The sequence below is a fragment of the Arthrobacter agilis genome, assembly GCF_006494655.1.
Lineage (GTDB): Bacteria > Actinomycetota > Actinomycetes > Actinomycetales > Micrococcaceae > Arthrobacter_D > Arthrobacter_D agilis.
Map to the genome: position 1 here is coordinate 228,391 of NZ_VHIM01000004.1, position 56,150 is coordinate 284,540.

Sequence of the window (56,150 nt, forward strand, 5' to 3'; positions counted from 1 at the left end):
ATTCGTCGAGCGCCCTGGCCTGAGCGGCAAGATCGGTGGTCCACTCCTCCTTGAGGGTCCGATTCGGCTCGCGGTCCGCCGTCCGCAGCATGTTCTCGAGGGACGCCGCTGCGCGGTCGATCTCCGCAGCCGCCCTGGGCAGATCTCCGACGGGACGGCCCTGCGCGGAGGCCTCCGAGAGCGCGAGCTGCGTGGCCCGCGACGACCGCTTCAGCTCCCCGATGAGGCGTGCGGGTTCCCGAGTGAGGCGGTCGGGTGCGTAAGCGCGCGCCGCGAGCATGCCGCGGTCCTTCGTGCGCTCGATGACGCGGGAGCGCCGCACCTTCCGCACCACAAGCCAGCCGGCGATTCCCGTGCCGGCACCGATGGTCGCGAGCACGCCCGCGCCGATGGCGAAGGCCTCGACGAAGACCTCAAGCATGGTGCTGTCTCACGGTGGCTGCCATCCCTCCAGTCTGCCCTCGTCCACGGACAAATTCCACCCGGTCATGCCTCGGGTGGACGCCCGGCAGGCGCCACACCTGGACACCGGGGCCGGAGCCCGAGAAGACCGGGCCCCCGGCCGTCTCGACGACGGACCCGCCGGGCAGCTCCAGGGTGATCGGACGGGCGTCGGCCCAGGATCCCGGCACCAGATCGGGGGCCACCCGCACGTCGCGGTAGTCCGCGCGTGCCGCGAGGAGGAGGATGCTCTCCTCAGCATGCTCCCGCACGAGGACGACGACGTCGGCCGTCGCGACGAGCCACCGCACCGACCCGTGCCGCAGGGCCGGTGTGCCGGCCCTCAGGGCCGCCAGGGACCGAACCAGCTCCCGCGCACCCCGGGAGGAGCCACGGGCGGTGTCCCAGGGCAGAGGGGTCCGCGCGTCCTCACCGTTGATGCCGGGCAGTCCGAATTCGTCCCCTGCGAACAGCGTCGGGAGGCCCGGCAGGCAGAAGGCGAGGGCCAGCCCGACGGCGGGACCGCCGTCGAGCATGACGGAGGAGGCCCTGGCCGTGTCATGGGTGTTCAGGGCGGTCATGTTCTGTGACCGGACCCGCCAGGAGAATCCCGAGGAGAGGGCGGTGTGCGTGGCGACGAGGTCCCGGCCGTCGATGCGGGGAACGCCCTGCACCGGTGTACCGAAGAAGTTGATGCCCGTTGTCGAGGTTCCCCGGCTCAGCCACTGCCACAGGGGCCGTGTGAGATTGGAATACGTCATGCCGCCGTCCCAGGCGTGCCCGGAGAGGTCCTCCGTCGCATCGCCCGTGGACTCCGCCAGCAGCATCGACCCGGGCCGCACGGCGTCCATGGTGCTGCGGATGAGCGCGGCGACCTCCCGGTTGTGGTCGTCGTGCCCGTGGCGCCCGGTCATGTTCGCGACGTCGATGCGCCAGCCGTCGAGATCAAACGGCGGCAGCAGCCAGTGCGCCACCACGGAGTCCGGGCCCTCCACGAAGCGCCGCCGCAGGTCCGGTGAGGACCAGTCGAGCTTCGGCAGGCTCGGCACGCCCAGCCAGCTCGCGTACTCCGTACCGTCCTCGCTGAAGTAGTAGAAGCCGTTCTCGGTGCTCGTCGGGTCGGCGAGCGCCGTCCGGAACCAGTCGTGGCCGTCCCCGGTGTGATTGATGGTCAGGTCCCCGATCACGGCGATACCGCGGGCGTGCGCGGCCTCGACCAGCCGGACGAGCGCCTCGTCGCCTCCGAGCAGCGGATCGACGACGTCGAACGTCGTGGCGTCGTAGCGGTGGTTTGATCGGGCCGGGAAGAAGGGCGTCAGGTAGAGGACGCTCGCGCCGAGCTCGGCGAGGTGGTCGAGCCGCTCGCGGACGCCGTCGAGGGTCCCGCCGTAGACCTGACGGGGCGTGAGGTCGCCGTGCGGCCTGACCGGCTCGTCCCACGAGCAGCCCACGGCCCACTCCGGCAGGCCGGCCGGTGCCTCGCTCGGGGCCGGCCCGCCGGAGGACCGGGCGAAGCGGTCGGGGAAGACCTGGTAGATCACGGCGTCCTGGGCCCACGGCTCGGGTGCCGGTCTGCAGTCGATCCGGAAGTCGTCCCGATCCGCGGTGTCCGTCCTCGAGGGTCCGACGGCGTTGAGCCACCGGAGGTCCGGCCCGTCAGAGGTTCGCGGTGCGCGGCTCAGCTCGAGGAGGAACCGGTATCGCAGCATCCGGTTGACCGCGGTGACCCGTGCCTCCCACCACGACCAGGCGCCGTCGTCGCTCCCGGCGAGCTCACGTGCCTCGTCGTAGTGGCCCTCGCCGTCGCGCAGGGAACGGACGAACACGCGCCTGGGCCGCCCCCACCGGAGGGGGACCCGCAGGCGGATCGTGAGCTCCTCCCCCACCTGCGGTGACTGCTGCGGGACGTAGAGCGCAGACCCGTCGTGGTGCGGGGCGAGGAACGGCTCGAGCACGCGTCAGCCCTTGACGGAGCCGGCCACGAGACCGTTGGTGATGTACTTCTGCAGGAACAGGAACAACGCCATCACGGGGACCGCGGCGAGGACGGCCCCGGCTGCGAAGACGCCCCAGTTCTCGGACCGCTGCTGTGCCACGTAGGAGTACAAACCCACGGCGAGGGTCTGCGAATCGGGGTCGGTCAGCACCACACTGGCAATCACGAACTCGCTGCTGAGCCCGATGAAGGCCAGCAGTCCGACGACGGCGAGGATCGGTGTGACGAGCGGCAGGATGATCGTGAAGAACACCTGGACGTGGCTCGCGCCGTCGATCCGGGCGGCCTCGTCGAGCGACTTCGGCACCGTGTTGAAGAACCCGTACATGAGGTAGGTGTTCACGCCGAGAGCACCGCCGAGGTACACCATGATCAGGCCGAGCTGGCTTCCGAGCCCGAGCCAGGGCACGACGTCGGTGATCGCGTTGAGGAGCAGGAAGATGGCGACGACGGCGAGCAGCTGCGGGAACATCTGCAGGATGAGCAACGACAGCAGGCTGACGCGGCGGCCGGTGAAGCGCATGCGGCTGAACGCGTAGGCGGCGAGCGCCCCGAGGAACACCGTGGCGGCGCTCGTCACGACGCCGATGATCATGGTGTTGACGAACCAGCGGCCGAACGGCCGGGTCGGATTGCTGAACAGCGCCTCGAAGTTGCCGCCGTCGAACCTGCTGAACAGGACGTTCGAGCCGGCCATGGTGCCGTTCGAGTTGAGCGCGGCGGAGAGCACGTAGAGCAGGGGGAACACCGCGAAGAGCGTGGTCACGACGCCGACGACATGCCGCCAGCCCTTGTGCCGGAACCACTGGCCGAACGTGCGCTTGCGCTGCTGCGGGATGGAGCCGGGCCCGTCGGACTGTGTGCGGGCCGGTGCTGCTGCCTGTGGATCGATGAACGTTGTCATCCGTTGATGTCCTCCAGAGCCTTGGTCTGCCGGAAGCTGATGGCGGAGATCACGGCGACGATGATGAAGATGATGATGGACAGGGCGCTGGCCAGGCCGTAGTCGCGGCCCACCCCGGTGCCGAAGGCGATCTCGTACACCATGGTGATGAGGATGTCGGTGTGGCCGATGTTCGCCGTCGTGTTGTCGAAGCGGGGCCCGCCGTCGGTCAGCATGTAGATGACGTTGAAGTTGTTGAAGTTGAAGGCGAAGCTGGCGATCAGCAGGGGTGCCACGGAGACGAGCAGCAGCGGCAGCTTGATGGCCGTGAAGGTCCGCCACGCCGAGGCACCGTCCATGCGGGCGGCCTCGTTCACCTCCTCGGGCAGCGACTGCAGCGCCCCCGTGCACACCAGGAACATGTACGGGAAGCCGAGCCACAGGTTCACCACGAGCACGCTGACCTTCGCCAGCACGGGGTCGGTGAGCCACGGGATGTCCGCTCCGCCGAAGAAGGTGTTGTTGATGAAGCCGAACTCGGGATTGAGCAGCCCCGACCACACCAGGCCGGCGAGGAAGGCGGGGAAGGCGTACGGGAGAATCATCAGGATGCGGTAGATCCGCTTCCCCCGGAGGTCCGGCAGGTTGAACGCGTTGGCCAGGAAGAGTCCGAGGGCGAAGGTCGAGAGCACCGAGACGATCGCGAAGGTGAAGGTCCAAACCATGACCTGCAGGAGCGGTCCGCGGATGTTCTGGTCGGAGAACGCCTTCGTGAAGTTCTCGAAGCCGACGTTGATCTTCCAGCCGGTGCTGAGCTGCTCACCGTCGTCGGACCGGAAGGAGCCCTCGCCGGTGTCGGAGTACGTGGTTCCCGTTTCGAGGTCGGTGAAGGTGCTGGTGTCCTCGTCGTAGCTGAGTGACGGCCGGTAGACGTAGGCGCTGGACCCGTCACCGGTCTTCAGGCTGCCGTCCTCGGGATCGTCGGAGAACGGGACGGTGATCGCGAGGATGTCCGCCTGGTTGGCGAGGACCTCGCCGAACTGCAGGGTCCGGTAGCCCTCGAGCTCCGTGGCCTTGCCGGTGCCGTCGGTGACGGCATCCTCGGCCTGCTCCAGCGGCTCGCCCGTGGTCCCCACGGAGACGGTGCCGTCGGGCTCGGTGGCCAGGAGGTGGAAGACGCCGTCGCGCTCGAGGATGGTGACTCGGTAGGCGGGCGAATCGGGGACGCGCTGCTGCGCCGAGAGCTGGATGGCGTTCACGGCGTCGGCCTTGGTGCTGTTGTGTCCGTCGCCGTAATTGGTGAACGCCACGTAGCCGCTGTACAGCATCACGAAGACCTGGAAGACGACCAGGAAGAAGATGCCGGGCGCCAGGTACTTGGCGGGCAGTCCGCCCCTGCGGAGGTAGATCCAGTTGATCAGCACCGTCACCGCGGCAGCGACCGCGAGGATCAGCCACTTCTCCTGCAGGAACAGCGTGATCATGACGTAGACCGCGAAGGCGTCCACGAGGCCGAGGAGCACGATCTTGGCGAGCAGGCCGAGCGTGGAGTCGGACTGGAGGGAGGTCTTCCTGGGAGGACGCGAGACGGCCGGGCCGGGAGGGGCCAGTGTGGGCATGGCAGGAGCTTTCGTTGATCGGCCGGGGCCGCTGCGGGTGGTGGGCGCATCGCCCGGGGATCGGATCTGCCGGTCGTGACCTGCAGGGTGGAGGAGCAAGCCGGGACGGCGCCCGCCGTCTGGACGACGGGCGCCGCGGGGTCCTACTGTCCGGCGATCTTCGCCTCGATGTTGCCGACCATGGTGGTCCAGGCCGCTTCGGGGTCGCCGCTGCCCTTGATCAGGGCGAGCTCGGTGGCTCCCCAATCGGCCCAGACCGCCTGCATCTCGGGCAGCGCCGGCATCGGGACGCCATTGGCGCCGATCTCGCCGAAGGCAGCGACGATCGGGTCGGACGCCGCCTTGTCGAAGCTGGCCTTGAGCGCAGGCGGGCGTCCGCCGACGTCGTACATGGCGTCCTGCGCCGCCTCGGTGCTGAGGTAGTTCACGGCGAACTCGTTCGCGGCGAGCGCGTTGGCGCTCTGCGCGGAGATGAAGAAGCCGTTGACGCCGATAAACGGCTGGGCCTCCCCGTCACCCACGGTGGGCAGCTTGTCGACGGCGATGTTCAGGCCGGCGGCCTGCGCGTCGGGGACGTTCCACGGGCCCGTCAGGAAGTAGGGCGACTCGCCCGCGTTGAACTTCTCCTTCGCGATATCACCGGTGATGTTCGAGTTGATGATCTTCGACCCGGTGTCACCCCATTCCACGAGCTTCTTGGCGAATTCGACGCCACCGGGCTCACCCAGCAGCAGCTCGTCGGCGTTGTAGCTGCCGTCCTCGTTCTGCCCGAAGACCGGGACGCCCATGGACGTCTGCAGCGGGTAGAGGTGGTAGGGATCTCCCTGCTTGGGATCCATACCGACGAGGAACGGGTACACCGCATCGCCCGAGGCGACGGCGGCCTCACCGTTGGCGATGACGTCGTCGAACGTATCGGCCGCCTCCGGCACGAGGTCGGTGTTGCGCAGGAGCGCGATGTTCTCCAGCGCGTAGGGGACGCCGTAGACGCTGCCGTCGTAGGTCATGGCCTGCACGGCGGATTCCTGGAAGTCCGCCGCCTTGTCCCCGAGCTCCACCGGAGCGACGACGCCGTTCTGGACGAACGTCCCCAGCCAGTCGTGCGGACCGACGATCAGGTCGGGGCCCTTGCCGGTGGGTACCTGGGTGATGAAGTCGTCACGGACGGCGGCGAAATCCTTCACCGCGAGCTTCACCTCGATGCCCGTGTCCTCCTTGAAGGACGCGGCGATCTCCTCGAGGGCTGGGGCGCGTTCGGCGTCGACCCACATGGTGAGGGTGGTCGAGCCACCCTCGGCGAGGTCGGCGGCAGCGCTCGTGCTGCTGGTCGCGGCGGAGTCCGAGCTACCGCCGCCGCAGGCGGTGAGCGCCAGGACGGCTACCGACATGACGCCGGTGATCAAAGCGTGCCGACGCGTCGGCTGGGTGGATCGCACCTTCATCGGTGTTCCTTTCAAGAGCGTCTCTGGTCTGTGTCCCGACGTCGGACACGGCGTCCGATCGATCGGGAGACAGGGGTTCCGATGCCACTCCTGCTGGGGACGGCGGTGACCCGAGTCACAACTGTAAACGCTTGCACGGATTTTACCTAGTCATGCGGAAAGACTGCGCAATAACGTGGACAAAGCAACGAAGTCAGCTGGCTTGTCATTGGAAGCGCTTCCATTGAAGGGCGTTCGCGGGCTTAGGATGGTCCGCATGACTGAGATCGCCCCCACCCTGCAGGCCGAGCACATGAGCTCTTCCGCTGCTTTCCACGCCCCGCTGCATGCTCCGTCGGAGGAGAACCAGTGGTGGCGCTCGTCGGTCATCTACCAGGTGTACCCACGCTCCTTCCGCGACTCGAACGGCGACGGCGTCGGCGACCTGCCCGGCATCACCGCCGAGCTGGGCAGCCTGGCCGACCTCAGCGTCGACGCCGTGTGGCTCTCCCCGTTCTTCACCTCACCCCAGCGCGACGGGGGCTACGACGTCGCCGACTACTGCGACGTCGATCCCCTCTTCGGGACGCTGTCCGATTTCGACGCCCTCGTGGCGCGGGCTGATCAGCTGGGCATCCGCGTGATCGTCGATCTCGTTCCCAACCACTGCTCGAGCGACCATGTGCTGTTCCGGGCCGCCCTCGCCGCACCGGCCGGCTCGGCAGAGCGCGCCATGTTCATCTTCCGTGACGGCAGCGGCCCGGACGGCAGCACACCCCCGAACAACTGGCAGTCGCACTTCGGCGGCCCGGCGTGGACCCGCACCACGAACGACGACGGCACGCCCGGGCAGTGGTACCTGCACCTCTTCGACTCCTCGCAGCCCGATTTCAACTGGGACAACCCGGCCGTACGGGACGAGTTCGAGCGCGTGCTGCGCTTCTGGCTGGACCGGGGCGTCGGCGGCTTCCGCGTGGACGTCGCCCACGCCCTCATCAAGGCCGACGGTCTGCCCGACTGGGGAGGACGCGCGGACGGCGGCTCCTCGGAGGGCTTCCCCGGCTGGGAGGCCCCGATGTTCGGCCAGGACGAGGTCCACGCCATCTACCGGCGGTGGCGCAGCATCCTCGCCGAGTACGCGGGCGAGCGCATCCTCTGCGCGGAGGCGTCCATCGACCCGCTGCCCCGACTCACCGACTGGGTCCGCGCCGACGAAATGCACCAGGCCTTCAACTTCGCCTACCTGCACCACCCCTGGAACGCACACAGCCTCCGGGACGTCATCTCGTCCTCGCTCACCGCGTTCGACGCCGTGGAGGCGCCCACCACCTGGGTGCTCAGCAACCACGACGTCGTGCGCCACGTGAGCCGCTTCGGACTCGGTGGTGGTGCTCCGCGCGGTGGCGACGGCATCGGTCGCGGCGACGCCCAGCCCGACCTCGCCACAGGTCTCGCCCGCGCCCGCGCCGCGTCGCTCGCGATGTTCGCACTCCCGGGTGGCATCTACCTGTACCAGGGCGAGGAGCTCGGACTGCCCGACCACACCTCCATGCCCGACGACGCCCGCCAGGATCCGACCTTCGTGCGCACCGGCGGCGAACGCCTCGGCCGCGACGGGTGCCGCGTACCCCTGCCCTGGCAGGCGGACGAGCCCTCCTCCGGATTCGGCACACCGGGCACCACGGCCGCTCCGTGGCTCCCCCAGCCGGAGAGCTGGGCCGGCTTCGCCCGGGACGTCCAGGCCGCGGACGGCGACTCGACGCTGTCCATGTACCGCGCCGCGCTCCAGCTGCGGCGCGATCTCCGCCTGGGCGCCGGATCGCTCAGCTGGTCGCGGACGTTCGAGCAGACCGACGTCGTCGCCTTCCGCAACGGCGACATCCTGGTGATGCTCAACATGGGTGAGTTCGCGGTCCCCCTGCCCCCGGGCTCGGTCATCGCGTCCTCGGCCCCCGGAGCGGCCGACGGCGGCTCCCTCGCGCCGGATGCCTGCGTCTGGATCATGAGTACGGCTGGATAGCGGATTCATGCCTGATCCGGCATGATCAGGCTGGGGCATCCCGACCGGGGTGTCCCTTCCGGTGCACGCACACGGACGGGCGGGTGGGGAATGGCCGGCATCAAGGACGTCGCAGAGCTTGCCGGCGTGTCCACCGCAACGGTCTCCCGGGCACTCAGCGGCAACGGCCGCGTCTCCGACCGGGCGCGTGCCCGGGTGCTGCAGGCCGCCAAGGAGCTCGACTTCGTCGTCAGTTCGACGGCGTCCTCCCTCGCTTCCGGACGGCACCGCAACATCGGCGTCGTCGTGCCCTCCGTGGCCCGCTGGTACTACTCGCAGATCGTGGACAGTGTCGCCGCCGCCCTGCTGAAGGCCGGCTACGATCTCACGCTCTACAACCTGAACGAGGACGCCGGGTACCGGGACCGCGTCCTCTCGGAGTTCCTGCTGCGCCAGCGCTGCGACGGCGTCATCCCGGTGTCGCTCGAGCTGAGCCGGGACGAATTGGGCCAGCTCCTGGCCGTCGGGAAGCCCGTCGTCGGGATCGGCGGTCCGCTGCCGGGCGCCGAGACCTACAGCGTCAACGACCACGAGATCGCCGAGCTCGCCACGGAGCACCTCATCACGCTCGGGCATCGGCGCGTCGCGCACATCGGCGGCTCCGAGGCCTTCGAGAACGATTTCCGCATCTCCGGCACGCGGCGGCACGGCTACGAGTCGGCGATGGCCGCCGCCGGCCTCGACATCCTCGATTCATGGCGGATCGACGGGGATTTCACGATCCAGGGCGGCTACGCGCAGGCGAAGCAGCTGCTGGGCTACCCGCGGGACACCCCGACGGCGGTCTTCTGTGCGTCGGACGAGATGGCGATCGGGACCATCCTCGCCGCGCGGGAGCTGGGGCTGCGCGTGCCCGAGGACATCTCCGTGATCGGGATCGACGGGCACGAACTGGGTGAGGCGCTCGGCCTGACCACGGTGGCCCAGTTCCCGCAGCAGCAGGGCAAGCGAGCGGTCGAGCGACTCCTGCAGATCCTGCAGGGTACGGATGAGCACCGGCCCGAGCACCACTCCGCCCGCACCGCACTCGTCATCCGTTCGAGCACCGCCGCGCCGAAGGCCTGAGCCGCCGGTCCGTCCACCGCCACGCTCGGCGGCCCACCCGGTCGTGCTGATCCCCCCACCCCGACGACGACGAAGGCCCGGGTCCGTGCGGGAACCGGGCCCTGTGGACTCATCAGGGCTGGTCCTCCTGACCCTAGGGACGCGCGTAACCAGCGTCAAGCAAGTTTCACGAAACTTTCTACGGCTGGATTACGCCTGCGCTAGATTGAGGTCATGACCCCCGACACCCGGATCGAGCGCCCGCGGCTCGACGACGTCGCCCGCACCGCCGGCGTCAGCGTCCCCACCGTCTCCCGCGTGCTGAACGGCAAGGGCGGCGCGTCGCAGGAGACACGCCAGGCCGTCCTGGCCGCCATGGACAGCCTCGGCTACGAGCGCCCGGCGCGGACGGCGGGCCGCTCGAAAGGGCAGATCGGCGTCGTCGTACCCGATCTCGTCAACCCGATCTTTCCCGCGTTCGCCGGCGCGATCGCGGCTCTGCTGGCACCCAACGACTACATCCCGGCGCTCTGCACGCTCCCCGGCGGGGGCATCACCGAGGACGAGTACGTGGCGCTCATGCTGGACCAGGGCGTCAGCGGCATCATCTTCGTCTGCGCGGCACACTCGGACGGCCGCGCGAGCGTCGAACGCTACCGCCGCCTCCGGGGTCGCGTGCCGTTCGTCCTCGTCAACGGTCCCCGTCCGGAGATCGACGCGCCGTCCGTTTCGAACGACGACGCCACCGCCATCCGCACGGCCGTGCGCCATCTCGTGGCGCAGGGACACCAGCGCGTGGGGTTCGTCACGGGCTCCGACCGCTTCGTCCCGAGCAGGCGGAAGCTCGAGGGCTTCCGCGCGGGCCTCGTCCAGTTCCTCGGTGAGGACGACGCCGAGCCGCACGTCGCCGTCGGCATGTTCACGATCGAGGGCGGCCAGAGCGCCGCGAACGAACTGATCGACAGTGGACACACGGGTATCGTCTGCGCCTCCGACGTGATGGCCCTCGGCGCCATGCGCGCAGCGCAGACCAGGGGGCTGCGTGTCCCCGAGGACATCTCGGTGGTGGGCTTCGACGACTCCCCGCTCATGGCGTTCACGGATCCGCCGCTGACCACGCTGCGGCAGAATATCGCCGCGATGGCCGAGGCCGCGGTCCACGCGCTCGTCACGGAACTCGGAGGAGACCGGACAGCGCGAACCGACGTCCTGTTCCAGGCGGACCTCGTGGTGCGGGGTTCCACGGGCGCCGGGCCCGCCGTGCGCGGAGCCTCCTGACCGAAGGCATTCACCGCTCGTCCGATCGTGCGGAGGATCAGCAGGCGATCAGCGGGCGTTTCGCGGATGTTCCGGACGCCACACGACGAGTGCCTGGCTGCGGGGGCGGGGACGCTGGCCTCGCGCGAGGGTGACGACGTCGCCCGCGAGTCCGGCGGCGAAGATCCTGCTGGATTCGCCGTGGGGTCGGCGTGACGCCAGTTCGGCGGACAGTTCGGTCACGCGTGACCGGAGGGCGGAGACCTGATTCTCCAGCTCGAGGATCCGCCGGATGCCTTCGAGGGAGACACCCTCTTGGGACAGCCGCTGGATCTCGCGGAGCGTGCCGACGTCCTTCTGGGAATACCGTCGGGCCCTGCCCGGGGCCCGGCTGGGGGTGACGAGGCCCAGGCGGTCGTACTGCCGAAGTGTCTGCGGATGCATGTCGGCGAGCTCCGCGGCGACGGAGATGACGTAGACGGGCGTCATGTGGTCCACCCCAGGCCTCCTTCCGCTGCCGGTCTTCCCGGCGATGCCGTCCGGGTGTCGCTCAAATGTACTGTTACAGCCGCGCCTTGGCGGCCAGCCCCGCCCGCGGATCGGCGTCCTTCGTGGCGTCCCTGAAGGCCTCGACGGCGGCTTCGGCCTCCTTGGAGAGGTTCTGCGGCACGATCACCTCGACCGTCACGAGCAGATCGCCCGTGGCCTTGGCGGTTTTGACTCCCCTGCCCTTGAGGCGCAGCGTCCGTCCTGACGGCGTTGCTGCGGGGATGCGCATCTTCACCATCTCCCCGGTGAGGGTGGGCACCTCGATCTGGGCGCCGAGCGCCGCTTCCGGGAAGGTCACCGGCACGTGGACGCGGATGTTGTCACCGTCGCGTTTGAACAGCGGGTGCTCCTTGACGGAGACCGCGACCATGAGGTCACCCGTTCCGGCCTGGCCGGGCTGACCCTTGCCCTTGACACGGACTTTCTGCCCATCGCGGATGCCCGCAGGTATCCGCACGTCGATCTGCTCGCCCGACGGTTCGCGCAGCCCGATCGTGGTGCCGTTGATGGCGCCTGCGAAGGAGATGGACGTGCTGGCCGTCCTGTCGGCGCCCTTCTGGGGACGCGAGGACTGGAACCCACCGGGGAAGCTGCTGCCTCCCCCCATGCCCCCGCCGCCGCCGAAGAGATCGGCGAATTCCGGCGGCAGGTTGCTGTTGGAGAATCCGGTGCGCTGCCGCGGTCCCGCTCCCTGCCCGAAGAGGTTGCCGAAGATGTCCTCGAAGCCCGCGCCGCCTCCGGCCGCGCCACCGGTCCCACCGGCGGAGAACCGGGCACCGCCCCCCATGGCACGGATGGCGTCGTACTGCTGGCGCTGCTCGGCGTCCGACAGGACGGAATACGCTTCCGACACGTCCTTGAACATCCGCTCCGACCCGGCGTCGCCCTGGTTCTGGTCGGGGTGGTGCTTGCGCGCGAGCTTCCGGTACGCCTTCTTGATGTCGGCGTCGGACGCGTCCTTGGAGACACCGAGGATCGTGTAGAAATCCTTGTCGACCCAATCCTGACTGGCCACGTGGTGTCTCCCTTCCTAGAACTGCTGAAAAAATGTGGGCCGGGGCTGCATTCCCGAAGGATTACACCACCCGGAGAAGCTGGGCGGAGTGCCGAGGAAGGCGGCTTTAATATTCCGAGGGCCCCCATGGCCCGCAGGAATTTCGTAGCCGCCGTTCGGCATCCGCCCAGCGCCGACTACTACTCCGGAACTGCGACGATGACCTGCGCGGCCCGGAGGACGCGCTCCCCCTTGCGGTAGCCCGCGCGGAGGATCTGGCTGACGCTGTCGGTCTGGACGTCGGCGCTCGGCTGCTGCATGAGCGCCTCGTGCACGTTCGGATCGAAGGCGACGCCGACCTCGTCGATGCGCGTGAGCTCGTACGCCCTGAGGACGTTCTCGAGCTTGCCCGCGATCGCCGCGAACGGGCCATCGGCGAGGTCGCCATGCTGCCGTGCCGCGTCGATGTCGTCGAGGACCGGCATCAGTGAGTTGAGCACGCCGATCACCGCCTGGTCGCGCGCCACGTCGCGGTCACGCTCGACCCGACGGCGGTAGTTGACGTACTCGGCCTGCAGCCGGAGGAGGTCGTCGCGGAGTTCGGCGACCACGTCCACTGCCGGGTTGCTCTCGCCCTCGGCGCCTGCCTCGTTCAGGATGGCCTCGGCCTGCGCCAGAGCATCTCCTTCGGAGGTGTCGTCCGTGGGGCCCGCCGGGCCACCGGCCGCGGATTCCTCCGCGGCCGGGGCGCCGGCGTCGTTCTGCTGCCCACGGACTTCGCCTGTTTCCGGGTCGATCTTCCGGTTGTCACGGAAGCTCACCGGCTCCGACTGGTGGTCTTCTTCATTTCCGTGGTGCGGCATGATTACTTCTTCTCGTTGGTATCGTCGTCAACCACCTCGGCGTCGACGATGTCCTCGTCGGTGCCGTCCGCGGCTGGCTGGTCATCAGCGGGAGCGCCGCCTGCCGCGCCCGCTTCCTGCTGCGCCGAGGCGTAGATCGCTTCGCCGAGCTTGGACTGCGACGCCTGCAGCTTCTCGAAGGCCGACTTCACCTCGTCCTCGTTGTCCTGCGACTCGAGCGCCTTCTTGAGGGCGTCGACGTCGGCCTGGACCTCCGTCTTGACCTCCTCGGGCAGCTTCTCGGCGTTGTCCGAGATGAGCTTGTCCACCGAGTAGGCGAGCTGCTCGGCACCGTTGCGGGTGTCGGCGGCCTCGCGGCGCTGCTTGTCCTCGGCTGCGTGCTCCTCGGCCTCGCGCACCATGCGGTCGATGTCCTCCTTGGAGAGCGAGGACCCACCGGTGATGGTCATCGACTGCTCGGTACCGGTGCCCTTGTCCTTCGCGGACACGTGGACGATGCCGTTGGCGTCGATGTCGAAGGTGACCTCGACCTGCGGGACGCCGCGCGGGGCCGGCGCGATACCGGTCAGCTCGAACGTGCCCAGCGGCTTGTTGTCGCGGGTGAAGTCACGCTCACCCTGGAAGACCTGGATGGCCACGGACGGCTGGTTGTCGTCCGCCGTGGTGAACGTCTCGCTGCGCTTGGTCGGGATGGCCGTGTTGCGCTCGATGAGCTTGGTCATCATGCCGCCCTTGGTCTCGATGCCGAGGGAGAGCGGGGTGACGTCGATGAGGAGGACGTCCTTGCGCTCGCCCTTCAGCACGCCGGCCTGGAGCGCGGCACCGACGGCCACGACCTCGTCCGGATTCACGCCCTTGTTCGGCTCCTTGCCGCCCGCGAGCTCCTTGACCAGCTCGCCGACTGCCGGCATACGGGTGGAGCCGCCGACGAGGACGATGTGGTCGATGTCCGCGACCTTGATCCCGGCTTCGGCGATGACGTCGTTGAACGGCTTCTTGGTGCGGTCCAGCAGGTCCTTGGTGAGGTCCTGGAACTTCGCACGCGAGAGGTGCTCGTCGAGGTGCACAGGACCATCCGCGGTGACGGAGAGGTACTGCAGGGAGATGTTGGTGGAGGTCGCCGAGGAGAGCTCCTTCTTGGCCTGCTCCGCGGCTTCCTTCAGACGCTGCAGGGCGATCTTGTCCTTCGACAGGTCCGCGCCCTTGGCCTTGGCCTGCGCGAGCAGGTAGTCGACCACGCGCTGGTCCCAGTCGTCGCCGCCGAGGCGGTTGTCACCCGCGGTGGCCCGCACCTGGATGGTGGAGAAAGCGTCCTCGTCCTTGCCGACCTCGAGCAGGGAGACGTCGAACGTTCCGCCGCCGAGGTCGAACACGAGGATGAGCTCGTCTTCCTTGCCCTTGTCGAGTCCGTAGGCGAGGGCGGCCGCGGTGGGCTCGTTGACGATGCGCAGGACCTTGAGGCCCGCGATCTCACCGGCCTCCTTGGTGGCCTGGCGCTCGGCGTCGTTGAAGTAGGCGGGGACGGTGATGACGGCGTCCGTGACCTTCTCGCCGAGGTAGCTCTCGGCGTCGGTCTTCAGCTTCTGCAGCGTGCGCGCGGAGATCTCCTGCGCGGTGTACTTCTTGCTGTCAATGTCGACGTTCCAGTCGGTGCCCATGTGGCGCTTGACCGACGCGATGGTGCGGTCGATGTTGTTGACGGCCTGGCGCTTGGCGATCTCGCCGACCAGGACCTCGCCGGACTTGGAGAAAGCGACGATCGACGGCGTGGTGCGTGCGCCTTCGGCGTTCGCGATGACGGTGGGCTCGCCGCCTTCGAGAACCGAGACGACCGAGTTGGTGGTTCCGAGGTCAATACCTACTGCACGTGACATGCAATTTCCTTTCGACTGCCCGGGATTTGCGAGGCGCTCATCCGCCGGGCGCGTAGATTGAGCGTTCTGCACTCAACTATAGGCGCGGTCCGGATGGGATCCAAATCGCCTTGAGCGCAGTACGCTCAACTTCTTCTCCGCAGCGACTCGAGTGGCGCCACCCACACGTCACGTCACACCGCAGCGACCCCGCACGCGGCGGCGTCGTCGGTCGCCGACGCGGCCGGCGTGGGACAGGACCCGCCGAGATCGGTACTGCAGACCCCCGTCTCGGGCAGGTCGAGCTGGAGGCGGGCGGCCCCCTCGGCGTCTCCGGCGAGCGCTGCGACGACGGACCGGACCTGCTCGTACCCTGTGGCGAGGAGGAAGGTGGGCGCGCGTCCGTAGGACTTCATCCCCACCAGGTAGAAGTCCCGATCCGGATGCGCGAGCACCCCGGCGCCGTGGGCCGGGGCCGTTCCGCAGGAGTGGAACTCGGGATCGATGAGGGGCCCGAGCGCGCGCGGGGCCTCCACGGCCGGGTCGAGGTCCAGGCGCAGCTCCCGCAGGATGCCGAGATCGGGGCGGAAGCCGGTGGCGGGCACAACGACGTCCACCTCGAGGGTCCGGTCCCCTGCCGGCGTGGACGCGTGGACGGCCGTCCCCGTCGCCGTCCGGCTGAAGGACGTGATGGTGAAGCCGGTCATGAGCTCGACGACGCCGTCCTCGACGAGCGCCCTGAGCCTGCTGCCGAGGGCACCCCTGGCCGGGAGGCCGTCGAGGTCGCCGCCACCGTAGAGGCGCTGCGCCGATCCGCCCCCGCGGACCGCCCAGGAGATGCGCGTCCCGGGCTCGTTGCGGGCGACCTGGCCCAGGTTGATGAGGGTGTTGGCCGCTGAGTGCCCGGCCCCTACCACCAGCACGTGACGGCCCGCGAAGCGCACGCGGTCGGCGCCCACGACGTCCGGCAGGGGACGGGTGATGTCGGCCGCCACGGTGTCCTCACCCTGCGCCGGCAGGCCGGCCTGCCCGAGCGGATTCGGCTGGTCCCATGTGCCCGAGGCATCGATGACAGCACGCACCACATGGTCCGTGCTGCCCTCCGGGCCGTCGACGCGCACCAGGAACGGCCGGGCGTCGCGATCCCCGCTGCGGGTCTTGTCCATCCCCAGCCGTGTCACGGCGGTGACCCGGCTGCCGAAGTGCAGGCAGGAGGCTATCTCGGGACGGGCCGCGAGGGGCTCCAGGTAGGACTCGACGAGTTCCCTGCCGAAGGGGAGGGCCGTGGCCCGTGGCTCCTCCCAGCCGGCCGCCTCGAGGAGGCGTCGGGCGGCCGGGTCCACGGTGTACTCCCAGGGCGAGAAGAGCCGGATGTGGGCCCAGTGCCGGATGGCCGCTCCGACCGCGGGACCCCGTTCGAACACGATGGGCGTCAAGCCCCGTTCCAGCAGGTTCGCCACAGCCGACAGGCCGACGGGACCTGCTCCGATGACGGCGACGGGCAGCTGGTCTGCATCCGCCGCAGCGGGAGAAGCGGAGTCCACCGGTGATGGAGCGGTCATGGGGGGCCTTTCGTCCTGGGTCCGTAGAGGAGGAGGAGCCGCTAGGGCGCGGACGCGGGTTCGGCGGGGAGGAGTTCGCCGACAAGATGCTGGATGCGGGCCCTGATCTCGTCGCGGATGGGTCGCACGGATTCGACGCCCTTGCCCGCCGGGTCCTCGAGCACCCAGTCCTCGTAGCGCTTGCCGGGGAAGTACGGGCACTCGTCGCCGCAGCCCATGGTGATGACGACGTCGGAGGCCTTCACGGCGTCCTCGGTGAGGATCTTGGGAGTGTGTCCCGTGATGTCGATGCCTTCCTCGGCCATGGCGGCGACGGCGGAGGGGTTGATCCTGTCTGCCGGCTGGGACCCCGCGGAGAGCACCTCGATGCGCCCCTGTGCGAAGTGCTGCAGGTAGGCGGCGGCCATCTGGGACCGACCCGCGTTGTGGACGCAGACGAACAGGACGGACGGCTTCGCTGCATCCTCGTGCGTGGATGTGGTGGTCATGGGAGCTCCTTCTGGGGTTGTGCCGTGGTCTCGGCGGTCAGGACTGTGCGGGACCGGTGCCCGGCAGGCTCCCTGCGGACATGCGCTGGTCCGGGAAGAACCTGCGGCGCGCCCACAGGGCGGCATAGACGAGCGCCACGAGGACGGGTACCTCGATGAGCGGCCCGACGACCCCGGCGAGCGCCTGTCCCGAGGTGACGCCGAAGGTGCCGATCGCGACGGCGATGGCCAGCTCGAAGTTGTTGCCCGCCGCCGTGAAGGCGAGCGTGGTGGTCCGGGCGTAGCCCAGGCCCACGAGGCGGCCGACGATCATGCCGGCGGCGAATACGACGAGGAAGTACACGAGGAGCGGCAGGGCGATCCGGGCCACGTCCCACGGGTTCGAAGTGATCTCGTCGCCCTGCAGCGCGAACAGCAGCGTGATGGTGAAGAGCAGGCCGTAGAGCGCCCATGGGCCGAGCCGCGGCAGGAAACGGTCCTCGTACCAGTCCCGTCCCCCTACGCGTTCGCCGATCACCCGGGTCAGGAAGCCCGCCAGGAGCGGTATGCCGAGGAACACGAGCACGCTCGCGGTGATGGCCCAGAACGAGAACTCGGCGCTGGTGGTCGCAAGGCCGAGCTGCTCCGGCAGCCACTGGAGGTAGAACCAGCCGAGGGCGCCGAAGGCGAGGACCTGGAAGACGGAGTTGACGAAGACGAGGACGGCGGCGGCTTCGCGATCGCCGCACGCGAGGTCGTTCCAGATCATCACCATCGCGATGCAGCGGGCGAGGCCCACGATGATGAGCCCGGTCCGGTACTCGGGCAGGTCAGGCAGGAACACCCAGGCCAGGACGAACATGAGTGCCGGGGCGGCCAGCCAGTTCAGCAGGAGGGATGTGACCATCAGGCGTCGGTCACGCAGGACGGCGCCGGTCTCCCCGTAGCGCACCTTCGCGAGGACGGGGTACATCATGACCAGCAGGCCGAGCGCGATCGGCAGGGAGACTCCGGCGACCTTCGCGGCATCGAGGGCGCCGGCGATCCCGGGCACGAAACGTCCGAGGAGCAGGCCGACCACCATGGCGGCCACGATCCATACCGGGAGGAACCGGTCCAGCGTGGAGAGCCGGGCCTGCACGGCTCCGGGTGACGGGTCGGTCCTCGGACCGGACAGGGAATCGGTGCTCACCGTGCTCCTTCAACGCAGGAAGGGGCCTCCTGCAATAGATCGATCATCATCGATCTCGAGTATGCGGAAGCATATCGACGGATGTCAATGTGATGCATACTGGAGGCATGACCACCACAGTTACCCGCGCCACGGCTCCCGCGCGCGCCGTGGCGGCGGCCGGCGCATGCTGCACCCCCTCGGGTGCACCCGCCATGGATACCGCGCAGGCCCTCTCACTCTCCCGCCAGTTCAAGGCCATCGCCGATCCGAACCGGTTGCGGCTCGTCTCGCTGATCAGCTCCAGCGCCGGGAGCGAGGCCTGCGTATGCGACCTGACGGAGCCGCTCGACCTCGGCCAGCCCACGGTCTCGCACCACCTGAAGGTGCTCGTGGACGCGGGCATCCTGCATCGCGAGAAGCGCGGCATCTGGGCGTACTACTCCCTCGTTCCCGGCGCGCTCGACGCACTCGCAGCGGTCCTCACCACCACAACGGGCGAGCGATGACCTTCAAGGCGGACAAGCCCGCGGTCCTGTTCGTCTGCGTGAAGAACGGGGGCAAGTCGCAGCTGGCCGCGGGCCTGATGGCCCAGGCGGCGGGTGGACGCGTCACCGTCGCCTCCGGAGGCACGAGACCCGGCACGGCGATCAACGCCCAGTCGGCGGAGTCGCTGGCGGAGAAGGGCATCGACATCAGCGCGGAGGTGCCGAAGGCGGTGACCGTGGAGGCCCAGGAGGCAGCCGACGTCGTCGTGCTCCTCGGCAGCGAGGCGCTGCTGGAGGAGGTCGAGGGGACCAGGTACGAACGGTGGGACACCGACGAGCCGAGCCTGCGCGGCATCGAGGGCATGGAGCGCATGCGCCTGGTCCGCGACGATATCGACGATCGCGTGCAGCGCCTGCTCGCCGACCTGCTCCCCTAGCCCCGGACGCTGACGGCGGGGCATACTGCGGTCATGGATCTCGACGAATGGTGGCCTGCCGTCCTGCCGGAGACACGGCAGTGGCTGGGTGACAACAACGGTGCGGCGCTCACCCCCGAGGTGGCCGCGGATATCAGCCGCGTGGGCGGCCTGATCGCCGCGGACCCCTGGTGGATCGGCGAGCGGGGGCCCGACGGCGTCTTCCTCTCCGATGCAGCGACCGACTGGATCGAAGCGCGGGCCAACAGCGAGTGACCCGTTGTGCCGGCCGGCGGCGGGACCCATCGCGGGCCGTGCCCTCAGCCGAAGGGGTTGGTGTCCTGGCAGGAGACCTGGTCCGCGGTCTGGTTGACGGCATCCGTCACCTCGGGGGCAGTCACCTGGTCGAGGCCCCCGACCGCGTCCGCGCCGACGTACACCTGCACCCCGTAGACCGAGGGATCGGCTGTCACGACGGGCGCGGGGAGACCGAGGGCCACGGCGACGGCCCTGGCCGCGTCCTCGAACCCTTCGCCGTAGTAGACCCCGGTCAGCGGTGTCGCGGGAGCCGGGATGGTCTGGGCGCCGAGGTACCCGGATCCGGTGAGCTCCGTGACCACGGACGCGACGACGTCGGCCCCCGCCGTGCCGTCCGCCACTGTCACCGGGACGGACGTGGCAGTGGGCTCGCCCGCATTGTCCGTGGGTTCCTCGGAAGCAGCGCCCGGCGCTCCTCCCGGGGCAGCGTCCGCGGGCTCCTCGCCACCGGCGGCAGGGGCCGCGAGGTCGGCGCTGGCCTTGAGGACGGTGAACAGCTCCGACGCGAGGGGTTCGTCGAGCACCAGGCGGTTGGGGTCGGCGGCGGGAACCGTCGGGACCGCGATGAAGCTGACCTTCGCGGGATCGATGTCCTTCAGCCGGTCGGCGATGGTCACCATGGCCGGGATGGACGCCAGGGCGGTGTCGACCGTGAGGTTGCTGGTCAGGGCGTCGGCGATGCCGAGCAGCCGCTGCGGGTTGCGCAGTGTCCCGTCGTCCTTGATCTTGCGGGTGAGAGATCCGAGGAACGCCTGCTGCGCCTGGATCCGCCCGAGGTCGCCGCCGTCGCCGAAGGCAGCGCGTGCCCTCAGGAAGGCGAGGGCCTGCTCCCCCTGGACGCTCGAGGTACCCGCGGGCAGCTTCAGGCCGGACTTCGGCTCGTCGATCGCCTCGGTCACGCAGACGTCCACTCCGCCGACGGCATTGGAGAGCTCGGTGACCGCATTGAAGTCGGCCAGCATGAAGTGGTCCACCTCGAGGCCCGTGACGGCGTTGATGGTGTCCACGGCGCACCCGGGACCGGCGTCGCGCATGGCGCTGTTGATCATGTCCGAGGGCCGTGCGGGGAAGGATCCCGACCCGCGTCCGTCCGTGCATGCGGGAATGTCCACCAGGAGGTCCCGCGGGAAACTGAGGACGTTCACGTGCTCGTTGTCCGCTGAGATGTCGAGCAGCATCATGACGTCCGCCTGCCCGTAGCCGGCGGAGTCCTCCTCGGGGCCGTACCCCGAGTTCGCACCACTGCGCGTGTCCGAGCCGAGCACGAGGATCTGGAGGCGGTCCTTCCTGTCGTCCACGCCCGAAACGGACCCGCCGTTGGCGTTCAGGTGGAGCGAGTCGACGTTGGTGGTGAGCCTCACCACCCAGTAACCGCTGAAGGCGACGACGCCGACCACCGCCGCGATGGCGAGGACGGAGACGAGGCGTAGCCACCGGGGCCGCGGTCCGTCGAGACCACCGACCCCGGCCTCCGGGCGACCCTGCGCGCTCCCGGCGACGAGGGTGCCCTCGCCCGGATAGGAACGACGGGCGGGGCCGTCTGCCGGGTGCGGCGGGTCTGGCACATGCGTCAAGCGGGGGTCCTTAGGGTCCGGCCGGCACGGTACGGGCGGCGGGGTGCAGGGGAGGCTGACACGCTACCAGCCCGGTCTGGGCGTTCGATGGGAGGCTGCACGCAGGCTGTCGGCAGATGCGTGATGGCTCACATCCGGGAGCCGCGGCCGCCGGGAAGTGGATCGACGGCCTGCACCTCCGTACGGTGGCTAGCGTGACGTCATACCCGGCAGCCAGTGACCCCGCCCCTCCGAAGCCGGCGCTGCGCGCCCTGCCCAGCTTCCTCCAGGGAGCCCTGATCGGTCTCGTGGAACTCGTACCGGGAGTATCGGGCGGCACCATGGCCCTTGTCCTCGGCATCTACGACCGCCTCATCATCTCCGCGGACCACGCCGTGCACGCCGTCACGGCGGTTCTCGGCGGGAAGGGCCTGCAGGTGGCCCGGGCGCACCTCAAGGCCATCGACTGGCGGTTGATCGTCCCCCTCGTCCTCGGCATGGGTGCTGCGCTGTTCACGCTGGCGGGACCGCTGCACACCTTCGTCGACACGCAGCCGGTACTCGCCCGGGCGCTGTTCCTCGGCATGGTGCTCGCCAGCCTCCTGGTGCCCCTGGCCATGATCGGGCCGTTGCTGCCACCTCGACCGGCTTCGCGCTTGGCGGCCCTCTGCGTGGTCCTGGTGGTTGCCGCTGCAGTGTTCCTGCTGCTCGGGCTCCCCGCCCTCCAGGTGGGGGACCCACAGTGGTGGGTCCTCGTCCTCAGCGGGGCCGCGGCTGTCTGCGCACTGGTGCTCCCCGGACTGTCAGGCTCCTTCATCCTGCTCACCGTGGGCATGTACGAACCCACGCTCGAGGCGGCGAGCACGCGAGACCTCGGCTATCTCGCGCTCTTCGCCGGGGGCGCCGTCCTCGGTCTCGCCACGGTGGTCCGCGGCCTGGCCTATCTCCTGCGGGAGCAGCGCCTTCCCACACTGCTCGTCGCGACGGGCCTGATCGTCGGCTCCGCACGCGCCATCTGGCCCTGGCAGGACGGCACCACACTCCTGGCGCCGGAAACCGGCGCCTGGGGACTGCCGCTCGCTGCGGCGCTCGGCGGCGCCGCCGTCGTCGTCCTCCTGTGGCTGCGGGATCGGCGCGCGCACACCCTTCCCGGCTGACCGCCGCAGCCGAGGGCGTACAGCGGATGGAGGAGGCGACGACGGCCGCCAAATATAACGGATTGGTTACGTGCCCCGTTCAGGGCGCATCCGGTACCTCAGGCACCTGAGGCGTTGCTACCATCTAGGTGCGGGCAGCCGCCCGTCGACAAAGGCAAACCCGGTGCGAGCCGGGGACGCAAAGCCACGGGACCCACGAGGTCAGCCGGGCCGCCGAAGGGAAAAGGTCTCCGCACATGCCCAGGACTTACAGCGTCCTACCCGTTTTAGAAACCGCGCGGCGCTCGGCCGTGGCAGCATCGGCGGGTTCACCCACGCACGCCCGCACAGCCGGCCCCCATGAATAGCCTGCACTCCGACGACCGTCGGGCGGCCATCGTCATCGAGGACGATCTCGATATCCGGAACCTCGTCTGCGCCGTCCTCGAGCAGGGCGGGTTCCGCACCAGCGGCGTCGCGACGGGGCGCGAGGGCGTCGCCGTCGTACGCCAGCAGCACCCCGCCGTCGTCACGCTCGACATCGGGCTGCCGGATATCGACGGACACGAGGTGCTCCGCCGGATCCGTTCGACCACCGACTGCTACGTGATCGTGCTGAGCGGCCGCGGTGACGAGATGGATGTCCTCACCGCCCTGCAGGCAGGAGCCGACGACTACGTCGTCAAGCCGTTCCGGCCCCGGGAGCTGAGGGCCCGGATCGACGCGATGCTGAGGCGGCCCCGTGTGAACCGCGCGGCGGAACCGCACCCCGTGGAACCGGTTGCGGCGGCCGCGGCGGTCGCACCCGGCAACGACGGCGGCACGAACGGCGGCGGCGCTGGCGATGCGCTCTTGCGCAACGGCGAACTCGTGGTGGACGCCGAAGCGCGGATCGCCATGTGCTCCGGCGTCGAGCTGCCGCTCACCAAAACCGAGTTCAACCTCCTCCACGAACTGCTACGGAGCAACGGCGCCGTGCGGACCAAGGAGGAGCTCGTCCGCGTGTCCCGGGGGAGGGACTACCGCGGATACAACTTCGTGAGCAGGACTGACGAGCGAGCCATCGAGGTCCACATCGCCAATCTCCGCCAGAAACTCGGCCGGACCCGGAGTACGCCCGAGGTCATCACGACGGTGCGCGGCGTGGGCTTCCGGATCATGCCGCACAGCGACACCTCCCGCTAGGAGCTCGCGGAATCGGGCCAGAGCCGGAGCATCTCCCCCAGCGTCTCCGTGGCGCAGAGTTGGAGGGGGTCGAGCAAGCGGCGCGCGGCGTCGAGGCCGTCCTCTTCGAGCGCGTGCTGCACGGAGCGTGAGATCCGCTCGAGCCGTACTGCGCCCACCATCGCGGACGACGTCGCGAGGCTGAGCGCGGCGTCCTCGGCTCCTCCCGGGTCGCCGTCGTCGAGCCGCCGCTCGAGGCGCTCCACCCTGGACGGCAGGATGGAGCGGAAGTCGCGGACGAAGCGCACCACGATGGCGGGATCGCCGAAATCGGCATCCATCTCGGCGAGCACGTCCGGAGCCAGGAGCGGCCCCGGCGTCGCATGCTCCCGGCGCCCGGCGGAGGGCGCTGCCATGGCAGCGCAGTCTCGGGGAGGGTGGGGAGTCACAGGAGTCGGCAGGGTGGGCACAGTGCAACGGTAACGACGACGGGCGGCTCCGGAGAACTACCGGCGGGTTCTTGCGCAAAGACTGCGGTATCGATTCCGATCCGCCGTCCGATGGTCATCACGAAGCACCCGCTGTGCTCGCACAGGGCCGGTCCGGCCCGGAGGTGCCGGCTGTGCAGCTAGCGGGGCGAGGGGACCCTGCCGAGCTTCGACGGCCACCAGATCTTCGGCCCGATGTCGTAGGCCAGGGCCGGGATGAGCAGCGAGCGCACCAGCACGGTGTCCAGCAGCACGCCGAACGCCACGATGAAGGCGATCTGCGCGAGGAACAGGATGGGGATGACCCCCAGGGCCGCGAAGGTCGCTGCGAGCACCACCCCGGCCGAGGTGATGACGCCACCTGTGACCCCGAGACCACGCAGGACGCCGGGCCTGGTCCCCAGGCGCAGTGACTCCTCCCGCACTCGCGTCATGAGGAAGATGTTGTAGTCGACGCCCAGCGCCACGAGGAACACGAAGGCGAAGAGCGGCACCGAGGCATCCGCCCCCTCGAACCCGAACAGGTTGTTGAACACCAGGGCCGAGACGCCGAGTGCCGTCGCGTTGGAGAGGGCCACGCTGGCCACGAGCAGCACGGGCGCCAGGATCGAGCGCAGCAGGATGATGAGGACCACGAGGATCACCACCAGCACGATCGGGATGATCTTCACGAGATCGGCGAGCGCGGTGTCGTTCGTGTCGATGGCCACGGCGGTCACGCCGCCCACGAGCGCGTCGGGGCTTGCCTCGTCGAGGGCCGTCCTGAGCTCACGCACCACGTCCTCGGCCTGATCGGAATCGGCCTGGTACTCGAGCGTGCCGCTGATGAGCACGCGTCCGTCCTCGACGATCACGGCGCCGCCCGGGTCCGCCGTCAGGGTCGCGTCCGCGATACCGTCCTGCGTGTTCACGACGTCGAGCGCAGCCGCCTGCTCGGCCTCCGGTGCAACGACGTACACGGGACTTCCCGACCCCGCATCGAAGTGCCGGCCGAGTGCCTCCTGGCCGTCCACGGCGTTGGAGGGCGTGAGGATCAGGGCGGATTGCGGGACACCGTTCGCCTGCAGCTGGGTGAGGCCGAGGGCGCCCGCGACGAGGATGAGCAGCGACGCGATCCAGAGGACGCGGGGGCGGCGCGCCACCTGCAGCGCCACACGCTTCCAGATCCCCGAGAGCCGCTCCAGGCCCGTTTCGGCGCCGGCCGCGGTCGGTGCGGCGTGCCTGCCGTGGTGGGGGGCGACGGCGACGGCCAGCTCGGGATCGTAGCGCGGGCGCAGCGGCCAGAACGCGGCCCGGCCGAACAGCAGGAGGAGGGCCGGGAGGAGGGTGAGTGCGGCAGCCAGGGAGAACACGATGCCGATGGCCGCGATGGGCCCGAGGCTCTTGTTCGAGTTGAGGTCGGAGAAGAGCAGGCAGAGCAGCCCGAGGATCACGGTGGCGCCGGATGCCAGGATGGGCTCGACCGATCCGCGGTACGCGGCGCGCATCGCCTCCCACGTCGTCTCGTGCTCGGCGAGCGCCTCGCGGAACCGCGCCACCAGCAGCAGCGCGTAGTCGGTGGCGGCACCGATGACGAGGATCGAGAGGATCCCCTGGCTCTGCCCGCTCAGCTGGATCCAGTCGAGCTTCGCGAAGGCGAAGACCAGCAGGATGGACGTCGCCAGGGCGAACACCGACGTCAGGAGGACGAGGAAGGGCAGGACCACCGAGCGGTAGACCGCGAGCAGGATGACGAAGACCGCGCCGAGGGCTACGCCCAGCAGAATGCCGTCGATCCCTCCGAAGGCCTCCACGAGATCATTGGTGAAGCCGGCCGGACCCGTGACGTAGCCCGTGACGCCGTCAGGTAGCTCGTCGCCGAGGACCTGCCGCAGTTCGGTGACCACCTCCGCCAGTTCCGCGTCGGAGGAGACGAACGCGATGTACTGCACGGCGAGGCCGTCCTCCGAGGGGATGGGCCCTGCAACGGCAGGAGCGCCCTCGGCGGGCGGCTCGAGGCCTTCGACCTGACCGAGAGTGTCGCCGAGCTCCTCGTAGGGTCCCAGGTCCCGGGGCGGGATGACCGTGTCCGACTCCGCCACGATGACCGCCGGGATGGCATCGGAATCGCTGAACCGCTGCTGCAGTTCGCCGGCCTCCGTCGACTCGGCACTCGCGGGCAGGAACGAGGCCTGGTCGTTGCTCGACACCTCCTCGAGCCGGCCGAACGTCGGGCCGCCCACAGCAGCGCCGACCAACCAGATCAGGACGACGACGACGGGCAGCAGGACCCTCAACCACGTACTTCTCATGAACTTCCACGCCTTTCCGATGTTATCTCTACAGCAGAGTATATCTATCATGGAGATAATAGGAACGAGCCTAAGCTGGAGGAAAGAAGGCGAGGGAACGATGGCGGCACGGGAAGAACTCATGGCACTCATGCGCCAGTTCACCGTCGAGGCGGACCGGTACGTCGACGTCGCGAGCGACCGCGACAGCCTCTACCGCACCGATCTCCATGCCCTCAGCATCATGATGGGCGCAGCCCGGGCCGGTCTCACCGTCACACCGGGCCTGCTCCGCGAGGAGCTGAACCTGAGCTCACCGGCCACGACGGCCCTCGTCGACCGGCTCGACTCCGCGGGTCACGTCACCCGGCGACGCAGCGACGTCGACCGCCGGCAGGTCCACCTCGAGATGACGGACAAGGCGCGGACCACCGGCGCCATGCTCTTCGCCCCGCTGGCGCGCCACATCAACGGCGCCCTCGACCGGTACACGGACGCGGACCTGACGCTGCTCCGCGACATGATGCAGGACGTGACGGACGCGACCATCGCCGCGAAGATGGAGGCGCAGAACGACGCGCGGGACGGGGACGACGCAGACTGAGAAGCCTCTCCCGCGCTACTCTCCCACCATGAGCGACGAGGTCTACTCCCACGGCCATCACCCGAGCGTCACGGCAGCCCACGCGATCCGCACGGTCGCGACATCGGCTGCGTATCTGGAACCCCTCCTCGAGAGCGGCATGGACCTCCTGGACGTCGGCTGCGGACCGGGCAGCATCACAGCGGGATTCGCCGGTATCGTGGCGCCGGGCTCCGTCCTCGGCGTCGACAGTTCGGCCGACGTCCTCGCCCAGGCGGCCGACGAACACGCCGACGTGCTGAACGTCGAGTTCCGCGAGGGCAATGTCTACGACCTGGACGCCGCCGACGAGTCCTTCGACGTCGTCCACGCCCACCAGGTCCTCCAGCATCTCGCCGATCCCGTCGCCGCGCTCCGCGAGATGCGGCGCGTCGTGCGGCCGGGCGGCCTCGTCGCCGTCCGTGAAGCGGATTTCGGCGCCATGACCTGGTTCCCGGCCATCGAGGAACTCGATGCCTGGCGGGACCTGTACGGCCGCCTCGCCCGGGGCAACAGGGGCGAGCCCGACGCCGGCCGCCGGCTCCCGGGCTGGGCGGCAGCGGCAGGCTTCACGGACGTCGAGGTGTCGTCGTCGAACTGGACCTACGCCTCCGGCGAGGACCGCCGTTTCCTCGCCGGCTCCTGGGCGGAGCGCGTGCTGCACTCGGCCTTCGCGACGCAGACCCTCGAACGCGGACTCGCGGACCAGCGGACCCTCGAACGCCTGGCCGAGGGCTGGAACCGGTGGGCGCGGTGTGACGACGGCATCTTCCTCATGCCGAGCGTCGAGATCCTCGCGCGGAACTGAGCGCTGCAGGCGCGTCGGGCTGGAGATCCGGTCGCGACGCCGGGGATACTGGAACCATGAAGTCCGTACTCGTGCTCCTGGCCGTCATCGCTCTCGTCCTCCTGGTCATCGGGGTGGCCGTCGAGACCCTGAAGTTCCTGCTCTACGTGGGCCTGGTGGTCCTCGTCGGTGCGGCGGTGATGCTCCTCGTGCAGCGCGCGCGCTCGGGGACCGGCAGCCGCTAGGACCCTCCACCGCGCCGCAGCGCAACCGGCGGGGCGCCGCTAGGCTGGCGGGATGTACCGCATCGTCACCGTCTGCACAGGCAACATCTGCCGCTCCCCCATGGCCGAACTCATGCTCACCCGGGCCTTCAGCGAGGCGGGCATGGCGGAGGAGGTCGTGGTGGACTCGGCAGGCACCACGGGCTGGGAGGCAGGCAGGCCGATCGACGAGCGTGCGGCCGCCAAGCTGACCGAGCTCGGCATCGAGAGCCACCTGCACCGCGCCCGCCAGTTCGAACCGTCGTGGTACCGCGAACGGGATCTGGTTCTCGCGCTCGACCTCGACCACTACCGCGAGCTGCGGACGGCTGCGCCCGACGCCGATACGAGGGACCGGATCCACCTGCTGCGCGAATTCGATCCCACGACCACGGACACCGACCTCGAGGAGCTCGGGATCTACGATCCCTGGTACGGGGATGCCCGTGACTTCGAGGCCACCTGGACCCTGGTGGCCGGGGCCGTGGACGGGGTGGTCCGCTTCGTGCGCCACGAGCTCGACGCCGACGGTTCGGACGGCTGAGTCGCGGCCCTTACCATGAACGGGTGAACCCCTCCCTCTGGCTGGCGCTCCTCGGCGCCGGAACGCTCATCAGCTTCGTCCCCGGAGCCGGTGCCGTGAACACCATGAGCAACGCGCTGGCGGTGGGCTTCCGCCGGTCCATCTACGGGATCCTCGGTCAGCAGGCTGCGCTCCTGGTGCACATCGGCGTTGCCGCGGCCGGGGTCGGGATCCTCGTCACGAACTCGCCCCTGGCGTTCAACCTCATCCGCTATGCCGGTGCCGCCTACCTCGTGTACCTCGGCGTCCGGAAGTTCCTGCAGCAGCCCGAGCACAGCGAGGTCAGGGCGTCGCAGGCCGCCGAGACCGCCCTCTCGATGTTCCGCCGTGGCCTGTGGGTGAATCTCCTCAACCCGAAGGCCATCGTCTTCTTCCTCGCCCTGATCCCCCAGTTCATCCGCCCCGACCAGCCCCTGCTGGGCCAGTACGGCATTCTGGCCGCCACCGTCATCGCCGTCGACCTGCTGGTGATGTGGTTCTTCTACGCCGGGACCGCCCGCTCGTTCCGCCGCTTCACGCAGCACGATCGCGGGCAGGTGCTGCTCAACCGGACCTTCGGATCGCTCTTCGTGGGCGTCGGCGCCATCCTCGCCCTGGCCTGATCGTGCCACCCGACGCGCCCCTCCTCATCGCCGTCGACGGCCGCTCCGGCGCAGGCAAGACGACCCTCGCCCTCGAACTCGCCGCGCTCCTCCGCGAGCACCACAGCGTCAGCGTGTTCCACCTCGAGGACATCTACCCTGGATGGGACGGACTGGCAGCGGGTACAGCGCGCTACGTGGACCGCGTCCTCCTCCCGCTCCGCGCAGGCAGGCCCGCGCTGTGGAACGCGTGGGACTGGATCGAGGGACGCGACGGCCCCGACCGCACGACGGCGGTCGCGGAGATCGTCCTCCTGGAAGGGGTCGGCGCGGCAGCGGCGGCGGCCCGGGGGCACCTCGATGCCGTCCTCTGGGTGGAGGCCGACGCCGCGGTACGGCACCGCTCCGCCCTGCGACGCGACGGCGACAGCTACGCACCCTTCTGGCAGCGGTGGGCCGACCAGGAGGCCTCCTGGCTCGCCGGCGACGACCCCCGCGGAGCAGCTGACGTCGTCGTGCAGGGCCACGCGGGCGCGTCCTCCCCGCACGCCGTGCTCCTCGCGCTCACCGCCCTGCCCTCCTGTGCGGCGCTCCTCGCCCCGGAGCGCGCAGCACGCCGCGGCCTGACGGTGGACTGCGAGCGCCTGAACGTATCCCCTGACCCCGCTGCGCTCTACGCCACGCTCTACGGGGAGTCGCCGGCGGCCGTGTGGCTCGACAGTTCGGACGCCGCCCTGGCGCACCGGCTCACCGACGGACGGAGCCGGTTCAGCATCATGGGCGACGACGGCGGCTCCTACGGCCAGCAGGCCCTGCACCGCGACGGCGTCACGGAGATCACGGCGAAAGCCGTGACCACGCGCATCCGCGAACCGTTCTTCCGGTGGCTCGACGACGTCTGGGGGCGTCGGGCCGTCCGGCTGCCCGAGGGTTTCGACTGCGGTTTCGGGCTCGGCTGGCTGGGCTATCTGGGGTACGAGCTCAAGCGGGAGACGGGAGGCAGGTCCTCACCGGCGCCGGACCAGGCCCTTCCCGACGCCGCGCTCGTCTTCGCCGGGCGTGCCGTGGTGGTCGATCATGCGCAGGGCGCGGTGTTCCTGCTGACGCTGACCGACGGGCGGCAGGATCCGGAGCGCGAGGAGTGGCTCGCGAAGGCACGCGAGGCCGTCAGGGCTCCGGGCGGACCGCCGCCGTCGTCGCCCCTGCCCCTGCCCCTGCCCCGCTTCACAGCACGCGACACCCGCGGGGGTTACCTGGCGAAGGTCCGGCGCGCCCAGGCGGAGATCGCCGAGGGCAACACCTACGAGGTGTGCCTCACGACCTCGCTCTCCGCGGACGTGGAGCGGTTCGACCCCCTGCAGGCCTACCTCCGGCTCCGTACCACCAGCCCGGCACCGTTCGCACATCTCCTCCGCTTCCCGGGCTTCGCCGTCGCGAGCACCTCACCGGAGCGGTTCCTGCGGGTCACCGCCGACGGCGCCCTGCGCGCGGAACCCATCAAGGGCACCCGGAGGAGGGCCGCGGACCCGCGCGAGGACGCCGGCCTGCGCGAGGACCTGAGGACGTCCCCGAAGGACCTCGCCGAGAACATCATGATCGTCGATCTCCTGCGGAACGATCTCTCGCACCACGCGATACCGGGTTCCGTGACCGTCAGCAGGCTGTGCGACATCGAGACCTACGCCACCGTCCACCAGATGGTCAGCACGATCGATGCCCGGCTCCGGCCCGGGCGCGCGCGAGCCGCAGTACTCGCGTCCGCCTTCCCGGCCGGGTCGATGACGGGCGCGCCGAAGATCAGCACCATGGCGATCCTCGACGGCCTGGAGGGGCTGCCGCGCGGCCCCTACTCCGGAGCAGCCGGCTATTTCAGCCTCACGGGCGCCAGCGATCTCGCCGTCGTCATCCGCACGCTCGTGCTGCAGGAGTGCGACGGCGCAACGCGTCTGACGCTCGGGGTGGGCGGCGCCATCACCGCGGACTCCGATCCCGAGGACGAGTGGGACGAGGTGCGGACGAAGGCGCGGGGCGTCCTCTCGGCGCTGGGGGCGGAGTTCCCGCACGACCGGACGTCCGCCCCCGCAGCCCGAGCTTGAGGCAAAAATGACCTGGAAGCGAGCAAAGCCGACGGGTTGGGCCGTCACAGTGGAAGCAGGCAATCGAAGAACTGGACACGTCCGCGTTCCTTCCCTTGGCTACATCGATGCGCGTGCGCGGACGTGGGGCTCTGCCCCCGGAGGTCAAGAAGAGGCCTCCCGGGGCCGATCTCGGACTCGGCACGTGCAGGCCGCTCCCTGTCGCCGCCGAAACGCAACGTCTTTCAGCCTCTTCACCGCTTGTTCACAGCCGTACGCGGCAGGGTGACACTGGGAGCAACGACGCAAAGGAGTCATCATGAGTGCAGGCCACCTCGACCGGATCGTCGCGGCGCGGTCCAGCAGCGCAGCCGATGGTACGGACCTCTCCACGGACCCCTTCCCCCTGACGGAACTGCAGATCGCCGCAGCGTCCGCCGTGAGCAGTGGTGAATCCCTGGCCGTCGTAGCGGCGATGGCGGATCTCCCGGCGCTGGCGGTCCTCGACGCCGTCGACGCCCTCCAACCCCACAGCAGCTGATCTCCGCTCGCGGGCGGGCTGCTCCAGGAGCCGCGTGGGCCGCTAGGCTCGCCCCATGACCGCCCTCCTGCCGATCACGCTGCACGGCACGCGCGTGGTCCTCGAACCGCTGGCACACGAGCACCACGACGGCCTCGTGGCGGCGGCCCGCGACGGCGACCTGTGGAATCTCTGGTACACCTCCGTGCCCGAGCCCGACGCCATGGAGCGGGAGATCGGACGACGCCTCGACCTCCAGGCCGCGGGGTCCATGCTGCCGTTCATCATGCGGACGGTCGACGACGAAGGGAACGCGGGCAGGATCATCGGCATGACCACGTACATGAACATCGACCGGGACACCCCGCGCGTCGAGATCGGCTCCACGTGGAACGCCCGCTCCGCACAGCGCACGGGCACCAACACGGAGTCCAAGTATCTGCTGCTGCGCCACGCCTTCGAAGTGATCGGGTGCCCCGCCGTCGAGATCCGCACCCACGTCCTGAATCATCAGTCCCGCGCGGCCATCGAGCGCCTGGGCGCGAAGCAGGACGGCATCCTGAGGAGCCACACCCGGTCACGGGACGGTGCGCTGCGCGATACCGTCGTGTACTCGGTCCTCGCCCACGAATGGCCGATGGTGCGGGAGGGTCTGCTGCACCGCTCGGCCCGGTACGCGTAGGAACCCGGCGACTTTCGGCGCATCCACGCCAAACCCGCGGCAGCGCGTCAGAGCCGGTGAGCGGCTCCCGCGGGTTTGACAGCCCGGCTCGGCGGTCCGGGCCGGGGGGCGGCTACGCTGTGAGCCATGACTGTTCTCGTGTTCCTCGACCCGGCCCACGACGACGGCCGCCTGGTCGACGCCACCCAGCCCCAGCTCCTGGCCACCGACCTCGGCGCCACCCGCGGGGACGGCATCTTCGAGTCGATGCTGGCCGTCGACGGTACCCCCCGCAAGGAGCAGGCCCACCTGGACCGGCTGGCGTCGTCGGCCGCCGCCCTCGACCTGACCGTGCCGGGCGCCGACGCGTGGAGCCGCGCGATCCGCACGGGCCTCGGCGCGTTCGCGGAAGCCGAACCCGACCGCACGCACGCCGTCGTGAAGCTCGTTGCCACGCGGGGCGTCGAGGGTGCCGGGCAGGCAACCGCGTGGGTGCAGGTGGCGCCCGTACCCGCCGCGACCCTCGCCCAGCGTGAGGCGGGGCTGAAGGTCCTCTTCCTGGAGCGCGGTTACGACAGCACGGTCGCGCAGCGCGCCCCCTGGCTACTGATGGGCGCCAAGACGCTCTCCTACGCGGTCAACATGGCAGCCATCCGGTACGCCAAGGCACAGGGCGCCGACGACGTCATCTTCACGTCCTCGGACGGCAAGGTGCTGGAGGGGCCCACCTCTACCGTCCTCCTCGCGTACGACCGCGACGGACGCAGGACGCTCCTCACTCCTCAACTGGAGAGCGGCATCCTCGCCGGCACCTCGCAGAGCGCGCTCTTCGTAGCGGCGAAGGAACAGGGCTGGGAACTCGGCTACGGCCCGCTGGAACCGCACCACCTCCTCGAGGCCGATGCCGTCTGGCTCATCTCGAGCATCAGGCTGCTCGCGCCCGTGCTCTCCCTCGACGGCCAGGAACTCCGGACCTCCGCGGCCCTGACCGCCGAACTGACCGGGCTCGTGGAGCGATTCGTGTAATCTCCGCCACACAACACGCCCTGAACGGCCGATTACTACGTCAAACACCACTTTTCGACGTCCTGCGTTTTGACCGCGGTCTCCGCCCTGCCTTAGCGTTTTCCTGAAATCAAGAGTTCCAGCCATCGGCCCTGGCCGGCTGGACAGCAACCCTCTCCCGTAGTGGGGTGCTCCAGGTGAAGATTCGGCCGCCGGGACAAGTCCCCCGGTTGGCAAGTACGGCGTCGTGCGGCATGTCCCGGGAGATCGCCCGGCAATGGCGGCCGCCCCGACGCGCACAGCCCAGAACAGTGAGCGTGTCACCCAGCAGCCAGCAGTCCTCCTCCCTGCCGCACTCCGGCGTCTCCCACCCTCATCCCGTGCGCCCGAAACCCGGGCCAGCTTCGAAGAAGGACCCCATGACCCTTTCCCGCACACTCCTCGCAACCCTCGCCGTCCCCCTGCTCGCACTGACCGTGTCCTGTGGCAGCTCCAGCAGCGAACCGGCGCAGCCCACCGACGCCCTTGCCGGCAGCGACCAGGAATCGCTCGACAAGTACACGACCGAGGACACCACGCCGATCGAGGAGATCGACACCGACGAACTGGATCTGATCACCGACGGAACCCTCCGGGTCGGCACCCTCTCGGACGCACCCCCGAACATCTTCCTCGAGGACGGCGTCTTCACCGGCTACGACAACGAGCTGCTGCGGGCCGTCGGTGACAAGCTGGGCCTCGAGGTCGAGTTCGCCTCCACCGACTTCTCGGCGCTCCTGGCCCAGGTGCAGAACAAGCAGTTCGACGTGGGCTCCTCGTCGATCTCCACCACCGAGGCCCGCCGCGAGAACGTCGGCTTCACCAACGGCTACGACTTCGGCTACATGGCCGTCGTCACGAAGGACGGGTCCTCCGTGAGCGGCTTCGACTCCCTGTCGGAGAGCACCCGGATCGGCGTGGTCCAGGGCACCGTCCAGGACGACTACGTCACCAACACGCTGGGCCTCGAGCCCGTGCGCTTCCCCGACTACAACACGGTGTTCGCGAACGTGAAGAACGGACAGGTGGACGCCTGGGTAGCCCCCTCGCAGCAGGCCACCGGCCAGGTGAAGGAGGGTGACGGCACCACCATCGCCGAGACGATCATCAACACGGAGAACTTCACGGCGTACGCCGCCAACAGCGACAACCAGCCGCTGATCGACGCTCTCAACGCGGGCCTCGACGCCGTGATCGCCGACGGCACCTGGACCGAGCTCACCCAGGAGTGGTACCCGGACCGCGAGCTGCCCTCCGACTGGAAGCCCGGCAGCAAAGCCGTGGACGTAAAGTAGCAGGTCCTGCATGGATGCCTTCGAACAGCTCGGCAAAACCTTCTTCGACTGGGAGGCCATGGTCGCCGTCCTGCCGGATCTCCTGACGGTCGGACTGCCCAACACCCTCCTCCTCGCTCTCGCCTCGGGGATCATCGGCACGATCGCCGGCATGATCCTCGCCATCATGGGGATCTCGCGGAACCGGGTCCTCCGCTGGATCGCCCGGATCTACACGGACATCTTCCGCGGCCTCCCCGCCGTCGTGATCATCCTGCTCATCGGGCTCGGGCTCGGTCCGGTCCTCCGGGAGATCACGGGCAGCACGAGCCCCTACCCCCTGGGCATCCTCGCGCTGTCGCTGATCGCCTCGGCCTACATCGGCGAGATCTTCCGGTCAGGCATCCAGAGTGTGGAGAAGGGCCAGCTGGAGGCGTCGCGCGCACTCGGCTTCAGCTACGGCTCCTCCATGCAGCTCGTGGTGGTGCCCCAGGGCGTGCGGCGCGTTCTGCCCGCCCTGGTCAACCAGTTCATCTCACTCATCAAGGAGTCCTCGCTCATCTACTTCATCGGCCTCGTCGCCAGCGAACGGGAACTCTTCCGGGTGGGTAACGACGCCGCGAGCAACACGGGCAACCTCTCGCCGCTGATCGCGGCCGGGGTGTTCTACCTGTGCCTGACCATTCCGCTGACGCACCTCGTGAACTTCATCGACACGCGGTTGCGCGTGGGCAGGAAGCAGAAGCCGGAACCGGATGATCCGGCCGCGATGATCCCGACCAGCGGAGGAGTGAGGGCATGAAGACCATCGAATCGGGCACGCTGACCGGCAAGGGCCTGCATCTCTCATTCGGCACCAACCGCGTGCTCCGCGGTATCGACCTGCACGTGGAGCGGGGAACGACGGCGTCGGTCATCGGCCCGTCCGGCTCCGGCAAGTCCACGCTCCTGCGCGTCCTCAACCGGCTGATCGAGCCGGATCAGGGCGACATCCTGCTGGACGGCAGATCCGTCCTGAAGGACAACCCCGACGAGCTGCGCCGGCGCATCGGCATGGTGTTCCAGCAGTTCAACCTCTTTCCGCACAAGACCGTCCTGGACAACGTCTCCCTGGCCCTGCGGAAGCTCCGCAGAATGTCCGCCGAGGAAGCCCGCGAGAAGGCCCTGGCACAGCTGGACCTCGTGGGGCTCAGGCACAAGGCGGACGCCCGGCCGGGAAATCTCTCCGGCGGGCAGCAGCAGCGTGTGGCGATAGCCCGCGCCCTGGCGATGGACCCCGAGGTCATGTTCTTCGACGAGGCGACGTCCGCGCTGGACCCCGAGCTCGTCAAGGGTGTCCTGGCACTCATGGCCGACCTCGCGTCAGCCGGGATGACGATGGTGGTCGTGACCCACGAGATGGGCTTCTCACGGAACGTCTCGGACACCGTGACCTTCATGGACGGCGGCGTCGTCGTCGAGTCGGGTCCTCCCGCCTCGATCTTCGATGATCCGCAGACCCCGCGGCTGCGCTCGTTCCTCTCGGACGTGCTCTAGCACCGGAAGCCCGGACCCGGTCCACGTACCGGGTCCGGGGACTTTCGACCCGAGGACCGCACATTCGGCGGCGCGCCGTCCGGGACACGCAGTTCCGGCTCCTGAAGCCCCCGACGCCGGTACTTCGAGGCCCCCGACGGCGGCACGTCGCCACGGGACGCCCGGATCAACCGAGGATGAAGTTCCACGTGCCGGCCAGGACCGCCGCCGTCACCGCGCCGACGGCGACGAGGAGTCCGACGACGGCGATACCGGCGTCAAGCAGGGAATAGGTGCTCTCCCGCGCCCACGTCCGTGTACCGGCACCGAATCCGCGCGCCTCCATCGCCGTCGCCAGCCGGGTGGCCCGTCGGATGGCCTGCACGATCAGGCCGAAGGACTGCCCGAGGAGATTGCGGGTCCGCGCGAGCGCGGACCCGTCGGAGCCGACACCGCGGGCATGGCGCGCCAGCCCCAGCGAGTCCCACTGCTCCACCAGCAGGCCCACGAGCCGCAGTGAGGCGAGAGCGCCGAGTACGAACCGGGACGGAAGGCGCAGCTTCTGCGCGAGTGCGTCGGCGAGATCGGTCGGGTCGGTGGTCAGCAGGATGAAGATGCCCGGCAGGGCGAGTGGCAGCCCGCGCAGCCCGACGGCGATGCCCGCGGCCACCGAGCCCTCCGTGAACAGGAACGGCCCGACGTCGAGCAGCACCCCACCCGTCTTCTCGGCGAGCAGCGCCGTTCCGTAGGCGCCGATCAGGGCCGCGACGAGCAGCGGCCAGATCCGCCGGGCGAGGCCGATCACGCTGATGCCGAGCAACGGCATGAGAGCCAGTTCACAGGTGAGCGCCACCGCCGCGCTGACCCAGTCGATGCTCGCCATGAGGGCGAGCGTGATGACCACGGCCGCGAACAGTTTGGACACCGGGTTGGCCCGCAGGAGAGTCCTTCCCGTCAGGACCGGGGTGAGGTAGTCGGTACTCATCGGGACACCAGCCGCCCCGCTCCGTCGGCGATGTGCAGGGTGGCCCCACCGAGTGCGCGGATGAAATCGGTGTCGTGCGTCACCGACAGCACGGCCACGCCCTCCCTCACCAGTTCACGCAGGAGCGTGACGAGCTCGGCCCACGTGAGCGCGTCCTGACCGAAGGTCGGCTCGTCGAGGATCAGGAGGCGCGGCGCGGTGGCGAGCATCGTGGCGACCGACAGCCGGCGCTTCTCACCGCCGGACAGCGTGAAGGGATTGGCGCCCAGCAGATGCGTGAGGCGGAGCCGCTCGGCGAGTTCCGCGATGCGCGGGGAATCCGGAGCGCCGACCTGCCGCGGCCCGAACGCCAGTTCCTCACCGACGGTCGCCGTCAGGAACTGGTGTTCGGGCTCCTGGAACACGGTACCGATGCGCTGCACGAGATGGGCAGATCTCCACCGGAACGGGTCCGGTCCCGCTGCGCCGGCCAGGAGCGCAGACGCTTCCAGCGTCCCGGCTCGCGGACGCAGCAGACCGCCGATCGTCAGCGCAGCCGTCGACTTCCCCGCACCGTTGGGTCCGGTGATGCTGAGCGCCTGCCCCGCGCTGACCGTCAGCGAGAGGTCCTCGACGACGGCGCGCCCCCGCCTCGACCGGGCGACGGACAGGCTGCGCGCGGAGAGGAGGCCCTCGCCCCCGGCGTCCGTCGGCAGCGTGCCACCCACGGCAGGCTGCCGGCCGGGCACCCACACGCCCGCCTCCGCGAGCCGGCTCCGCGTCTGCTCCTGCACGAGCACGGTGCCCGGCGGGCCGTCCGCGAGGATTCCGCCGCCGGCGTCCAGCACGATCACGCGATCCACGACGTCGGCCCAGACCGCGACGCGGTGCTCGACGACCACGAGGGTGGCCCCGGTGCGCTCGAGGACCCGGACCACGGCGTCGCGGACCTCGAGGACTCCGGCCGGATCGAGATTGGCGGTGGGTTCGTCCAGCAGCAGCAGGCCGGGTTCCATCGCGAGGACGGCGGCGAGCGCGAGCCGCTGCTTCTGCCCGCCGGAGAGGGCGGTGGTGGGGTGGTCGAGGGGGAGGTCCAGGCCGACGTCGTCGAGCGCGCGCCCCACCCGCCTCCAGATCTCCTCGCGCGGGACGGCGAGATTCTCCGCGGCGAAGGCGACCTCGTCGCCCACGCGGGCCAGGACCACCTGCGTCTCCGGGTCCTGCAGGACGAGTCCTGCTCGTCCCCGCGCCGCCGCTGGGGGGACGCCGTCGAGCAGCAGGTCGCCCTCCTGCTCGCCCTCGTCGCTGGTGCCGAGCACTCCGGCCAGCGCATGCAGCAGCGTGGACTTCCCCGCACCGGAGGCTCCCAGCAGCAGCACGCGCTCTCCCGGTGCGATCCCGAGGTCGACCTGCCGTGCGGCGAACGCCTTCCTGCCTGCGTGCCGCCAGCCCCACTCCCGCGCGCGGACCTGCACGGCGCGCCGGAGGGGCGGGTGCACTGCCGTCACACGTCCGCCGTGCGACCGGCGGCGAAGGAGGACAGCACTCCGGTCCGCGCGAGTCCGCGCATGGCGAGCCAGGACAGCAGCCCCGCGATGACGATGCCCGAGACCGCCGCGAACACGACGTACAGGAGCTTGAACTCGATGGTCCAGAGCGCCTTGTAGAGGATGTTCTCGCTGATGCCGAGCGCCAGGCCCGCGCCGAGCCCTGCGAGCAGCGCCACCGGGAGGTTCCACTTCCGGTAGAGGAAGAGCAGGAAGACGAGTTCCGCACCGACGCCCTGGATGGCGCCCGAGAGCAGTACGCCCACGCCCCACTGGGTCCCGATGAGCGCGGACACGGCTGCCGCGAGCATCTCGCAGTAGATCGCCGCGCCGGGCTTGCGGATGATCAGGCCACCGAGCACACCGGCGATGAGCCACCCGCCCGAGTACAGCCCGGCCAGCGGCGGGAAGCCCGCCGTGAGCAGGCTGATGCCGGAGTAGCCGGCGGACCAGGCGAAGAACAGCACTCCGACGGCGACGGCGATGACCGAGGCCACGACGATGTCGACGACGCGCCACTGGTTGGTCCGGGGAGAGGTGCCCGCAAGGGTTGTTGATGATGCCATGGTGATTCCTCCTGAGGTACAGGAGGGGATAGTGCGGCGCGGTGCGATGCACACAGCGCGCGAGCACTCTGAGAACTCGACTCCCTTCGCCGGTACTAGCCGGATCAGGTTCGAGGGTCTGCGGCTGTCCGCACTCTCAGCGCCCGATCCGCAGCGTGCTGCGGGTCGGCGCTCCCCTGTCGTTTGTTGGTTGAGCGCTACCGATCCTACACCCGTTTGTTGGTTGAGCGCTACCGATCCTACACCGGGGTACCCGGCGGAGCATCAGGAAGAACCTGGCAGCTCGTGCGGCACGAGGAGGGCTCGGTCCCGACCAGGTGGAGCTCGCCCTCGTGGAACTGATCGAGCCCCTGCTGGCCGTCACCTCGATAGCCCCTGCGGAGCCCGGCCGTCCGCCGCTAGGGTAGGTACAGGACCACCGGACGAGAAGGAGAAACCATGAACGTCGTGTTCAAGCTGCTCGGAGTAGGAATGAGCGTGGGGGCGGGCTTCGTCGGCACCAAACTGGTCGACTTCCTGTGGGAGAAGATCACGGGCGAGGCACCCCCGAAGAGCAAGGACGGGCTGGAGAACACGCTGCGCTCGGCCCTCGTCTTCGCCATCATCTCCGGAGCGGTGAGCACCACCATCCAGGTGCTCACCAACCGCTCCACGCAGAAGGCGATCGAGCGCTTCGCGAAGACCCGCGACCTCACCTGAGCGTGTCCGGCGCCGGCAGCGACAGCCGGCGCCGGCGCAGCTACTCGCCGTCCTTCAGCCGCAACTCCGGGGTGACGGCCTGGAGGATGCGATGCAGGCTCATCGCGATCGCCGCGGATGCGCCGAACGGCACCTCCCGGGACGACGCATCGTAGGCAGCCGCCCCCAGATCACGCAGGGCGCGCTCCGCCGTTGCGAGCATGACGGCGTCGTCCTCCTCCACCGTCCACAGGTCCAGCACATCGCCGACGGCGGTGAACGCGGACTGGAGGGGCGTGCGGACCGAATCCGGCAGGGGCCGCTCGCGCGACGTCCCGTGCAGGGCATCCTGCAGGAGATTGGTGATGTTCAGGGTGTGCGAGGCGACCACCTCGAGGACCTCGACGTGCCGGTAGTCCTCCCTGACGTCACGGGGGTGGAAGCGCCGCCGGACATTGCCCTTGCGGCTCTCGTCCGCGTACTGCAGGGCGCTCCGTGCGTTGCGGGCCGACGCGGAGAGGCTGTCCCGCAATTCCGCCCAGCGCGCGTCGTCCTCCTCCCAATCCTCGTCGAGCGCCTGGCCCATCTGCTGCAGCTCCCGCGCCGCCGTCCGTCGGAGCTGGCTCATCTGGCCGACGGCGTCGTTGAGGTGCAGAGGCGGGAAGATCAGGGCGCTCACCGCGAGACCGACCCCCACACCGACCAGCGTCTGCACGAGGTAGCCCAGGGAGTAGCCGAGGTTCTCGTTCCCGATCACGAGGACGAAGAGCCCGGCCGACGCGATACCCGAGCCGCCGCCCGCCGTGCGCCTGAGGGCCCCGCCCAGCAGCACACCCGCCCCGACGACGAACGCGATGGTGATCCAGTCGGGATCACCGGCCCAGACGGCCAGGTAGGCGAGCACGATGCCGACCGTCAGTCCGACCACGGTCTGCAGTCCGAGCTTGAGGGTGCCCGAGACCGTGGGGTACATCGCGAGGAGGGCGCCGAGCGGCGCGTAGTACGGGTACTCCGACGGTGTTCCCGGGATGGCCAGCGCGATCGTCCAGGCCAGCGCGGCCGCGAGGGCAGCTTTCCCGGCAAGCAGGAGCTGCGGGTGGAAGGCGGCCGCGCGCAGGCGGCCCTTCAGCTCGGGGTCGAGGCGTGCCGCCGGAACACGACGCCCTGGAATCCGGTTGTGGGACATCCCCGCAGTATCGCACCAGGCCGGCGGACCGAACGCCTCGGGTCCGTCGCGGAGCACCGGCGTTTCCGCCACTAGCCGCCCGCAGCCTCGGTTTCCAGTCGGCGGCGCGATTCTCCTGCGCTTGTCGCAGGCGGCGTCGAGCGATATATCGTCGACGGGAAGATTCGGAAGAACCTTCCGCTGCTCCGCGTCCCAGACTGCGAAAGGGTTCTCCGTGACGTCCGCCCTCCTCCTGAGCTTCGCCGTCGTCCTCCTCATCGGGGTCCTCATCTCCGAACGGGCGAGCCGCACCATCCTCTCGACCGCCGTGCTGTTCCTGGTCGCCGGCTTCGTCCTCGGCGAGGGCGTCCTCGGGGTGGTTCCCGTCGCCTCGGGCGACGCCGTCGTCTCGACGCTCGCGGAACTGGCCCTCTTCTCCGTCCTGTTCACCGACGGGATGAGGGTGGGGTGGCAGGATCTCCGGCAGGCCTGGCGGCTGCCGGGGCGGGCCCTCCTCCTCGGGCTCCCCCTGACGCTCGTCGTCACGGCGGTCCTCGCTCACTTCGTGGCCGGCCTCCCCTGGCTCGAGTCGTTCCTCCTCGGCGCGGTTCTCGCCCCGACGGACCCGGTCTTCGCCTCCGCCATCGTGGGTCGCAAGGAGGTACCGGGGAAGCTGCGCCACCTCCTGAATGTCGAATCGGGGGTCAACGACGGCCTCGCCCTGCCGATCGTCCTGGTGCTGCTGGCGGTCGCCGGGGGAACGGACACCGAGGGGCTGAACCTCGGGGTGGAGATCCTCCTCGGCATCGTGGTCGGTGTCGTCGTCCCGCTCGTCGTGATCGCCCTGGACCGCCTGCCCTTCCTGAAGGCGGAGAGCAAGCTCCAGCCGCTCCTGACCGTCGCCATCGGCCTGCTCGTGCTCGCGATCTGCACGGCCACCCACGCCAACCTGTTCCTCGGCGCCTTCGCCGCCGGCATCACCGTGGCCACGCGGGGCCCCGAGTACCGCCACGAGTTCGAGCAGTTCGGCGAGCTGGTGACCGAGCTGCTCAAGCTGGCGGCGATCCTCGTGTTCGGCGCGCTCATCACACCCGCGTTCCTCTTCCAGGAGATCCCGTTCCTCGGCTGGGTCTTCGCGGTGCTCGCGCTCGTCGTCGCCCGCCCTGCCGCTCTCCTCGTCTCCTTCATCGGCGCCAACCTCCCGAGGAGCCAGCGCGCGGCCGCCATGTGGTTCGGGCCCAAGGGGTTCGCCTCAGTGGTCTACGGGCTGCTGGTCCTCGAATCGGGTATCGACCAGGCGGACTACATGTTCCACCTCGTGGGCCTGGTGATCGTCCTGTCGATCCTCGCCCACTCCTCGACCGATGTCGTGATCGCGAAGAAGCTGGACGACGGGATGCCGCGCTGAGCGGCCTCCCTCTTTCCCCCCGCCCCGCGCCGGACGATACTGGCGGCATGAGCATCCTCACCACCCCGCAGATCCTCGACGCCGGTCTCGAGGACTGGCGTCCGCTCGCCCAGGCCCTGCACACACGCTTCCTGACGCGTGACTTCACCACGGGTCTCGCGCTCGTCTCCGCCATCGGTGCGCTGGCAGAGGAGGCGGGCCACCACCCGGACCTCACCCTGACGTATCCGCACGTCGACGTGAAGCTCATGAGCCATGACTCCTCGGGCATCACGGAGCGGGACACCGACCTCGCGCACCGCATCAGCGCCCTCGCGCACGAGCGCGGCATCCTCGCCGACGCCTCCGCTCCCACGGTCCTCGAGCTCGCGCTCGACACCGCCGACTCAGCAGGCATCGGCCCGTTCTGGGCTGCGCTGCTGACGGGAGACCCCGGAGCCCTGCACGGCGACGACGTCGTCGATCCCACGGGGCGCGTCCCACTCCTGTGGTTCCAGCACACCGACGCGCACGCGACTCCCCGCCAGCGTTTCCACCTCGACGTATGGGTGCCGCACGACGTCGCGGGTGCGCGGATCGACGCCGCCGTCGCCGCCGGCGGGACGGTGGTCGACGACGCCGGGGCGCCGTCGTTCACGGTCCTCGCGGACACGGACGGGAACCGGGCATGCGTCTGTACGGCCCTCGGTCGCTGAGGCGGTCCGCGCGGAGATGACACAGCGCCAGGAGCCGGAGGAGGAGGTCACCGACGTCCTGGTGGTCGGCGCCGGGCCTACCGGCCTCATGCTCGCCAACTGGCTCGTGAAACTCGGTGTCGACGTCACCCTGGTCGACGCGAAGGACGGGCCGACGAGCGAGTCCCGGGCGCTCGGGGTGCATTCGCGGTCCATGGAGCTCTACGACCAGCTCGGCGTCGTCGACGCCGTCCTCGATCAGGCGGTGCGCGTGGAGTCGATGCGGCAGGGTTTCGGCCGCACCGCGTTCGCGCCCATCCCACTCACCGGGCTGGGACGCGGCATCACGCCCTACCCCGGGATGTACACGCTCGAACAGAGTGCCAACGAGCGGATCCTCGCTGCCCACCTCGGAGCGATCGGCGGATCGGTCCGCTGGCGGCACCGCCTCGTGTCGCTGGGCAGCGCGGACGGCGGGCAGCTCGCGCACGGGGACGGGCCGACGGGCCCGTGGACCATCCGGGCGCGCTACGTGGTCGGCTGCGACGGCGCCTCGTCGACGGTCCGCGCGCTCATCGGCACGGCCTTCGAGGGCACCACCAGTCGCCGTACCTTCTATCTCGTCGACGCGGTGGGAGTGCACGGACTCGCCCCCGCATCCGTCAACATCCGGCAGGGCGCCACCGAGTTCCTCCTCGCCTTCCCGATGCAGCCCGACGGCGAGGGGAGGAACGGGCAGCGCCTCATCGGGATCGCGGCGGACGACGACGCCCCGGCCGTGACGGAGGATTTCGCCCGGGCGCGCCTCGCGGAGGCCTTCGGCGTCACCTATGAGAGCTCACGCTGGTTCACCACCTACCGCGTCCACCACCGCATCGCCGCGCACTTCCGCACCGGTCCGGTGTTCCTCGCGGGGGACGCCGCCCACGTCCACTCGCCGGTCGGCGCCCAGGGGATGAACACCGGCCTGCAGGACGCCCACAATCTCGCCTTCACTCTCGCCGACGTGATCCTCCGCCATGCTCCGGAGCGTGTCCTGGACCGCTACGAAACGGAGCGGCGGCCCGTGGCGCTCCACCTCCTCCGGACCACCGACGTCCTTTTCCGGGGCATCACATCACGCTCCCGCCCGGCAACGCTGGTGCGCCGGTACGTGCCCCGGCTCGTGCTGCCGCTGGGCGTCGCCGTCCTGCCGCATCTGCCGCTCGGCAGGCGCCTCGCGGGCTACCTCGGGCAGATCCGCATCCGGTACCGCATGCCGGGTATGCCCGATGCGCCCGGCGGCCGCCGGAGGGACGCCGTCGTCGGCCGGCGTCTCCCCTGGACGGGCGGGAATGTCGAGGTACTCCGCGACGCGTCCTGGCAGGTGCACGCGTACGGAGCCCCGGCCGATGCCGTCGCGCAGGCGGCTCAGGCGGCGAGCGAGCTCGGCCTGGCCCTGCACGTGTTTCCGTCGGTCGGCAGCACGCGGCTCCGGACCGGGAGGCTCTATCTCGTCCGGCCCGACGGCTTCGTGGCGGCGGCCGCGGGGAGCACGGACGTCCGGCGTGTCTTCCGCGCAGCACTCGCGGAGCAGGCTCCCCATCTGCTCCCCGCTCCGGGCCGATGACGCACGTCGGTCGCGAGGCTGCCCGGCGCCACCTGCCCGGAGGCCGCTCCGACACCCGGCTGCACGCCGAAGCCGGGTAATCTACGGGGGTAGTGCCTGTCCTGGCCTGCTGACGCATCGTCCCCGACGGCGTCGGCCTGCCCCCAGTCGATCGGCGCACGATCCGGCCGCTTGCGAGGGCCATTCGGGACAAGACGTTGGAGTTGGCAGTGACAGCAGGGGTTCCTGACCGTTCGATACCGGACATCGACCGCCGGGGGCTCCGTGACCAGGTGTACGACCGCATCCTCGACATCCTCCTGTCGAGCGAGATGGAGCCGGGCGCGCGGCTGTCCATCGACACCGTCGCCCGGCAGCTGAAGGTCTCGCCGACTCCTGTGCGGGAAGCCATGGTGCAGCTCGAACGGACGGGACTCGTGACGAGGGAGGCCTTGAAGGGTTACCGCGTGGCGCCGCCACTCGTCAGGGAACAGCTGGACGAACTGTTCGAGGCGCGGATCATGCTCGAGGTCGAGGCCGCCCGGCTGGCCGCCCCCAGGGCGTCGACGTTGCTCCCGGAGCTGCGGCGCGCCCACGAGCATCACCACGTGATGGGCGAGCGCGTCACGGAAGCGATGCGGAGCGGCAGTGTCCCGATCCCCACGATCCACGACTACTTCACCGCCGACAACGCGTTCCACCTCGTTATCTTCAGGGCCACGGGCAATCGCTACGTACAGGACATGTATGCCGATCTCGGTGCCCTGACGCACCGCATGCGCCAGGCCGTGATCAGGGGAACCAACGACGTCTCCGAAGCTGCAGCCGAGCACCGGATCATCATCGAGGCCTTCGCGGGCGGTGACCTGACCGCTCCCGTGAGGGCACTCCGGCAGCACATCGAGGGTGTCCGCGCCCGCTCGCTGAGCGATTCGCCCCCGGACTGACGTCCGCCCCGCCGCTCCTATAGGATTCGACGCAACGCCGTCCACCCTTCCCAAGGAGTACTCCCGTGGCACCAGCATTTCCCGACTCACGGTCCGTCATCCTCACCGGCGCAGCGTCCCCCCGCGGGATCGGCCGCGCGTCCGCCCACTACCTCGCCGGCCTGGGGTGGAACATCGGCATCATCGACCTCGACGACGCCGCGGCGAAGGCGGTGGCCGAGGAGATCGCCGCCGAGCACGGCGTGGTCGCGGCCGGCGCCGGCGCGAACGTGGCGCGGGAACCCGAGGTGCGCGCGGCGTTCGACAGCCTCGAGGCGGCGCTGCCGCAGGTCGTCGCCCTCGTGAATCTCGCGGGCGTCTCGAGCCCGGTGCCCTACCTCGAGGTGACCTCCGAGGAGTGGGAGCGCGTGATGGGCATCAACATGAACGGCGTGCACTATGCGACCCGCCGTGCCGTGGAATCCATGGTCGAGAACGGGGTGGGGCGCGTGGTGAACCTGTCCTCCGTCTCGGCGCAGCGCGGGGGCGGCACCTTCTCGAAGACGGTGTACTCCGCCGCGAAAGCCGGTGTCATCGGGTTCACGCGTTCGGTGGCCCGGGAGCTCGGCCACGCGGGGATCACGGTGAACGCGATCTCGCCCGGCCCCATCGACACGGACATCATGGGGGGCACCCTCACCGAGGAGCGCAAGACCGCCATGGCGGCCGACGGCGTCCTGCCGCGTATCGGGACGCCGCGGGACATCGCCGCCGCGATCGCGTACCTCATCAGCGAGGACGCGGGTTTCGTGACGGGCCAGACGCTGAACGTCGACGGCGGCCTCTACATGCACTGACGCGCCACCGGGGCTAAGAGGGGGCCGCCGGTGGGGCGATCGGGGCGGTCAGGCCTCCGACCGGTCCGGAGGTCCTGCGGTCGGGCTGTCGTCCTGCCCTGCCGGGCTCCCGGCGGTCCCGGCGGTCCTGGCACGATCGTCTCCGGCGGCGCGCCCGTCCACCTCGTCCGCAGCCTTCGCCACGATGTCGTCCAGCTCGTCCAGCGTCAGGAGCTCCCGCTGGAGGTGGCGTGTCCGGTATCCCGCGCGGCCCACCATGTGCGCGGAGACAGGACTCGTGAGCAGCTGGAAGATCCAGCACAGCACGAGGATCGGGACGAGGACCCAGCTCCCGTTCTCGACGGCGAGCGCCAGGAGGAAGAGGAGAAGACCGAGGACCTGCGGCTTCGTCGCGGCGTGCATCCGCGAGAGCAGGTCGGGGAAGCGCGTCAGGCCGATACCCGCCGCGAGGGACATGAGGGCCCCGCCGATCAGGAGCACGGAGACGATGACGTCCTGGACCATGGTGCTACTTCCTGTCCGTGACGAAGCGGGCCACCGTGACCGAACCGACGAACCCGATCAGCGACACGGCGACGAGCAGGATCAGGTGATCGAGGTGGCGGTTGACCACCATGTCGAGGACCAGTGCCGCGCCGATGATCGCGAGGACGACGTCGAGCGCCAGCACCCGATCGAGGATGGACGGCCCTCGGACGGCGCGGTACAGCGCGAGGGCCGCGGCGATGCCGAGGATCCCCCCGACGAGGTATGTGACGGTGGTCATCGGCGCGCCTCCTCGGCGCGGAGTGACGCGAGATCAGCCCTGGTGCCCATGATCCGGACGAGCCACGCCTCGGTGGCGAGGACATCCCGCCGCACCACCTCGGCGTCCTCGGACGAGGTCACATTGAGGCAGTGCAGGTAGAGCGTCGACGTGGATCGGTCGACCTCCAGCACGAGCGACCCGGGGATCAGGGAGATGGCGTGTCCGGTCGCCGTGACGAGGAAGTCCGAATGGCTGCGCAGCTCCACCGCGACGACGGCGTTCCGGAGCCTCGGCCCCCGGGTGAGGGCCAGCCAGAAGACCTCCGCACTGGCAGCGACCAGTTTGACCAGGAAACGCCCGATGAAGGGGATCAGCCACAGGATGTTGAAGCGGCCGGTCAGTTCGACGGGCGGCAGGTAGAAGACGTTCACCACCACGTACGCGATGATCGCCCCGAACACCAGGGTGCCGGCGCTGAAGTCCTGCCAGAGCGCTCCCCAGACCAGGACGAGCCAGATGACGAGGGGCAGTTCGGTGATGAGGGGAATCCGTTGGCGGCTCATCCGTCCGCCCCGGGTCCGAGCACGGCCTCGATGTAGGGCGTGCGATCGAGCATCTCCTGAGCCGCGTCGTCACTGAGCGTGAAGAGCGGCCCGGCGAGGACCGTCAGTGCCAGTCCGAGGCCCACGAGCCCGATCGTGGGGCCGGTCATGGTGGGCGGCAGCAGGGTCACCGGGTTCCGGCCCGAGAAGCGGCCCGTCGCCTCCCCGGTCACATGGCGTGAGGTGCCGACGCTCGATCCGTCCGCCTTGCTCGCGAGCAGGATGGGGTCAGGATCCTCGGCGTCACCGGGGCTTCGCCAGAACGCCCTGTTCCACACACGGGCCATGACCAGGAGCGTCAGCAGGCTGGTGGCCACGCCTCCCGCGACGAGGACATAGGCCAGGGGCGTGCCGAGCTCCACCCCGGCCTGGAAGAGTCCCAGCTTGCCGATGAACCCGGAGAAGGGCGGAATGCCCGCCAGGTTCATCGCAGGAATGAAGAACAGGACCCCGAGCAGCGGCGAGAGCCTCGCGAGTCCGCCGAGCCGGTCCACGTTCGCGGTCCCGCCCCGTCGCTCGATCAGGCCCGTGACGAGGAACAGGCTCGTCTGCACCGTGATGTGGTGCGCCACGTAGTAGACGGCGGCTCCGAGACCCACCCGCGACGAGATGGCAAGGCCGAACACCATGTAGCCGATGTGACTCACCAGGGTGAAGGAGAGCAGACGCTTGATGTCCGATTGCGCCAGGGCTCCGAGGATCCCGACGATCATCGTCAGCAGGGCCACCACCATCAGCAGCGAATTGATGCGGTCCCCCGGGAAGAGGAGGGTCTCCACGCGCACCATCGCGTACACGCCCACCTTGGTGAGGAGGCCGGCGAACACCGCCGTGACGGGCGCGGGCGCCGTGGGGTAGGAGTCCGGGAGCCAGAAGGAGAGCGGGAACACCGCGGCCTTGATGCCGAACGCCACGAGCAGCATGAGGTGGAGCACCATCTGCGTCGCCGGGTCGACGGTCTCCAGTTTCACCGCGAGGTCCGCCAGGTTGATGGTGCCGGTGGCCCCGTAGATCATGGCGATCGCGATGAGGAACAGCATGGACGAGACCACGCTCACGACGACGTAGGTGACGCCCGCGCGGATCCGCGGCGCCGTGCCGCCGAGGGTCATGAGCACGTAGCTCGCGGTGAGCAGGATCTCGAACCCGACGTAGAGGTTGAACAGGTCCCCCGTGAGGAAGGCGTTGGACACCCCCGCCACCAGGATCAGGTAGGTGGGATGGAAGATCGACACCGGACCGTCCTCGTCGCCGTCGGCCATGCCCTGCCCTGCGGCGTACACGAGCACCGCCAGGCTGACCGCGGAGGAGATGACCAGCATCAGCGCGGAGAACTGATCCACGACCAGCACGATCCCGAACGGCGCGGACCATCCCCCGAGATGCACCGCCTGCGTCCCGGCGGAGGGTGCGGCGAGGAGCATCACCACCTCGATGAGCAGTGTGATGCTGAGCGTCGTGATGCTCACCGCGCGCCGGGCCCGGGAATGGCGGATGAGGATGAAGGTGACGGCCGCGCCGAGGAAGGGCAGGACGACGGCGAGGGGGGCCAGCTCGGCGGCGGTCATCGGGGCTCCCCGCCCGGGCGCTTCTGCGTGGCGGTGGGATCAGGACGGCCGGCACCGCCGCCGTTTCGGGATGCGGCCCCGCCGACGGCGTCGGCACCCCGGGTATCCCGGATGTCTGCGGTGGCCTCGGCGTCGCCGAGCGCTCCTGCGTCGACGGCGGTGAATTCGGAGGTGTCTGCAGGGATGTCGGCGTCGTCCTCGTAGTCGTAGCTGCTCTGGTCCGCCACGCGGCGATCCTCGGGATCGTCCTGGACGGCGTCCTCGCGCCCCAGCACCCAGGAGCGGTAGATGATGCCGAGCATGAAGGCCGTCACCGCGAAGGTGATGACGATCGCCGTGAGGATCAGGGCCTGCGGCAGGCTGTCCGTGTAGTCCTCGGCGGGCCGACCCTCGACGTACAGGGGCGACTGACCGGCACCTCCGCTCATGGCGAGGATCAGGATGTTCGCCCCGTTGCCGATCAGGATCAGGCCGAGGAGGACCCGGGTGAGGCTGCGTTCGAGCAGCAGGTAGATGCCCGCGGCGAAGAAGGCGGCCATGAGCACGATCAGCGTGATGTTGACGGTCACGGCTGCACTCCTTCGACGGTGGGCGGGACCAGCGCATCAGCGCCGAGGTCCTCCTCGACGGGCTGCTGGTCCTCGCTGCGCTGATCGATCTCGGAGCCCAGGCTTCGCAGCACGTCCAGGACGAGCCCGACGACGATGATGTAGACGCCGATGTCGAAGATGGTGGACGTCACGAACTTCACGTCGCCGAAGACCGGCAGCCAGAACTCGAGGATGTAGCTCTCGAGCACCGCACCGCCGAGGAACAGGGGCGTTGCGGCGGTGAGCGTGACGATGGCGAGTCCTACCCCGAGGAGCGTCCCGGCGCTCACGGGACTGGCCTCCGCCAATTCGAAGCGCCCTCCCGCCAGGTAGCGGATGGCGAGCGCCAGGCCCGCCGTCAGCCCGCCGGCGAAGCCGCCGCCGGGAAGATTGTGGCCTGCGATGAGCAGGTAGACCGAGAGCAGGATCATCGTGTGGAAGAGCAGCCGGGTGATCACCTCGAAGATGATCGAGCGGCGCTCCGGGGCGAGCGTCCGTCCCGCGACGAGCCACGGATCGCGGCTCACGTTGGCGAACCGTGCTGCCAGCTCGCGCGCGGCACCCGCGCGTCCGCCGGCATCCAGCGGCTCCTGGCCGCGGTCCACCGAGCCGTCCTCCACGCCGTCGGCCCGGCGCCGATCGTCCCCCCGGCTGCGGATGAAGATGAGGCTGGCGATGCCCGTCGCGGCGATGGCGAGCACGGTGATCTCCCCGAAGGTGTCCCACGCCCGGATGTCCACGAGCAGCACGTTGACGGCGTTGGCCCCTCCGCCGTCGTCGTAGGCCAGCTTCGGGTATGCGAGCGAGATGGGAGCCGCGTTCCTCGACGCCATGGCGGACATGGCGATGACCGCCATGATGCTGCCGAAGGCGATTCCCAGGCCGGCCCGGAGCAGGCGGTGACGGCTGCCCTCCCGGTTCCAGAGCCTGGCGGGCAGGGATCGCAGGGCGAGCACGAAGGCGACGAGCACGATCGTCTCGACGAGCATCTGCGTCAGGGCGAGATCCGGCGCCCCGTGGAGGGCGTAGATGATGGCCATCCCGTATCCGGTGATCCCGACCATGAGGACGGCCATGAAGCGCTTGGTGGACCGGAGTGCGGCGAGGATTCCCACGAGGATCACCGCGGCGGCGATGATCTGCGCCGGGGAATCGGCGACCCGGAAGGCGTCGGGCCTCGGCGCCTCGAAGATGATCAGTGCCGCGAGCGGTGTGATGACCGCCGTGCTCAGGATGATGAACAGGTAGAAGGCCAGGGAGCCCCGCTGCGTGCGGCCCGTGATCCACACCGCGACGTCGTCGAGGACACCGATGATCGATCGGTAGACCACCTCCGCCTCGCGGACGCGGGGCAGGCGCCCCTGCACGCGCTCGAACGGCACGCGGAGGAGGTACAGGGCCGCACCGGCGGCGAGGGTGACGGCCGAGAGCAGGAGCGCCGGCGTGAAGCCGTGCCAGAGGGCGAGATGCGGCGGAGCGCTGTCCCCCGGGAACAGGGACGCGTAGGGCTGCGCGACGGCGTCGAGCGGCACGGGCCAGACGCCGAACAGGACGGACGCGGCGGCCAGCACGGCGGGCGCCACCAGGAAGGACGTGCGGACCGGGGTGAAGTCGGTCCGGGGGATGCCTGCTTCAGTGCGAAGGCACCCCCGGACGAACCGTGCGCTGTAGGCGAAGGTGAGGACGGACCCCAGGACTACCCCGCCGAGCAGGAGGGTGCCGATCAGCCCGTCCTCGGCCCGGTGGACGAAGGCCTCGTACACCGATTCCTTCGCCACGAAGCCGAGTAACGGGGGGACGCCGGCCATCGATCCGGCCGCGACGAGGGCGACGGCGAAGAGCACGGGTGACGCCGCACCGACCCCGGACAGCACACGCAGGTCCCGTGTCCCCGCGTGGTGGTCGATGACCCCGACCACCAGGAACAGCGTGGCTTTGAAGAAGCCGTGCGCGAGCAGCAGCCCGAGGCCTGCGATCGCGCCGTCCCGCCCGCCGAGGCCCACCACCATCACCAGGAACCCGAGCTGGCTCACCGTGCCGTAAGCGAGCACGAGCTTCAGATCCGTCTGCCGCAGCGCCCGCCAGCCGCCGAGCAAAATCGTCGCCATGCCGAGGACGAGGATCACCGGGTACCAGAATTCCGTCTCGCCGAACCCCGGGGCGAAGCGCGCCACGAGGTAGACGCCGGCCTTCACCATCGCAGCCGCGTGGAGGTAGGCGCTGACGGGGGTCGGTGCGGCCATCGCCCCGGGCAGCCAGAAGTGGAAGGGCACGAGGGCGGATTTCGTGATCGCACCCACGAGGACGAGTGCGACGGCGATGTCGATCAACGGGCCCTCGGCGACGAGTGCCCCGGCACCCGCCAGGATCTCGGAGATCCGGTAGGTGCCCGCCGTCTGACCGATCATCACGAGACCGACGAGCATGGCGAGGCCACCGAAGGTCGTCAGGATGAGGGCCTGCAGAGCCGACCGCCGCGCCGAGAGCCGCTGCCGCGAGTACCCGATGAGGAGGTAGGACAGGATAGTCGTCAGTTCCCAGAAGATGAACATGAGGATCAGGTCGTCCGCCAGGACCAGACCGAACATGGCCGCCGCGAACGCGAGCAGTTGCGCACCGAACGCCCCGAGGTCGGGGTCGTCGCTCTTGAAGTAGCGCGCGCAGTAGAAGAGCACGAGCGCCCCCACGCCGAGGATCAGGATGCAGAGCACTGCCGCCAGCGCATCCAGGCGGAAGGCGAGCTCGAGCTGGAGACTGGGGATCCAGGGAACAGTGACCGACGGCGGAGCATCGGGTTGTCCTGGACCTGCGCCCTGATCGGAGGACAGCACGACGGGCAGACGCACGAGGAGCCAGAGGAAGCCTGCGGCCGGTGCGGCGGCCAGCACGAAGAAGGCGGATCTGCCGAGCCGGGAGAACAGGACGGGCGCCACGAGTGCCACGGCGAACATCGCGATCAGCACGGTGAGCATGGGCGTCGATCTTCCACTGGCCGGGTCGGTCGGGCAGCTCCCATTCTAGCGAAGGAATCGATTCGTCCTTCCCTCGAGGACGGGCATGCTTCCCGTCCGCCGCGCCGCACGGCAGGCGGCGTCGCAGGCGTCATCCGGCGCTAGCATTCACCGTATGAGTACGCATCAGCGGGCACCGCAGCCGGCCGGAGCGCCCGCACCTCGTCCCACCGTGGGGTCCGGCCGCATCTTCAGCCGTCCCGTTCTCGCGTGGGCGTCGTGGGACTGGGGTTCGGCGGCCTTCAACGCCGTGATGACGACCTTCGTGTTCACGGTGTATCTGACGTCCGAGGCCTTCGGTGGGGAGGAACGCGCGTCCCAGGTACTCGGGTGGGGACTCGCCGTCGCGGGCCTGCTGATCGCGCTCCTCGCTCCCGTCACCGGCCAGCGCTCCGACAGGGGCGGTCGCCGGAAGTTGTGGCTCGGCGTCAACAGTCTGATCGTCGCCGTGCTCACGGCGCTGTGCTTCTTCGTGTTCCCGAGCCCCGAGATGCTGATCCTCGGTGTTGCGTTGATCGCCGCGGCCAACATCTTCTTCGAGTTCGCCGGTGTGAACTACAACGCGATGCTGTCCCAGATCTCGACGCCCGCGACAGTGGGACGGGTCAGTGGCTTCGGCTGGGCCATGGGGTACGTGGGCGGGATCGTCGCGCTCGTGGTGGTGCTCGTCGTGTTCATCCAGCCGGTCGTCGACTGGGCCGGTGCCTCGAGCGAGAACGGGCTGAACATCCGCCTCGTCGCCGTCTTCTCCGCGCTGTGGTTCGCGGCCTTCGCCGTGCCCGTGATGTTCGCGGTACCCGAGATGCCGCGCAGGGCCGCGACGGTGCGGATCGGGTTCCTCGCGTCCTACGGGCTGCTCGCGCGCCGCGTCAGGGCCATCTATCGGGACAGTCCCCACACCATCTACTTCCTCCTGGCCAGCGCCATCTTCCGCGACGGCCTCGCGGCGGTCTTCACCTTCGGCGGCATCCTCGCGGCCGGCGCCTTCGGATTCCCGCCCGGCATGGTGATCGTCTTCGCGATCGCCGCGAACGTGATCGCGGCGATCGGCGCCGTCGTCGGCGGATTCCTCGATGACCGGGTCGGGCCGAAGAGCGTCATCACGGGCGCCCTGGTGGGTCTGCTCGTCGCGGGAACGGCCATCCTGCTGCTGGGCACGGCAACGTATTCCTTCTTCGGCATCGAATGGACCTCGGATACCACGTTCTGGGTGTTCGGCCTGCTGCTCACACTGTTCGTGGGACCGGCCCAGGCGTCGTCGCGCGCCTACCTCGCACGCCTGGCACCGGTGGGAGACGAGGCCGAGCTCTTCGGGCTGTACGCCACCACGGGACGTGCGGTCAGCTTCCTCGCACCGACGCTCTTCGCCCTGTGCATCGGGATCTTCGGCTCACAGCTGTACGGCGTGATCGGAATCCTCGTGGTCCTGCTCGCCGGTCTCCTCGTCCTGCTGCCGGTCAAGCCACCCGCCCGCGTGACGCGCGCCGTCGTCCCGAAGATCTGAGGCCCCACTCTCCAGCACCACGATCCGCAGCGCAGCGACCGCTCCTCCACGACGAGAGCTCGATCCGCTTGCCGGTCCTGACAACCTGCCGGCCTGCGTCTCCGTCAAGTCCGGCCTACCATCCGCTGATTCCGACCGGGAGCGGCAGCGTTCCCGGTGCATGGTGCAGGATGGATTCGTGGTGAGGAACCTCACCGGGACCGGCCGGATCGGGCTGGCGGGCGCCGCGGTCGTCGGGGTCGCCTTCGGCATGGCCCGCTACGCCTACGGCCTTACGCTGCCCGATATCCGGCAGGACCTGGGCCTCTCCGAGCTGGTCCTCGGCCTTGTTGCCAGCGCGACCTTCGCGGGCTATCTCGCAGGTCTCCTGCTGGCCGGGCCGCTCGCGGCACGCTCAGGGTCTCGTGCGCCGACCACTCTGGGCGGGGTGTGCGGCGCCCTCGGAGCAGGCCTCGTGACGCTCGCCCAGACACCTGCTCTCCTCGCGGTCGGTGTCGTCCTGGCCGGCAGCGCTGGCGGCTGGGTATGGGCGCCCTACTCCGAGATCGTCACGCGCACGCTGCCCCCGCAGCGCCGGGCACGCGCGCTGGCGGTCATCACGACCGGGACCAGCGGAGGGCTGGTGCTTCTGGGCGGTCTCGCTGTGCTCGCATTGTTCGGTTCGTGGCGACTCGTCTGGGCCGGCATCGCCCTCGGAGCTGGAACGGCTGCAATCGTGAACCTCCACCTGGTACCGGCGGTCGCGCCGGAGCCGCAGAAGGACAGGCCACATCCAGCCTCCTCCTCGGCCGGAGTGCTGCGAGTACCCGCCGCATACTCCCTGGTCTATTTCGCGGTCGTCATCGTCTACTTCACCTATGCCGCCGACATCCTCGCGAGCCGCGCGCTTCCCGATGCGGCCACTCCGGCGCTCTACGCGACCATCGGCTGCACAGGTCTGGTGGGCGCGTCCGCCGGTGGCCTCGCGCGGCGGATCGGCGCCTCCCGCGTCGCGGCGCTGTGCCTCGTCTCGATCGGCGTGGCGCTGGCGCTCCTGGTCCCAGCGGGTGAGTCCCTTCTCGCAGCGGCAGCGTCCGCCGCCATCTTCGGGGTGGGGTACATGACAGGATCTGCGGTGCTCGCGGTCTGGACTGCAGAGCTGATGCCCGAGCGCGCAGGAGCTGCGTTCACGGGCTGCCTGGTCGTCGGTGCGCTGAGTTCCGTCGCTGCCCCGGCCGTCGCGGGCGCAGTGATCCCCGGCCTCGGACTCGGACCACTACTGCTCGTCACCGCCGCCCTGGCACTCCTCGGCGGAGCAGTCCTGATGCTGCAGGGACTCGTCCGCAGAACAGCCGACGACATCGGAGGGTGATCCTGGGCCCCAGCAGGGGTCTTCTGCCGCTTCGAGCAGGTCCCGGTAGTACAGGCCCACGGCGGTGCTGTCGCGAGCGGTGTGAGGGGCGTGCGTCAGGCGATGCCCGTCGTCCCCAGGAGTGCGCCGACACCGTAGGTGAAGGCCATCGCCAGTGCACCACCGATGACGAGGCGCAGCATCGCGCGCCGTCGGGAACTACCGCCTACCTGCGCGCTGACCGCCCCGGTGATCGTCAATGCCACCAGCACGGCGACGAACGTCAGCGGTATCCGCACCTCGGCGGGCAGGACGAGAATCGCGAGCAGGGGCAGGACGGCGCCGGCGGCGAACGCTGCGGCGGACGCGAGCGCAGCGTGCCACGGATTGGCCACCTCGAACTCATCGATGTTCAGCTCCGCCGCCAGGTGAGCGGCCAGGACGTCGTGGTCGGTCAGCTCCACGGCCACCTGTCGCGCCGTCGTCG

General features: G+C 69.6%; 54 protein-coding genes and 3 riboswitches (2 of these 57 only partly in view). Of the genes, 28 read left to right on the forward strand and 26 right to left on the reverse strand.

From position 1 onward, the window contains the following. From FJV46_RS07975 to FJV46_RS07995, 5 genes are all read right to left on the reverse strand, one after another. Positions 1-421, reverse strand: the 5' portion of a protein-coding gene (locus FJV46_RS07975; RefSeq protein ID WP_087028409.1) for a hypothetical protein. It extends 146 nt beyond the left edge of the window; 421 of the gene's 567 nt are visible here — the first part of the coding sequence; the start codon lies at positions 419-421; the stop codon falls past the left edge of the window. Then, the gene (locus tag FJV46_RS07980) at positions 414-2,396 is read right to left on the reverse strand and encodes a glycoside hydrolase family 13 protein (RefSeq protein ID WP_126130642.1); all 1,983 of its coding nucleotides are present in this window, start codon (positions 2,394-2,396) and stop codon (positions 414-416) included. Before FJV46_RS07980 ends, FJV46_RS07975 begins: the two co-directional genes overlap by 8 nt. Before the next feature lie 3 nt (positions 2,397-2,399). Then, complete coding sequence (locus FJV46_RS07985; RefSeq protein WP_179195208.1) at positions 2,400-3,341, reverse strand: sugar ABC transporter permease; 942 nt, start codon at positions 3,339-3,341, stop codon at positions 2,400-2,402. Continuing rightward, positions 3,338-4,939, reverse strand: a complete 1,602-nt coding sequence (locus tag FJV46_RS07990) for an ABC transporter permease subunit (protein WP_087028410.1) — start codon at positions 4,937-4,939, stop codon at positions 3,338-3,340. Before FJV46_RS07990 ends, FJV46_RS07985 begins: the two co-directional genes overlap by 4 nt. Before the next feature lie 143 nt (positions 4,940-5,082). After that, the gene (locus FJV46_RS07995; protein WP_087028412.1) at positions 5,083-6,381 is read right to left on the reverse strand and encodes a sugar ABC transporter substrate-binding protein; all 1,299 of its coding nucleotides are present in this window, start codon (positions 6,379-6,381) and stop codon (positions 5,083-5,085) included. Positions 6,382-6,637: 256 nt separating this feature from the next. Between FJV46_RS07995 and FJV46_RS08000 the strand changes: the two genes are divergently transcribed. From FJV46_RS08000 to FJV46_RS08010, 3 genes are all read left to right on the forward strand, one after another. Next, positions 6,638-8,380, forward strand: a complete 1,743-nt coding sequence (locus FJV46_RS08000) for a glycoside hydrolase family 13 protein (protein WP_087028414.1) — start codon at positions 6,638-6,640, stop codon at positions 8,378-8,380. Positions 8,381-8,470: 90 nt separating this feature from the next. After that, a complete protein-coding gene (locus FJV46_RS08005; RefSeq protein WP_087028416.1) occupies positions 8,471-9,484 on the forward strand; it encodes a LacI family DNA-binding transcriptional regulator in 1,014 nt (337 codons plus the stop codon). 213 nt (positions 9,485-9,697) lie between these two features. Further along, positions 9,698-10,741, forward strand: a complete 1,044-nt coding sequence (locus FJV46_RS08010) for a LacI family DNA-binding transcriptional regulator (RefSeq protein ID WP_087028418.1) — start codon at positions 9,698-9,700, stop codon at positions 10,739-10,741. 48 nt (positions 10,742-10,789) lie between these two features. Here FJV46_RS08010 and FJV46_RS08015 read toward each other — a convergent pair whose 3' ends face one another. The 7 genes from FJV46_RS08015 to arsB form a co-directional block, all read right to left on the reverse strand. Next, on the reverse strand, positions 10,790-11,209 hold the full coding sequence (locus FJV46_RS08015) for a heat shock protein transcriptional repressor HspR (RefSeq protein WP_087028696.1): 420 nt from the start codon (positions 11,207-11,209) through the stop codon (positions 10,790-10,792). Positions 11,210-11,282: 73 nt separating this feature from the next. Next, the gene (locus tag FJV46_RS08020) at positions 11,283-12,284 is read right to left on the reverse strand and encodes a DnaJ C-terminal domain-containing protein (RefSeq protein ID WP_087028420.1); all 1,002 of its coding nucleotides are present in this window, start codon (positions 12,282-12,284) and stop codon (positions 11,283-11,285) included. A 179-nt stretch (positions 12,285-12,463) separates the two neighbouring features. Next, positions 12,464-13,126, reverse strand: a complete 663-nt coding sequence (locus FJV46_RS08025; RefSeq protein ID WP_087028423.1) for a nucleotide exchange factor GrpE — start codon at positions 13,124-13,126, stop codon at positions 12,464-12,466. Positions 13,127-13,128: 2 nt separating this feature from the next. Further along, positions 13,129-15,000: a molecular chaperone DnaK gene (gene dnaK, locus FJV46_RS08030; protein WP_087028425.1), complete on the reverse strand. Its 1,872-nt coding sequence runs from the start codon at positions 14,998-15,000 to the stop codon at positions 13,129-13,131. 173 nt (positions 15,001-15,173) lie between these two features. Further along, complete coding sequence (locus FJV46_RS08035; protein ID WP_179195209.1) at positions 15,174-16,541, reverse strand: NAD(P)-binding protein; 1,368 nt, start codon at positions 16,539-16,541, stop codon at positions 15,174-15,176. 41 nt (positions 16,542-16,582) lie between these two features. Next, on the reverse strand, positions 16,583-17,029 hold the full coding sequence (locus tag FJV46_RS08040) for an arsenate reductase ArsC (RefSeq protein ID WP_087028427.1): 447 nt from the start codon (positions 17,027-17,029) through the stop codon (positions 16,583-16,585). Between the two features lie 37 nt (positions 17,030-17,066). Continuing rightward, entirely contained in the window at positions 17,067-18,185 is a 1,119-nt protein-coding gene (gene arsB / locus FJV46_RS08045; RefSeq protein ID WP_370684677.1) for an ACR3 family arsenite efflux transporter, read from the reverse strand. 122 nt (positions 18,186-18,307) lie between these two features. Here arsB and FJV46_RS08050 point away from each other — a divergent pair, with 122 nt between their 5' ends. Genes FJV46_RS08050 through FJV46_RS08060 form a run of 3 tightly spaced genes read left to right on the forward strand, consistent with a single transcriptional unit; the run spans position 18,308 to position 19,359 of the window. Further along, the gene (locus FJV46_RS08050; protein WP_087028429.1) at positions 18,308-18,688 is read left to right on the forward strand and encodes an ArsR/SmtB family transcription factor; all 381 of its coding nucleotides are present in this window, start codon (positions 18,308-18,310) and stop codon (positions 18,686-18,688) included. Continuing rightward, a complete protein-coding gene (locus FJV46_RS08055; protein WP_087028431.1) occupies positions 18,685-19,104 on the forward strand; it encodes an arsenate-mycothiol transferase ArsC in 420 nt (139 codons plus the stop codon). Before FJV46_RS08050 ends, FJV46_RS08055 begins: the two co-directional genes overlap by 4 nt. 33 nt (positions 19,105-19,137) lie before the next feature. Continuing rightward, positions 19,138-19,359: a hypothetical protein gene (locus FJV46_RS08060; RefSeq protein WP_087028433.1), complete on the forward strand. Its 222-nt coding sequence runs from the start codon at positions 19,138-19,140 to the stop codon at positions 19,357-19,359. A 44-nt stretch (positions 19,360-19,403) separates the two neighbouring features. Here FJV46_RS08060 and FJV46_RS08065 read toward each other — a convergent pair whose 3' ends face one another. Then, the gene (locus FJV46_RS08065; RefSeq protein WP_087028435.1) at positions 19,404-20,966 is read right to left on the reverse strand and encodes an LCP family protein; all 1,563 of its coding nucleotides are present in this window, start codon (positions 20,964-20,966) and stop codon (positions 19,404-19,406) included. 203 nt (positions 20,967-21,169) lie between these two features. Here FJV46_RS08065 and FJV46_RS08070 point away from each other — a divergent pair, with 203 nt between their 5' ends. After that, complete coding sequence (locus FJV46_RS08070) at positions 21,170-22,111, forward strand: DUF368 domain-containing protein (protein WP_158250141.1); 942 nt, start codon at positions 21,170-21,172, stop codon at positions 22,109-22,111. Between the two features lie 143 nt (positions 22,112-22,254). Beyond that, a riboswitch (cyclic di-GMP riboswitch) is annotated at positions 22,255-22,329 on the forward strand. Positions 22,330-22,450: 121 nt separating this feature from the next. After that, positions 22,451-23,275 (forward strand): response regulator transcription factor, encoded by an 825-nt coding sequence (locus FJV46_RS08075; RefSeq protein ID WP_087028438.1) that lies wholly within the window; start codon positions 22,451-22,453, stop codon positions 23,273-23,275. Here the strand turns inward: FJV46_RS08075 and FJV46_RS08080 are convergent. After that, the gene (locus FJV46_RS08080; protein WP_087028439.1) at positions 23,272-23,670 is read right to left on the reverse strand and encodes an Hpt domain-containing protein; all 399 of its coding nucleotides are present in this window, start codon (positions 23,668-23,670) and stop codon (positions 23,272-23,274) included. The genes FJV46_RS08075 and FJV46_RS08080 overlap by 4 nt on opposite strands. 212 nt (positions 23,671-23,882) lie before the next feature. Beyond that, positions 23,883-26,033, reverse strand: a complete 2,151-nt coding sequence (locus tag FJV46_RS08085; protein ID WP_087028441.1) for an MMPL family transporter — start codon at positions 26,031-26,033, stop codon at positions 23,883-23,885. 100 nt (positions 26,034-26,133) lie between these two features. On the opposite strand from FJV46_RS08085, the gene FJV46_RS08090 reads away from it, so the two are divergent. The 12 genes from FJV46_RS08090 to FJV46_RS08140 all read left to right on the forward strand — a co-directional run bounded on the left by FJV46_RS08090 (position 26,134) and on the right by FJV46_RS08140 (position 35,958). Next, the gene (locus FJV46_RS08090; RefSeq protein ID WP_087028443.1) at positions 26,134-26,616 is read left to right on the forward strand and encodes a MarR family winged helix-turn-helix transcriptional regulator; all 483 of its coding nucleotides are present in this window, start codon (positions 26,134-26,136) and stop codon (positions 26,614-26,616) included. Between the two features lie 28 nt (positions 26,617-26,644). Next, positions 26,645-27,442: a methyltransferase domain-containing protein gene (locus FJV46_RS08095; RefSeq protein WP_087028445.1), complete on the forward strand. Its 798-nt coding sequence runs from the start codon at positions 26,645-26,647 to the stop codon at positions 27,440-27,442. Positions 27,443-27,498: 56 nt separating this feature from the next. Beyond that, the gene (locus FJV46_RS15205) at positions 27,499-27,666 is read left to right on the forward strand and encodes a hypothetical protein (RefSeq protein WP_158250142.1); all 168 of its coding nucleotides are present in this window, start codon (positions 27,499-27,501) and stop codon (positions 27,664-27,666) included. 52 nt (positions 27,667-27,718) lie between these two features. Then, the gene (locus FJV46_RS08100; RefSeq protein WP_087028446.1) at positions 27,719-28,228 is read left to right on the forward strand and encodes a low molecular weight protein-tyrosine-phosphatase; all 510 of its coding nucleotides are present in this window, start codon (positions 27,719-27,721) and stop codon (positions 28,226-28,228) included. Positions 28,229-28,251: 23 nt separating this feature from the next. Beyond that, positions 28,252-28,869, forward strand: coding sequence for a LysE family transporter (locus tag FJV46_RS08105; protein ID WP_087028447.1), 618 nt, complete (start codon positions 28,252-28,254; stop codon positions 28,867-28,869). 2 nt (positions 28,870-28,871) lie between these two features. Then, on the forward strand, positions 28,872-30,944 hold the full coding sequence (gene pabB / locus FJV46_RS08110) for an aminodeoxychorismate synthase component I (RefSeq protein WP_232008498.1): 2,073 nt from the start codon (positions 28,872-28,874) through the stop codon (positions 30,942-30,944). Between the two features lie 298 nt (positions 30,945-31,242). After that, positions 31,243-31,464, forward strand: coding sequence for a hypothetical protein (locus FJV46_RS08115; RefSeq protein WP_087028449.1), 222 nt, complete (start codon positions 31,243-31,245; stop codon positions 31,462-31,464). Positions 31,465-31,519: 55 nt separating this feature from the next. Then, a complete protein-coding gene (locus FJV46_RS08120; RefSeq protein WP_087028451.1) occupies positions 31,520-32,125 on the forward strand; it encodes a GNAT family N-acetyltransferase in 606 nt (201 codons plus the stop codon). Positions 32,126-32,251: 126 nt separating this feature from the next. Next, positions 32,252-33,130 (forward strand): aminodeoxychorismate lyase, encoded by an 879-nt coding sequence (locus FJV46_RS08125; protein ID WP_087028454.1) that lies wholly within the window; start codon positions 32,252-32,254, stop codon positions 33,128-33,130. Between the two features lie 107 nt (positions 33,131-33,237). Continuing rightward, positions 33,238-33,355, forward strand: a riboswitch (SAM riboswitch). A 173-nt stretch (positions 33,356-33,528) separates the two neighbouring features. Further along, positions 33,529-34,443 carry an ABC transporter substrate-binding protein gene (locus FJV46_RS08130; protein WP_087028456.1) on the forward strand — a complete coding sequence of 305 codons (915 nt, stop codon included), beginning with the start codon at positions 33,529-33,531 and terminating at the stop codon, positions 34,441-34,443. A gap of 10 nt (positions 34,444-34,453) precedes the next feature. Further along, positions 34,454-35,224 (forward strand): amino acid ABC transporter permease, encoded by a 771-nt coding sequence (locus tag FJV46_RS08135; RefSeq protein WP_087028459.1) that lies wholly within the window; start codon positions 34,454-34,456, stop codon positions 35,222-35,224. Next, complete coding sequence (locus tag FJV46_RS08140) at positions 35,221-35,958, forward strand: amino acid ABC transporter ATP-binding protein (RefSeq protein WP_087028461.1); 738 nt, start codon at positions 35,221-35,223, stop codon at positions 35,956-35,958. Before FJV46_RS08135 ends, FJV46_RS08140 begins: the two co-directional genes overlap by 4 nt. A gap of 166 nt (positions 35,959-36,124) precedes the next feature. Here the strand turns inward: FJV46_RS08140 and FJV46_RS08145 are convergent, their stop codons facing one another. From FJV46_RS08145 to FJV46_RS08155, 3 genes are read right to left on the reverse strand one after another with little or no spacing between them, the layout of a single operon-like run. Next, positions 36,125-36,922, reverse strand: a complete 798-nt coding sequence (locus FJV46_RS08145; RefSeq protein ID WP_087028463.1) for an energy-coupling factor transporter transmembrane component T family protein — start codon at positions 36,920-36,922, stop codon at positions 36,125-36,127. Then, positions 36,919-38,409, reverse strand: a complete 1,491-nt coding sequence (locus tag FJV46_RS08150) for an ABC transporter ATP-binding protein (protein ID WP_087028465.1) — start codon at positions 38,407-38,409, stop codon at positions 36,919-36,921. The genes FJV46_RS08145 and FJV46_RS08150 overlap by 4 nt, the downstream gene beginning before the upstream one ends. Next, complete coding sequence (locus tag FJV46_RS08155) at positions 38,406-39,014, reverse strand: ECF transporter S component (RefSeq protein ID WP_087028466.1); 609 nt, start codon at positions 39,012-39,014, stop codon at positions 38,406-38,408. Before FJV46_RS08155 ends, FJV46_RS08150 begins: the two co-directional genes overlap by 4 nt. A 64-nt stretch (positions 39,015-39,078) precedes the next feature. Then, a riboswitch (TPP riboswitch) is annotated at positions 39,079-39,202 on the reverse strand. Positions 39,203-39,452: 250 nt separating this feature from the next. On the opposite strand from FJV46_RS08155, the gene FJV46_RS08160 reads away from it, so the two are divergent. Then, positions 39,453-39,713 (forward strand): DUF4235 domain-containing protein, encoded by a 261-nt coding sequence (locus tag FJV46_RS08160; RefSeq protein ID WP_087028468.1) that lies wholly within the window; start codon positions 39,453-39,455, stop codon positions 39,711-39,713. 40 nt (positions 39,714-39,753) lie between these two features. Here the strand turns inward: FJV46_RS08160 and FJV46_RS15580 are convergent, their stop codons facing one another. Continuing rightward, positions 39,754-40,878 carry an FUSC family protein gene (locus FJV46_RS15580; RefSeq protein WP_158250143.1) on the reverse strand — a complete coding sequence of 375 codons (1,125 nt, stop codon included), beginning with the start codon at positions 40,876-40,878 and terminating at the stop codon, positions 39,754-39,756. A 214-nt stretch (positions 40,879-41,092) separates the two neighbouring features. Here FJV46_RS15580 and FJV46_RS08170 point away from each other — a divergent pair, with 214 nt between their 5' ends. From FJV46_RS08170 to FJV46_RS08190, 5 genes are all read left to right on the forward strand, one after another. Continuing rightward, a complete protein-coding gene (locus FJV46_RS08170; protein WP_232008499.1) occupies positions 41,093-42,265 on the forward strand; it encodes a cation:proton antiporter in 1,173 nt (390 codons plus the stop codon). 47 nt (positions 42,266-42,312) lie between these two features. Beyond that, entirely contained in the window at positions 42,313-42,960 is a 648-nt protein-coding gene (locus FJV46_RS08175) for a 4a-hydroxytetrahydrobiopterin dehydratase (protein WP_087028473.1), read from the forward strand. 16 nt (positions 42,961-42,976) lie between these two features. After that, complete coding sequence (locus tag FJV46_RS08180) at positions 42,977-44,548, forward strand: FAD-dependent monooxygenase (protein WP_087028474.1); 1,572 nt, start codon at positions 42,977-42,979, stop codon at positions 44,546-44,548. A gap of 209 nt (positions 44,549-44,757) precedes the next feature. Beyond that, positions 44,758-45,474: a GntR family transcriptional regulator gene (locus tag FJV46_RS08185; RefSeq protein WP_232008500.1), complete on the forward strand. Its 717-nt coding sequence runs from the start codon at positions 44,758-44,760 to the stop codon at positions 45,472-45,474. Between the two features lie 65 nt (positions 45,475-45,539). After that, positions 45,540-46,310, forward strand: coding sequence for an SDR family NAD(P)-dependent oxidoreductase (locus FJV46_RS08190; RefSeq protein ID WP_087028476.1), 771 nt, complete (start codon positions 45,540-45,542; stop codon positions 46,308-46,310). A 48-nt stretch (positions 46,311-46,358) separates the two neighbouring features. Here the strand turns inward: FJV46_RS08190 and mnhG are convergent, their stop codons facing one another. From mnhG to FJV46_RS08220, 6 genes are read right to left on the reverse strand one after another with little or no spacing between them, the layout of a single operon-like run. Further along, positions 46,359-46,814: a monovalent cation/H(+) antiporter subunit G gene (gene mnhG / locus FJV46_RS08195; RefSeq protein ID WP_087028478.1), complete on the reverse strand. Its 456-nt coding sequence runs from the start codon at positions 46,812-46,814 to the stop codon at positions 46,359-46,361. Positions 46,815-46,818: 4 nt separating this feature from the next. Beyond that, positions 46,819-47,076: an MrpF/PhaF family protein gene (locus FJV46_RS08200; protein ID WP_087028479.1), complete on the reverse strand. Its 258-nt coding sequence runs from the start codon at positions 47,074-47,076 to the stop codon at positions 46,819-46,821. Next, on the reverse strand, positions 47,073-47,621 hold the full coding sequence (locus tag FJV46_RS08205; protein ID WP_087028481.1) for a Na+/H+ antiporter subunit E: 549 nt from the start codon (positions 47,619-47,621) through the stop codon (positions 47,073-47,075). The genes FJV46_RS08200 and FJV46_RS08205 overlap by 4 nt, the downstream gene beginning before the upstream one ends. Further along, positions 47,618-49,228, reverse strand: coding sequence for a Na+/H+ antiporter subunit D (locus FJV46_RS08210; RefSeq protein ID WP_087028483.1), 1,611 nt, complete (start codon positions 49,226-49,228; stop codon positions 47,618-47,620). The genes FJV46_RS08205 and FJV46_RS08210 overlap by 4 nt, the downstream gene beginning before the upstream one ends. Then, on the reverse strand, positions 49,225-49,797 hold the full coding sequence (locus tag FJV46_RS08215) for a Na(+)/H(+) antiporter subunit C (protein ID WP_087028485.1): 573 nt from the start codon (positions 49,795-49,797) through the stop codon (positions 49,225-49,227). Before FJV46_RS08215 ends, FJV46_RS08210 begins: the two co-directional genes overlap by 4 nt. Beyond that, the gene (locus tag FJV46_RS08220) at positions 49,794-52,790 is read right to left on the reverse strand and encodes a Na+/H+ antiporter subunit A (protein ID WP_087028487.1); all 2,997 of its coding nucleotides are present in this window, start codon (positions 52,788-52,790) and stop codon (positions 49,794-49,796) included. Before FJV46_RS08220 ends, FJV46_RS08215 begins: the two co-directional genes overlap by 4 nt. Before the next feature lie 154 nt (positions 52,791-52,944). Here FJV46_RS08220 and FJV46_RS08225 point away from each other — a divergent pair, with 154 nt between their 5' ends. Continuing rightward, on the forward strand, positions 52,945-54,333 hold the full coding sequence (locus tag FJV46_RS08225) for an MFS transporter (protein WP_087028703.1): 1,389 nt from the start codon (positions 52,945-52,947) through the stop codon (positions 54,331-54,333). Between the two features lie 181 nt (positions 54,334-54,514). Beyond that, positions 54,515-55,684: an MFS transporter gene (locus FJV46_RS08230; protein WP_232008501.1), complete on the forward strand. Its 1,170-nt coding sequence runs from the start codon at positions 54,515-54,517 to the stop codon at positions 55,682-55,684. A gap of 95 nt (positions 55,685-55,779) precedes the next feature. Here the strand turns inward: FJV46_RS08230 and FJV46_RS08235 are convergent, their stop codons facing one another. Then, a protein-coding gene (locus FJV46_RS08235) for a VIT1/CCC1 transporter family protein (protein WP_087028491.1) crosses the window boundary here: on the reverse strand, positions 55,780-56,150 show its 3' portion. The gene runs 346 nt beyond the window's last position; the window shows 371 of its 717 coding nt (coding positions 347-717); its start codon lies off the right edge, out of view; the stop codon is at positions 55,780-55,782.

Bases quoted from the DNA above. Each gene is read 5' to 3' on its own strand.
- FJV46_RS07985 (WP_179195208.1), bottom strand. From the start codon at position 3,341: ATGACAACGTTCATCGATCCACAGGCAGCAGCACCGGCCCGCACACAG.
- FJV46_RS07990 (WP_087028410.1), bottom strand. From the start codon at position 4,939: ATGCCCACACTGGCCCCTCCCGGCCCGGCCGTCTCGCGTCCTCCCAGG.
- FJV46_RS07995 (WP_087028412.1), bottom strand. From the start codon at position 6,381: ATGAAGGTGCGATCCACCCAGCCGACGCGTCGGCACGCTTTGATCACC.
- FJV46_RS08000 (WP_087028414.1), top strand. From the start codon at position 6,638: ATGACTGAGATCGCCCCCACCCTGCAGGCCGAGCACATGAGCTCTTCC.
- FJV46_RS08005 (WP_087028416.1), top strand. From the start codon at position 8,471: ATGGCCGGCATCAAGGACGTCGCAGAGCTTGCCGGCGTGTCCACCGCA.
- FJV46_RS08010 (WP_087028418.1), top strand. From the start codon at position 9,698: ATGACCCCCGACACCCGGATCGAGCGCCCGCGGCTCGACGACGTCGCC.
- FJV46_RS08015 (WP_087028696.1), bottom strand. From the start codon at position 11,209: ATGACGCCCGTCTACGTCATCTCCGTCGCCGCGGAGCTCGCCGACATG.
- FJV46_RS08025 (WP_087028423.1), bottom strand. From the start codon at position 13,126: ATGCCGCACCACGGAAATGAAGAAGACCACCAGTCGGAGCCGGTGAGC.
- dnaK (WP_087028425.1), bottom strand. From the start codon at position 15,000: ATGTCACGTGCAGTAGGTATTGACCTCGGAACCACCAACTCGGTCGTC.
- FJV46_RS08035 (WP_179195209.1), bottom strand. From the start codon at position 16,541: ATGACCGCTCCATCACCGGTGGACTCCGCTTCTCCCGCTGCGGCGGAT.
- FJV46_RS08040 (WP_087028427.1), bottom strand. From the start codon at position 17,029: ATGACCACCACATCCACGCACGAGGATGCAGCGAAGCCGTCCGTCCTG.
- FJV46_RS08050 (WP_087028429.1), top strand. From the start codon at position 18,308: ATGACCACCACAGTTACCCGCGCCACGGCTCCCGCGCGCGCCGTGGCG.
- FJV46_RS08055 (WP_087028431.1), top strand. From the start codon at position 18,685: ATGACCTTCAAGGCGGACAAGCCCGCGGTCCTGTTCGTCTGCGTGAAG.
- FJV46_RS08060 (WP_087028433.1), top strand. From the start codon at position 19,138: ATGGATCTCGACGAATGGTGGCCTGCCGTCCTGCCGGAGACACGGCAG.
- FJV46_RS08075 (WP_087028438.1), top strand. From the start codon at position 22,451: ATGAATAGCCTGCACTCCGACGACCGTCGGGCGGCCATCGTCATCGAG.
- FJV46_RS08080 (WP_087028439.1), bottom strand. From the start codon at position 23,670: ATGGCAGCGCCCTCCGCCGGGCGCCGGGAGCATGCGACGCCGGGGCCG.
- FJV46_RS08085 (WP_087028441.1), bottom strand. From the start codon at position 26,033: ATGAGAAGTACGTGGTTGAGGGTCCTGCTGCCCGTCGTCGTCGTCCTG.
- FJV46_RS08090 (WP_087028443.1), top strand. From the start codon at position 26,134: ATGGCGGCACGGGAAGAACTCATGGCACTCATGCGCCAGTTCACCGTC.
- FJV46_RS08095 (WP_087028445.1), top strand. From the start codon at position 26,645: ATGAGCGACGAGGTCTACTCCCACGGCCATCACCCGAGCGTCACGGCA.
- FJV46_RS15205 (WP_158250142.1), top strand. From the start codon at position 27,499: ATGAAGTCCGTACTCGTGCTCCTGGCCGTCATCGCTCTCGTCCTCCTG.
- FJV46_RS08100 (WP_087028446.1), top strand. From the start codon at position 27,719: ATGTACCGCATCGTCACCGTCTGCACAGGCAACATCTGCCGCTCCCCC.
- FJV46_RS08115 (WP_087028449.1), top strand. From the start codon at position 31,243: ATGAGTGCAGGCCACCTCGACCGGATCGTCGCGGCGCGGTCCAGCAGC.
- FJV46_RS08120 (WP_087028451.1), top strand. From the start codon at position 31,520: ATGACCGCCCTCCTGCCGATCACGCTGCACGGCACGCGCGTGGTCCTC.
- FJV46_RS08125 (WP_087028454.1), top strand. From the start codon at position 32,252: ATGACTGTTCTCGTGTTCCTCGACCCGGCCCACGACGACGGCCGCCTG.
- FJV46_RS08130 (WP_087028456.1), top strand. From the start codon at position 33,529: ATGACCCTTTCCCGCACACTCCTCGCAACCCTCGCCGTCCCCCTGCTC.
- FJV46_RS08135 (WP_087028459.1), top strand. From the start codon at position 34,454: ATGGATGCCTTCGAACAGCTCGGCAAAACCTTCTTCGACTGGGAGGCC.
- FJV46_RS08140 (WP_087028461.1), top strand. From the start codon at position 35,221: ATGAAGACCATCGAATCGGGCACGCTGACCGGCAAGGGCCTGCATCTC.
- FJV46_RS08145 (WP_087028463.1), bottom strand. From the start codon at position 36,922: ATGAGTACCGACTACCTCACCCCGGTCCTGACGGGAAGGACTCTCCTG.
- FJV46_RS08155 (WP_087028466.1), bottom strand. From the start codon at position 39,014: ATGGCATCATCAACAACCCTTGCGGGCACCTCTCCCCGGACCAACCAG.
- FJV46_RS08160 (WP_087028468.1), top strand. From the start codon at position 39,453: ATGAACGTCGTGTTCAAGCTGCTCGGAGTAGGAATGAGCGTGGGGGCG.
- FJV46_RS15580 (WP_158250143.1), bottom strand. From the start codon at position 40,878: ATGTCCCACAACCGGATTCCAGGGCGTCGTGTTCCGGCGGCACGCCTC.
- FJV46_RS08175 (WP_087028473.1), top strand. From the start codon at position 42,313: ATGAGCATCCTCACCACCCCGCAGATCCTCGACGCCGGTCTCGAGGAC.
- FJV46_RS08180 (WP_087028474.1), top strand. From the start codon at position 42,977: ATGACACAGCGCCAGGAGCCGGAGGAGGAGGTCACCGACGTCCTGGTG.
- mnhG (WP_087028478.1), bottom strand. From the start codon at position 46,814: ATGGTCCAGGACGTCATCGTCTCCGTGCTCCTGATCGGCGGGGCCCTC.
- FJV46_RS08200 (WP_087028479.1), bottom strand. From the start codon at position 47,076: ATGACCACCGTCACATACCTCGTCGGGGGGATCCTCGGCATCGCCGCG.
- FJV46_RS08205 (WP_087028481.1), bottom strand. From the start codon at position 47,621: ATGAGCCGCCAACGGATTCCCCTCATCACCGAACTGCCCCTCGTCATC.
- FJV46_RS08210 (WP_087028483.1), bottom strand. From the start codon at position 49,228: ATGACCGCCGCCGAGCTGGCCCCCCTCGCCGTCGTCCTGCCCTTCCTC.
- FJV46_RS08220 (WP_087028487.1), bottom strand. From the start codon at position 52,790: ATGCTCACCGTGCTGATCGCGATGTTCGCCGTGGCACTCGTGGCGCCC.
- FJV46_RS08225 (WP_087028703.1), top strand. From the start codon at position 52,945: ATGAGTACGCATCAGCGGGCACCGCAGCCGGCCGGAGCGCCCGCACCT.